Genomic DNA, 48950 nt, shown 5'->3' with positions numbered 1-48950 from the left:
CGGTGGAGGTGACGCGGCTGTTGCGCATGCTGGGCGTGGGTACCGACGTGCTGCGCGGCTTTGGCGTGGTGCTTTTGCTGACGGCCGGTCTGAGTGTCTTCATTGCCTTGTGGAATGCAGTGCGCGAGCGCCGGGCTGATCTGGCCATGCTGCGCATGCTGGGTGCCAGCCCGGTCAAGGTGGCGGGGCTGCTCCTGTGCGAGGCGCTGTGGCTGGCCTTGCTGGCCTCAGCCCTTGGCTTGCTGGGCGGCCACCTCTTGACAGGTCTGGTAGGCTGGATGCTGCAGGCAGAAAAGTCACTGCCCGTGACTGCCTGGGTCTGGGTGCCGGCTGAGGCCTGGATTCCCGGTGCGGCGGTACTGGTGGCGGGTTTGGCGGCGTTGTTGCCCGCTTTCAGTGCCTACCGGGTTGACGCCGGCCAACTTTTGAACTCAAGGTGAATAGATGAAAAAAATGATTCTGGCCATCGTATCCATGGCCCTCTCTGCTACTGTTTGCATAGCAGCTGAAACCCATGGCGACAAGGAAACGAAGGCCGATATTGCCCGTCACCGCGCCATGGCTGCCGCGCACGAGGCCGCCGCCAAATGTCTGGAGTCGGGCAAAAAAGAAGATGTGTGTGCCAGGGAACTTCAGGCTGCCTGCAAGGGTCTGGCCATAGGCAAGTCTTGTGGAATGAAACATGAACATTAAATTTTCAGCTTTTTTGCTGGCCGCGCTGGCGTTTGCTGCCCAGGCCCAGCTGAGTTCGCCGATTGCGGGAGGTCTTCCCGCCGGCACGGGTCCGGGCGTGCACAGCCCGAACAGCCCCTTTGCGCCCCTGCCGGATCGTGCCGATGTGGTGCCCTGGTCCGTGCTGACCGAGGTCAAGACCAAGGCGGTGAAAACCCGTCTGCTACCCGCGTTCCCCGCTGCGGTGCAGGCCCTGAACGACAAAACCCAGCGCATTCAGGGCTTCATGATGCCACTGGATCCGGGCGAGAAACAAAAGCATTTCTTGCTCAGTTCGGTGCCGCTGACCTGCTCGTTTTGCGTGCCCGGCGGTCCTGAGAGCATGGTCGAGGTCAAGACCAGGACCCCGGTCAAATACTCTTTGGAACCCGTGACCGTGGAGGGAAAATTCGCCGTCCTGAACGATGACCCCTACGGTCTCTACTACCGCATCACCGACGCGGTGGGTGTGAAGTAGTCAAACTTCCGGGCTGATGCTGCAAAACCGTTGGAGCCAACCCTGGGCCGGCGTCCAGATGGGTCTGCTCGTGCTCGTTTTGCTGTTCAACCAAACCCTGGGTCTTCTTCACGGCACGGTGCATGGCCCCACGAATGGGACCGTCACCTCAGCGGTGATGGCGATCCCGCCTGCGATCGACACCCACAAGGCCGATAGTCTGATCGGCCGATTGTTTGGGGGCCATCAAGCGGAATCGGACTGCCGTTTGTTTGATCAGGCCAGTCACCTGGACGCCATGCCGGGCGTGCCCGTGGTGGTTCTGCCGCTGGTGCTGCAAGCTTCTGTTTTTTCTGTTCTTGCGGGCCTGGCTGTGGCCCGCTGGCATGCGCTGTTCCAGGCGCGTGGCCCACCTTCGTTTCGCTGAATCCCTCTCCCGTGTGCAAGTGACTGCTGCCGACCTGGTTGTCGGCGGGCGCTTGCGTCTGTTCGATTCAACGAAGCAATCTCATGAAAAAATTCTCGCTCGCCCTTATGTCCATGGGTTCTCTGTCTGCTGCGACTGTGCTCGCCCAATCGCCGCCGGCTGCCACGCTGGCACCGGTCACCATTACCGGGAATCCGCTGGGCGCTACTGATTTGATAGCTCCCGCCTCACAGTATTCGGGGGGCGAGCTGCTATTTCGCTCCAAATCCACGCTGGGTGAAACGCTGGACGGCACACCCGGCATCAGCAGTACCTACTTTGGTCCCAATGCGAGTCGCCCGGTCATTCGCGGTCTGGATGGAGACCGCATTCGCATTCTGAGCAACGGTGGCGCCATGGTGGATGCCTCCAGCCTGAGCTACGACCATGCCGGTACTACAGATCCCCTGAGTATCGAGCGCATTGAAGTGCTGCGCGGCCCCGGCGCACTGCAGTACGGCGGCAGCGCCGTGGGGGGTGTGGTCAATGTGATCGACAACCGCATCCCGCGCGAAGCCCTGTTTGACGCCCAGGGTGGCGTGGGCGGCAAGGCGGATTTTGGCCTGGCCAGTGGCAACGCCGAGAAGTCAGCCGGTTTTTTGCTGGAAGCGGGCACTGACCGGTATGCCTTGCACCTTGACGCGTTCAATCGCAACACGGGGGATGTGTCGGTGCCTGTTTCGCTGGCTTGCACCAGGTCGGGCGCAGCCGCTCTGGGTCGGAAAATATGTAACTCGGCCAGCGACACACGGGGTGCGGCCTTGGGCGCTTCGGTGTTCTTTGCGCAGGGCTATCTGGGTGCTTCGCTCAGCGGCTTTCGCAGTGATTACGGCACCGTGGCGGAAGACGCTGTGACGATTGGCATGCAATCAGATCGCCTTGCTCTGGAAGGCGAAGTGCGCGGCCTCAGTGGCCCGTTCCAGAGCGTGAAAGGGCAGTTGGGGCGCAGCGTGTACCAGCACACTGAATTCGAGGGTGCCACCGCGGGCACTTTGTTCAGAAACAGTGGCAATGCTTTGCGACTTGAAGCCCGCCATGCCCGTTGGGGGGCGCTGGAGGGCCTGATGGGCCTGCAGGCCGATAGCACGCGCTTTTCGGCCGATGGCGACGAAGCTTTTGCCCCCTACAGCCAGACGCGCCAGACTGCTTTGTTTATTCATGAGGAACTGGCGACCGGCTGGGGCCGCCTGAGCGCGGGTGCGCGAATGGAGTCGGTCAATGTGGCATCCACGGGCAACCCCACTGTGGCCCGGTTCACGCCGGCAAGCCGCAGCTTTTCACCCTCGAGCTATGCCCTGGGTGCCTTGTGGAACACGGCGCCGGGCTGGCAGCTCACGTCCAACCTGGCTTACACGCAGCGGGCACCCAAAGACTATGAGCTGTTTGCCGATGGCCCTCATCTGGCCACCCACGCCTATGAACTTGGCAATGCCCATCTGGCGCCAGAGCAGTCCACCAATCTGGATGTGGGGGTGAACTGGCAGCGTGGTGCCCACCGATTTGCCATCGGCGCGTTTGTGAATCACTTCAACAATTACATCTCGCAGGAAGCAACGGGCTTTCAGCGCGACACACAGGGCAATGGCGCAGGCGGGGCGGGGGTGACCGATTGCGGCGACGGCACATCGGTTGAATCCGGTTGTGTTGCATCCCTGTTGCCTGAATACGCCTACACCGCAGTACAGGCCCGCTTTTCCGGCCTGGAGGCCAGCGCCAGCGTGCGACTGCTGGACGGCGCGCGCACGTTGGACCTGGAGCTGCGCGGCGATCTTGTGCATGCGGCAAATGCCCGAACCGGGCAGCCCTTGCCGCGCATTGCGCCAGCGCGCCTGGGTGCCACGCTTTTGTGGGCGAACGGTCCCTGGAGTGCGCGCCTGGGCGCAAGCCACGCAGCCGCACAAACCGATGTGCCCGCAGGGCAGCTGAGCACCAGGGCCTACACCCTGTGGAACGCCTTGGTGGCCTACCGTGTCAAGGAGGGTGCTGTGAACATGCTGTGGTTTGCCAGGCTTGACAACCTGAGCGACACGCTGGCCTACTCCGCCACGTCCATCCTGACCCAAACTGCCGCAGGCAAGGCGCCGCTACCGGGGCGCAGTGTCAAAGCGGGGCTGCAGGTGAGCTTCTAGACCTGGCGACATCCTCAGACCCGCAGCAGGTACACATTGTGTGTGCCGTTCTTGCCTTTGATGGTGATGCCGCTGCGCAGCTCAAAATCAAAATGGTCTTTGGTCAGCGCATGGCTGGACTCCGAGAGCTGGATGCGCCCGGGCAGGCCGTGCGACTCCATGCGTGAGGCCACGTTGACCACATCGCCCCAGACATCAAACACCTGGCGCGACTGGCCGATGACCCCGGCCACCAGCTCGCCCGAGGCGATGCCGATGCGCAGGTCAATGCCCTCGAAGTCGTGCGCCACGGCCAGCATCTCCTGCGCCAACGCCACCAGCACGCGGGCGTGGTCGGGGTTGGACTCCGGCACACCGGCGGCCACCATGTAGGCATCGCCAATGGTCTTGATTTTGGTCAGGCCGCTTTGCTCCACGCAGCGGTCAAAGCGGGAGAAGATTTCCGAGAGCATCTTGACCAGCGCCTCGGCGCTCATGCGCTCGGTGATGCCGGTGAAGCCCACGATATCGGCAAACAGCACCGAGCAGTTGGCATGGCGTTCGGCGAAGGTTTCGCCACTGGCGAGCAGGCGCTCGGCGATCACCTTGGGGAACATGCCGCTCACCATGGTCACAAAGCGGTTGTTGGCGCTGTGCAGATAGCTCTCCATGCGGTTGATGTCGCCCACAAAGATATGCAGCAAAAAATACAGAATGCCTAGCCCGAGAGTGCACACCGTCCAGACCGGTGGCCGCTGGCTGTCGGGCAGCAGGTAGGGCGTGATGATGCCGCCCTTGCTGCTGGCCAGCCACACGAAAGCGGCTATGCAGATCAAGGGGATGCCATGGTGCAGCCACGGCGGCTCATTTTTCAGAACAAAGTAAGAGCCCAAGGCCAGCGCTGGAAAGTAGTAGTGCATGGAGCGCGCCATTTGTCCCGTGGGAATGTCAATGATGATCGCGTTGAACAGGAAGATCAGCAGCAGGCTGATGACCAGTCCAATGGTCGCGACTCGTAGCCGCCCGGCACGCACCAGAACACTCAGGGTCAATCCCAGCACCACAAACAGGACATTCACGGCAATCAGGGCAAACTCCGCGCGAAGGGCGAAGAAAATCCCGAAGACCGTGCCGAAGAAGATCAGCAAACCGCTGCATGCGAACACCATCACGCGCACACGCCGCATGTAGGTGACGTCCAGATCACGGGCGATCAGAAATCTTTGTTGTTCCTGGGCGGTTGAAATCATGGTGTCAGGCGTCGGGTGGTCATGGCATTACGCGGGGCACAACAGGTACACATTGTGTGTGCCGTTCTTGCCTTTGATGGTGATGCCGCTGCGCAGCTCAAAATCAAAATGGTCTTTGGTCAGCGCATGGCTGGACTCCGAGAGCTGGATGCGCCCGGGCAGGCCGTGCGACTCCATGCGTGAGGCCACGTTGACCACATCGCCCCAGACATCAAACACCTGGCGCGACTGGCCGATGACCCCGGCCACCAGCTCGCCCGAGGCGATGCCGATGCGCAGGTCAATGCCCTCGAAGTCGTGCGCCACGGCCAGCATCTCCTGCGCCAACGCCACCAGCACGCGGGCGTGGTCGGGGTTGGACTCCGGCACACCGGCGGCCACCATGTAGGCATCGCCAATGGTCTTGATTTTGGTCAGGCCGCTTTGCTCCACGCAGCGGTCAAAGCGGGAGAAGATTTCCGAGAGCATCTTGACCAGCGCCTCGGCGCTCATGCGCTCGGTGATGCCGGTGAAGCCCACGATATCGGCAAACAGCACCGAGCAGTTGGCATGGCGTTCGGCGAAGGTTTCGCCACTGGCGAGCAGGCGCTCGGCGATCACCTTGGGGAACATGCCGCTCACCATGGTCACAAAGCGGTTGTTGGCGCTGTGCAGATAGCTCTCCATGCGGTTGATGTCGCCCACAAAGATGTGCACCAGCAAATACAAAATTCCCATGGCCGCAAAGTTGTTCACCCAGGTGCCGCCGGCGCGTACGCTATCGGGCACGGCATACCGGGTCGACATGCCGAAATCGGTCCCGGCAAAAAATACGGTGACTATCAGGCAGGCCACCGGGAAGCCATGCTTGAGCCAGTTGTTTTCATTCTTCAGCATCAGGTAGGTCGCCACCGCCAGGGGAATCAGAAAATGATGCGCCGATCGGGGTATGTCGGCACTGGGCAAGTCCATGAAGCTCGCCATGCTGACAATCACCACAAAAAGAATGCTGGCCAGCCATATCGATGCCGCGCGCAGATGCTGCCGGCTGACCAGCAGGGTGGCCACGATACCGGCGAGCATCAGGATACCTTCGGCGGCAGCAATCAACCATTCACTCTGAAATGCAAAGAAAACGCCATAGCCCAATCCAATCAGGATCAGAAGCGCACTACTGGCAATGACCATCACTCGGACCCTACGGGTATGGGTGGTGCGCAGATCGTGCAGGACCATGTAGGCCGCTGCAGCGTCATCAATAAGTTTCATTCGGGAAGTATCCCTGAGACCCTTGAGCTCAGTCAAGTTTGAGTGCCGGGCCAGCAATGTCTGTGAAAATACAAGCACATGACCATGGATCCCGCCACCACGCCACACCTCCGGGAGGAACTGCTTTCCACGGTTGCAGTCCTGAAGGACAGTCTGGAACGCGCTCAATTGAATCTGGACGCGGCGCTGGATGCTGTTATCAACATGGATGAGGCGGGCCAGGTGACGGACTGGAACCGGCAGGCAGAGCGCATGTTTGGCTACTCGCGTGACCAGGCCATGCGATGCGAGGTTGCCGAACTGATTGTGCCGCCGGTGCACCGCGAGGCCCATCGTCAAGGCATGCGACGCTACATGAGGACGGCCAAGCCCACCATCATCGGCCAGAGGGTCGAGGTGCTGGGTATGCGCTCAGATGGCTCCGAATTCCCCATTGAGTTGACCATTGCGGCTTTGATTCAGAACGGCACGCATTTCTTTTGTGCCCATGTGCGTGACATCACCGATCGAAAGCGGGTTGAGGAACACCTGCGCATTGCTGCCGTGGCGTTTGAGTCGGATGAGGGGATGGTGATCACGGATTGTGATGGTGTGATCCTGCGGGTCAACCAAAGCTTTTCCGCCATCACGGGCTACAGCGCCGCCGAGGCTCTGGGGCAAAGCATGAACCTGTTGCGTTCCGGGCGCCAGGACGATTCCTTTTACAAAGCCATGTGGACCCGCATTCGGCAAGCCGGAACCTGGCAGGGTGAGATGTGGAACCGGCGCAAGAACGGCGAGATTTACCCCGAATGGCTGACTGTGACAGCGGTGCGGGCGGGCCAGGGCGAGGTCACCCACTACGTGGGCATCTTTGCAGACATCACCAAGCGCAAGGCCGCCGAGGCTGAAATCCAGCAACTGGCGTTTTACGACCCGTTGACCAACTTGCCCAACCGGCGTTTGCTCACCGACCGGCTCAAGCAGGCGCTGGCCGGATGTGCGCGAAGCCATGGCGCCGGGGCCTTGTTGTTCATAGATCTGGATCATTTCAAGAACCTGAATGACACGCTGGGGCACGACCAGGGCGATGTGCTTTTGCGGCAGGTGGCCGTGCGGCTGAAAGCCTGCGTTCGTGACGGCGATACGGTGGCCCGCTTGGGTGGTGATGAATTCGTGGTCATGCTGCTGGATTTGAGTGAAAACCTGACCGAGGCGGCGGCCAAGGCCGAATCAGTGGGCGAAAAGATACTGCTGGCATTGCGTCAGCCCTACCAGTTCAGCCAGTTGACACACCACAGCAGCGCCAGCCTGGGGGTGGCCATGTTCAATGAAGCTTCGCAGTCGGTGGACGACCTGCTCAAGCGCGCCGATCTGGCCCTTTACCAGGCCAAGGATGGCGGACGCAACACACTGCGTTTTTTTGATCCGGACATGCAGGCAGCCATGAGCGCACGGGCAGGGCTTGAAGCCGACTTGCGCCTGGGACTGCAGGAAAAGCAGTTCCTGCTCTACTACCAGCCGCAGGTGGACGTGCAGGGACGCCTGACCGGTGTGGAAGCGTTGGTGCGCTGGCAGCATCCACGACGTGGCATGGTGCACCCGGCGGATTTCATCCCCCTGGCCGAGGACACCCGGCTGATACTGCCTTTGGGTCAGTGGGTGCTGGAGGCAGCCTGTCGCCAGCTCAAGGCCTGGGCCGACCAGTCGCACACTGCGCATTTGACGCTGGCGGTCAATGTCAGCGCCATCCAGTTTCACCGGGCCGATTTCGTGCAGGATGTGCTGGCAACGCTGGAGCTTACCGGGGCACCCGCCGCAAGGCTCAAGCTCGAACTTACGGAAAGCCTGCTGGTGAAAGATGTGGAAGACATCATTGCCAAGATGATGGCGCTCAAGGCGCAGGGCGTCGGTTTTTCGCTGGACGATTTCGGTACCGGCTATTCCTCCCTCAGCTATCTCAAACGTTTGCCGCTGGACCAGCTCAAGATTGACCAGTCGTTTTTGCACGAGGCCCTGAGCAACCCGAAAGACGCGGCGATTGCCAGTGTCATCGTGACTTTGGGGCAGCGGCTGGGCATGACGGTTATGGCCGAAGGCGTGGAAAGCAGGGCTCAATACGAGTTTCTGGAGCGAGAAGGCTGTCATCACTTCCAAGGCTATTATTTTGGCCGTCCGGCCCCGGTAGAAGCGCTGGAGCGATTTTTTTCGTCTTCAATACATTCGCATGAATAGTCCCGTTTTTTCGTCCCTGCTGCCGGTGGTGTTGCTCATTGCTATTGGATTTGTAGCTGGTCGTGCAGGTTGGATAAGGGCTGAGGCCACAAAAGATCTGTCGAATCTGGTGTTCATGGTGCTCACGCCTGCACTGCTGTTTCGCACCATGAGCTCGGTGCATGTTGAGCAACTCAACTTCAAGCCGGTGGCCATGTATTTCGTGGCCGCCATGCTGATTTTCGGTGCACTGCTGGTCTGGCAGGGGGCCACGCGCCGGGCGGCGGTGCTGGCGCTGGCGGCAACTTTCAGCAATACGGTGGCCATTGGTATTCCCCTGGTTGGGCTGGCCTATGGCGAGGCTGGTCTGGTGACGCTTTTCACCCTGATATCCCTGCACGCGTTGGTGCTGCTGACCCTGGCCACGGTGACGCTGGAGCTGGCAGTGGCGCGGGAAGAGGCCGCATCCGGCGCGGGTGGTGGGCGGCACATGATGCTGACCGTGCTGGGTGCGGTGCGCAACGGCATCATTCACCCGGTGCCTCTGCCCATCATTGCCGGTCTGTTGTTTGCGCAGACTGGCCTGCAGATTCCCGCTGTGCTGGATCGGCCCATGCAACTGCTGGGCAATGCCTTTGGTCCCTTGGCGCTGGTGCTGGTGGGGGTCACGCTGACCAACGTCCGGGTTGGCCAGCATCTGAAGGCGGCCTTGGGGCTGAGTCTGATCAAGAACCTGGTGTTTCCTTCGGTGGTGGCTGCCTTGAGCTGGTCGATGGGTTTGAGCGGCCTGCCACTGACGGTGATGATCGTGGCCGCTTCGCTGCCGATTGGTGCCAATGTGTTTCTGTTTTCGCAGCGCTACGAGGTCGCCGAAGACCTGGTGACCGCCAGCGTGGCGGTGTCCACCGGTCTGGCGCTGATCACGGTGTCGGTGGTGATGGCGCTGGTCAGCCGGATCTGAAGGCGTTCAGGGCGCCAGGCGTTCCCGAATCCACTCGGGCTCGTCGCTTTCCACCGGGCTCAGGGTATAGCGCAGGCGGTCATGCAATCGGCTTTTTCGGCCCTGCCAGAATTGCCAGTTGTCGGGCTTGAGGCGGTAGCCACCCCAATGCGGCGGGCGCGGCGGTCGCAACAAGAACTGTGCCCCGTATTTGGCGGCGTTGGCCACCAGCACGTCCCGGCTGGAGATGACCTGGCTTTGCGGCGACGCCCAGGCGCCAATCCGTGAATCGAGCGGCCGGCTGTTGAAGTATTCGTCACTCTCCTGCTCGCTGACTTTTTCCACCAGTCCTTCAATGCGTACCACCCGTTCCAGCTCAACCCAGTGAAACTGCAGGGCCGCATAAGGGTTGCCAGCCAGTTCCTGGCCCTTGCGGCTGTCGTAGTTGGTAAACCATGTAATGCCGCGTTCGTCATAGCCTTTGATCAACACCACCCGGGTGCTGGGGCGCAGGTTGCTGGCCACGGTTGCCACGGTCATGGCGTTGGGTTCCGGTACCTCGGACGCAATGGCTTCCTTCAGCCATTGGTCGAATTGCAGCAAAGGGGTGGCTTGCGAGGCGTCTTCGCTGAGTTCGGCGCGTTCGTAGCTTTTTCGGAGATTGGCGATAGAGGTCATGGCTCAGTATAGGCAGGTCCTGGATCCGGAAAAAGTGTCGCTGATTTGACAGGTAGGTTCGAAAAAGTGTCTCAATTTGCAAAAAAGGCTTTTGGCCTAGGGCATACCCGAGTATCGCGCAGCCGGCTTTGATCTAGCCTAACGGGTGCGCAAAAAGAACCGGGCTTAAATGCTCAAACCAACAGGAGACACAACGATGAGCGTTAACTTTCAAATCAATGGCAAGGCGGTTTCCGCCAATGCCGAGACGGATACCCCACTGTTGTGGGTGATTCGCGATGAGCTGGGCCTGACTGGCACCAAATTTGGTTGCGGTGCAGCATTGTGCGGCGCCTGTACCGTGCACGTGGACGGCAAGCCGGTTCGCTCCTGCCAGACACCGTTGTCCACCATTTCCGGCAAAAAAGTGGCCACTGTTGAAAGTCTGTCAAAAGACAATTCGCATCCCCTGCAAGCGGCCTGGATCAAGCACGATGTGCCCCAGTGCGGCTATTGCCAGTCTGGCCAGCTCATGAGCGCTGCAGCCCTGTTGGCCACCAACAAGAACCCCAGCGATTCCGATATCGATAAGGCCATGAGTGGCAATATCTGCCGCTGCGGTACCTACCCGCGTATCAAGGCTGCCATCAAGGATGCAGCTTCCACCATGCGTAAAGCCTGAGGAGATAAAAAATGACAACTTCACGTCGCACCTTTCTCAAAACCTCCGCTGTTGCTACTTCCGGCTTGATGGTGGGTCTTGTTTTGCCCGGCGCCAAAATTGAAGCGCTGGCAGCAGGCACCGTGTACACACCCAATGCCTGGGTTCACATTGCAGACGACAACACAATCACCCTCATTTCGGCACGTTCCGAGATGGGGCAGGGGGTCTACACCTCCATGCCGATGTTGATCGCCGAGGAACTCAATGTTGATATCAACCAGATCAAGGTAGACATTGCGCCTCCTGGCGCGGTCTACGTCAATGCCTTGCTGGGCGCGCAAATCACGGGCGGCTCCACCTCAGTGCGTGATGGCTGGGAGAAGCTGCGCATCGGCGGCGCCCAGGTGCGCGAGATGCTGATCAGCGCAGCCGCTGACAAGTGGAAAGTGGATCGTTCCACCCTCAAAGCCGAAAACGGTATGGTGCTTGGTGCCGGCGGCAAGAAGGCCACCTATGGCCAGTTGGCCGAAGCCGCAGCCAAGCTGCCAGTGCCTGAAAAAGTGGCGCTGAAAGACCCCAAGGACTTCAAGATTGTCGGCAAGCGCGTCAAGCGCCTGGATACACCTTCCAAGGTCAACGGCAAGGCGGAGTTCGGTATCGACGTGGTCATGCCAGGCATGGTCTACGCGAGCATCGAGCAGTGCCCGGTGATTGGTGGCAAGGTCAAGAGCTTTGACGCCTCCAAGGTCAAGGGCATGCCCGGCGTGATCGACGTGGTACAGGTCAATGACGGTGTGGCCGTGGTGGCCAGCAGCTACTGGCAAGCCCAGAAGGCTCGCAAAGCCCTGACGGTTCAGTGGGACGAAGGTGCTGGCGCTGCACTGGATCACAACGTGGTTCTGGCTACCACGCGCGCTGCTGCAGCGAGTGGCAAGGTCTTGCCCATCGGCAAGCCCGTGGGCAATCTGGCCGATGCCATGAAAGGTGCTGCAAAAACCGTCACGGCGGAATACATCTCTCCGATGCAGGCGCATGCACCGCTGGAGCCGATGAATTTCACCGCCAGCGTCAAGGATGGCAAGTGTCTGCTGGTCGGGCCTACCCAGTTCCAGCAGGGTGCGCACGGTGCCGTGGCTGCCACTTTGGGACTCAAGCCGGAAGACGTGACGCTGAAAACCACCTTCCTCGGCGGCGGTTTTGGTCGTCGTCTGGAGCTGGATTTCATTGTGCAGGCAGCGCAGATTTCCAAAGCAGTTGGCAAGCCGGTGAAACTGCTGTGGTCGCGTGAAGACGACATGACCCATGACTTCTACCGTCCCCTGGGTCTGAATCAGTTGCAGGCAGGCCTGGATGCGCAGGGCAATCCGGTCGCCTTGCATTTCAAGGTCACTTCGCAGTCCGTTACCCAGCGTGCCTTTGGCCTGCCAAAAGACACTTTTGACCCCTTCATGGCGGAAGCCGCCGTGGCAGGTTATGAGATTCCCAATACACAGCACGACCTCGTGATTCACGATACCGGCATGCGTGTGGGTTACTGGCGTTCTGTCAGTCACAACATGAATGCCTTCGCCAACGAAAGCTTCATGGATGAGTTGGCATTGGCTGCAGGCAAGGACCCCTACCAGTACCGCATGGGCCTGTTGAAGAACAAGCCGCGTTTTGCCAATGTGCTCAAGCTGGCTGCGGAAAAATCGGGTTGGGGCAAGGCCTTGCCAGCCGGTCGTGCGCGCGGTATTGCCTTGATGGAGGGATATGACACCTACATGGCGCAAGTTGCCGAAGTCTCCCTGAAAGATGGCGAGGTTGTCGTGCACCGTGTGACCGTTGCCGCCGATCTGGGTCGCATGGTCAATCCGGATACGGTTGAGGCGCAAATCCAGGGTAGCATCGTGTTTGGCATGTCGTCGGCACTGATGCAGGAGATCACCCTGGAAAAAGGTGTTGTACAGCAGACCAACTACAACAACTATCCCATTGTGCGCATGAACGAGTCGCCCGTGATCGATATCGTGCTGGTTTCCAGCACTGAGAAGCCTGGCGGTATTGGCGAACCTGCAACGGCTTTGGTGGTGCCGGCCATCGCTAACGCGGTGGCGACGCTCACCGGCAAACGCGTGCGCAAACTGCCCTTGACGGCGCAAGCCATCAAGCAGGCTTAAGAAGCGGTCAGAGCGCCCTTTCCCGATGTGGGAAAGGGCGCCGCATGAATACAGGTGAGTGAATGGAAAGTCTTGATCTCAGAGTATTAAGTGATGTTCTGGCCTGGCGCAATGCCGGCCACGCTGTCACGCTGGTTACGGTAGTGGAAACCTGGGGCAGTGCGCCGCGCCCTCCAGGGGCTTTGTTGGCCGTGCGCGATGATGGCGTGGTGAGTGGTTCTGTGTCCGGTGGCTGTGTGGAAGACGATCTGATCGCCCGCACCAAAGCTGCTTTCAAAACGACGGGCGCCGCCCCGGAGGGCGCCAAGCCCAGCATGATTGCCTACGGCGTCAGCAAGGAAGAGGCCACACGTTTTGGCCTGCCCTGCGGTGGCACCTTGCGCCTGGTGCAGGAACCCCTGACGGATACGAGTTGGGTGGCTCAGCTGCTCGCCCGAACAGCCGCTCATCAATTGGTGTCTCGCACCTTGACCCTGTCTACGGGTGTGGTGCAGCTGTCAGATGCGGTTCGCGGTCAAACCATGCAGTTTGACGGCTCCACGCTCACGACCGTGTTTGGCCCGAAATGGCGCCTTTTGCTGATTGGTGCCGGCCAGCTGTCACAGGCCGTGGCGCAAATGGCGTCCATGCTCGATTTTGAAGTGCTGGTGTGTGATCCGCGTGAAGAATATGCGGCCACGCTGGCAAATGGTCTTGGCGGTGTGCGACGCGTTGAGGGCATGCCCGATGACGTGGTGCGTGAACTGGTGCCCGACGCTCACACGGCCATCGTTGCCCTGACGCACGATCCCAAGTTGGATGACATGGCCTTGCTTGAAGCCCTCCACTCCAATGCATTTTATGTGGGTGCCCTGGGCTCGCGGCGTAACCAGGACACTCGCAAGAAGCGTCTGGCCGAGCACTTTGACCTTACTGCCGAAGAGCTGTCGCGTTTGCACGGCCCCGTGGGTCTGGCGCTGGGTGCCAAGACACCGGCGGAGATTGCGGTGTCCATCGTCGCCGAGATGGTTCAGGTCAAGAACGCAGTGATGGGAACCGTGGCCACCACCGAAGGTTGTGCGCTGACTTGAGTTTGCCTACGGTCATTGTTCTGGCCTCCGGGCGCGGTGAACGGTTCATCGCTTCAGGCGGCACGACCCACAAACTGCAGGCATTGCTGGCTGGTAAAACGGTCTTGCAACATACGCTGGACGCCGTGCAAGCCAGCGGCTTGCCCTGGCATCTGGAAGACGCTGGTCACCCCGGCATGGGCGACTCCATCGCTGCGGCAGTGCGAGCGACTTCAGGTGCTACTGGCTGGCTGATTCTTCCTGCTGATTTGCCCTTGATTCAAAGCGAAACGCTGCTCGCCATCGCAGCAGCCCTGACGTTGCATGAGGTCGTTGTGCCCGTGTGCGGGGGGCATCGCGGGCACCCCGTTGGTTTTCAGGCCTGTTGTGCCGTCGAACTCATGCATTTGCAGGGGAGTTCAGGTGCCGCGTCCGTCGTCAAAGCGCACGGAGCGACTGAATGGCCGGTGGACGACATCGGCTGCATTACCGATATCGACACGGTTGACGATCTGCAGCGTGCAGAGCAGTTGCTGCGCGGCGCTTGAGCCGCGCGCCAGGCCTTAACCCCTGGTGATGACGCCACACGCAAGGCGCGGGCCTGAATTTCCGGTGGGCTGCGTTTTGTAGTCGTCCGGGTCACGGTGCACGATCAGGCCGCGACCCACCACATCCGCCTTGCCGCTGCCTACCGACAAGGTGTCCAATTCAAAGCTGAAGCGGGCAACGCCTGCCGCATCGGCTTTCAGGCTGGGCAGGTCGCCGACGTGGTGCTCGGCTTGATGATGGGCTCCGTGTGCTTTGCCGTCGGGATTGAAATGACCACCGGTGCTCATGCCGTCACCGCTGGAGCAATCGCCTTTGTCATGGACGTGAAAACCGTGCTCTGCATTGGGCTTGAGCCCCCGGACTTCGCCAGTGACGAGTACTTTGTCACCCTTCTGGGAAAATTGCACCTGACCGCTTGTCGCATTGCCTTTGGTCGCCGCCAACTGGGCCGACGCTACCGGGCCGGAAGGGCCTGCTGCGCATGCAGCCAGCAGTGCGGCAGCGGTAATAGGCGTGATGAGTCGAATCATTTTTGCACCTCGTTTTTGTTGGGGAATGGTGGCATTGAATGTAGGGCAAGTGAATACATCTGACAAGCTGGATGTTGATTTCTTCCCACCGCCGGCCTGGGTTTTCGTAACCATCTGGTAACGCGCGACCCGTCTGTTGCCCCAGGTTCAGGAGTACCATTGTGCTTGTAATTTTGTTACCGAATTTTCATGAAACTCCATTCAGTTGTTGAGGCAGTCACATCGCGTATTCGCGAGCGCAGTCGAATCACGCGCGGTACTTACCTGGATCAGCTCGCGCTTGCAGCCCGGCGCCAGCCCGGTGCCCAGCGGCTGGGTTGTGCCAATGTGGCGCATGCCTTTGCCGCGCTGCCAGGCAACGACAAGTTGCGCGTTGTGGCGCAGCGTGCACCCAACATCGGCATAGTGACCGCTTACAACGACATGCTGTCGGCCCATGCGCCGTTGCAGCACTACCCTGACATCATCAAGACCGAGGCACGCCGTCTGGGTGCTACTGCGCAGGTTGCTGGTGGTGTTCCGGCCATGTGCGACGGGGTGACACAAGGCACTGCCGGCATGGAGCTCAGCCTGTTTTCACGCGACGTGATTGCGATGGCCACGGCCGTTTCATTGAGCCACGATGTGTTCGATGCGGCGTTGATGCTGGGCGTGTGCGACAAGATCGTGCCCGGGCTCCTGATTGGTGCCCTGCATTTCGGGCATTTGCCGACGGTGTTCGTGCCCGCGGGTCCCATGACCTCGGGCCTGTCGAACAACGAAAAAGCCAAAGTGCGTGAGAAGGCTGCGCAAGGGCTGGTGGGGCGGGCCGAATTGCTGGAGGCAGAATCCAGGGCCTATCACGGGGAGGGTACCTGCACGTTTTACGGCACCGCCAACAGCAACCAAATGCTGCTGGAGGCCATGGGCCTGCATGTGCCGGGTACGGCCTTCATCAATCCTGGCGCCAGCATGCGTGAGGCCTTGACGTGCGAGGCGGTGCGCACGGTTTTGGAAATCACCCACGCCAGGCGCTTTGCACCTATCGGGCAGGTGGTTGATGAACGCTGCATCGTCAATGCGATGGTGGCTTTGCTGGCCACAGGTGGATCGACCAACCACCTGATTCATTGGGTGGCGGTAGCGCGTGCGGCCGGTATTGTGATCGATTGGGATGACTTCTCGGCGCTGTCCGAAGTGGTGCCCTTGCTGACCCGCGTGTACCCCAATGGCAGCGCTGATGTGAACCAGTTCCAGGCCGCTGGAGGTCCTGGCTTTGTGATCCGTGAATTGCTGGATGCCGGTTTCATGCATGTCGATGTGCTGACCGTTCGCGCCGGCGGTCTGCGTGAATACACCGGTATTCCCGTCTCTCAACCCGACGCAAGCCATGGCCCACTGCAATGGGTGGATGCCGGTGCCAGCAAGGACGATACCGTGGTGCGTCCCGTCAGTGCGCCATTCAGTCCGCATGGGGGTCTCAAACTGCTGCAAGGCAATCTGGGACGCAGTGTGATCAAGGTGTCGGCGGTGCCAGATGACAGGCATGTGATTGAAGCGCCTTGCCGGGTGTTTGATTCGCAGGATGCCTTGCAGCAGGCATTTGCCGCCGACGAGCTCAACCGTGACATCATTTGCGTAGTGCGTTGGCAAGGCCCGCAAGCCAATGGCATGCCCGAGCTGCACAAGCTGACGCCGCCGCTGGCCGTGCTGCAGGGCAAGGGCTTTCGGGTGGCCTTGGTGACCGACGGACGCATGAGTGGTGCTTCTGGCAAAGTGCCCGCCGCCATCCACGTCTCGCCCGAAGCTGCGGCAGGCGGACCTTTGGCCAGGTTGCGTGATGGTGATGTCATCCGCCTGGACGCGAATGCAGGAGCCCTGCAAGTGCTGGTGAGCGATGCAGCATGGGCTGCCCGCCCGGTTGCAACGATGCCGGAAGAGCTGCGCGCAGCCAACGGTATCGGCATGGGCCGCGAGTTGTTTGCCAACTTCCGCCGCAATGCATGGGCTGCCGAAGAGGGCGCCTGCACCTGGTTGTGATGGCGGGTCCTGAAGACGCCGCTGCCGCTTTTTGAATTTGGAGATCCCATGTCTACTCGCACCCCACTGACCGCCCTGCAGGTGATGCAGGACGCGCCGGTCATTCCCGTGATTGTTTTGAATGATGTGGCGCATGCCGTACCCATGGCGCGGGCTCTGCTGGCCGGCGGCATCCGCATGCTGGAGGTGACCTTGCGAACGCCGCAGGCCCTGGCCTGCATTGAGGCCATTGCCAAGGACGTGCCCGAGGCCATGGTGGGTGCCGGCACCGTGCGCACCCAGGCGGATGCACAGGCGGCAGCCATGGCGGGCGCCCGCTTTGCGGTCAGTCCTGGCTACACCTTTGCCGTGGGGCAGGCATGCCGTGATGCTGGTATGCCCTTGCTGCCTGGTGTGGCCACCGGCAGCGAGATCATGATGGCGCTGGAGGATGGCTTCACCGAGTTGAAATTTTTTCCTGCCATGCAGGCAGGAGGTCCCGCCATGCTCAAAGCCTGGAGTGGGCCATTCTTTGACGTGAAGTTTTGTCCTACGGGTGGAGTGACCCTGAGCAATGCACCGGAATTCTTGGCTTTGCCCAACGTGGTCTGCGTGGGCGGTTCCTGGCTGGTGCCTGGCGACGCCCTGGTGCTGGGTGACTGGGCGCGCGTGACACAACTTGCCCGCGACACCCAAATGTTAAAGAAATAGCCTTGTAGCCTTCTATCTACATGCGCTGCCAGCTATGAAAATAATAGTGGCTGTCAGCGCAAGCCCGTGCCAGCGCCCGATTCCGCGCGTTGTATCAATTCGATCTTGTAGCCATCCGGGTCGGTGACAAAGGCAATCACGGTGGTGCCACCTTTCACGGGACCCGCCTCGCGTGTGACGTTGCCGCCGGACGCCTTGATTTTTTCGCACGCGGCGTAGACATCGGGCACACCCAGCGCCACATGGCCGTAGGCCGTGCCGATGTCGTAGGACTCCACACCCCAGTTGTAGGTGAGCTCAATCTCGGCGTGTTCCGGGTTGTTGCCGTAGCCGATGAAAGCCAGCGAATACTTGTAATCCGGATTTTCGGAGGTGCGCAGCAGCTTCATGCCCAGCACCTTGGTGTAGAAGTCAATCGAGCGTTGAAGGTTGCCAACGCGCAGCATGGTGTGAAGGAATCTCATGTCGTTGATTGTGGCGGAATTTCAAACACCAGGCAGGTGGTGGTGGCATGCGCATACAGCGTGCCGTCTGGACCCACCAGACGTGCATCTGCGGTGGCGAGCTGCCGTCCACAATGAATGACCTTGCCTTCGGCCCGCACACGGGTCACCTTGGGTGTCAGGGCTCGCACAATGTTCACACTCAATTCCGCCGTGGTGTAGCCCTGGCCGGGCTTCATGCGGGTGTGGACGGCGCAGCCCAGTGCGGAATCGAGCATGGTGGCAAACCAGCCACCATGTACGCTGCCCATCGGATTCAAGTGGGCAACGCCAGGCGTGCCCTGGAATACGGCGTGGCCCAGCCCGGCTTCCACTATCAGGAAATCCATGGTCTGCGCAATGTGAGGGTAGGGTATCTCGCCCCGCAACATGGCCTGCATCAGTTCCAGCCCGGTTTTGCCGGCGATCTGGTCAGGGCGGGCCACGCCAGGTCCGGGACCGGCATCCATTGCTGCGCGGATGGATTGTTCCTGGGCAAGCCAGGCTTCAAGGTGGTTGGTTGAGGTCATGATAGGTTCCTGTCATCAATTAATTTGCATATGCAACAATTGTAGCTACAATATGAAGCATGAATGCCAACACGCTTATCCCGCAGACAGTTCCGGAACCCAAATTACAGGGCTGTACCAACTTGAAGCTGCGCCAGCTGACGCGTCGTATCACCCAGCATTACGACGCCGAACTTGCCCATTCCGGATTGAAAATCACACAGTACTCGCTGCTGTCGTACGTCGTCAAGATGGGGCCAATCCGGCCCGGGGATCTGGCGCAGGCCATCAAAATGGATGCCTCCACGCTCACACGCAACCTCAAGCCGCTGGTCGCTGCAGGATGGGTCCAGCTGGCAGAGGGTGCGGATGGGCGCAGTCGCCTGATCACGGCCACAGATGCCGGCCGCGAAAAACGCCAGGAAGCCCAGCGCCATTGGAAAATCGCGCAAACTACCCTCAATCACCTGTTGGGTATGCCGCACATGCTGGCCCTGCACGCCCTGATCGACCAGTCGCTGGCGCTTCTGTCGGAGTCCACAACGGAGTCAAAAGATGAGTAAGGCTGATTCATCCTCGCATCGTCAAGTAGCGGTGTGGCTGGTGCTGCTGGCTGCTGCGGGCACTTTTGCGCTGACCATGGGCACGCGCCAGACCATGGGTCTGTTCTTAAGCTCTCTGAACACATCCACCGGGCTGGGTGTTGGCAATATCAGTCTGGCCTTTGCTTTTGGCCAGCTCTGGTGGGGTTTGACGCAACCATTTGCAGGTGCCATGGCAGACAAGGTGGGTGCCGGGCGCGTGCTTTTTGTGGGCATTTTCCTTGTGGCACTGGGCACCTTCATCACACCCTGGATGACCAGTACCGCAGGCTTGATCTTCGCCATTGGCGTGCTGGCGGCTGGCGGTGCCGGCATGGCCGGACCGGCGGTCCTGATGGCCACCACCACGCGCATGATTCCTGCTGACAAGCGCGGCCTGGCCACCGGTATTGTCAACGCGGGTGGATCGTTTGGCCAGTTTCTGATGGCGCCGATTGCGGGTGCGCTGATGGTGGGTCTGGGCTGGGCCAGTGCCATGCAGGTGATGGGTGTGATCGTGCTGCTGGCCCTGCCTGCGGCATTTTTGCTCAGGGGCAGCCCTGCTCAGCCGGCGCCGGTGGGCCACCAACCGCAGCGGACGATGGACGCCATCCGGCATGCACTGCGCAACCCGAGCTACCTGATGCTGGCCGCTGGCTTTTTCGTCTGCGGCTTTCACGTTGCTTTTCTGGCCACTCATTTGCCAGGTGTGATCGCTGCCTGTGGCTTGCCGGTGCAGTTTGGCGCCTGGTCGCTGGCCATGCTGGGGCTGTTCAATATCGTGGGCAGCATTGCCATGGGCTGGGCTGTGGGGCGCTGGCGCATGAAGTCGCTGCTGTCACTGGTTTACGCTGTACGGGCGTTCGCCGTGCTGGTGTTTTTGCTGGCACCCAAGACCGGCGTGGTCATGCTGGTGTTTGCTGCTGTCATGGGTCTGACCTTCTTGTCCACCGTGCCGCCAACGGCCGGGCTTGTGGCGAAATTTTTTGGAGTAAGCAATATGGCTACCTTGTTCGGCATCGTGATGCTGACCCACCAGTTGGGTGGCTTCCTGGGTGCCTGGCTGGGTGGCAAGGTGTTTGAGGCGACGGGCAACTACGACTGGGTCTGGTACATCGATATCCTGCTGGCCATAGGTGCAGCCTTGATTCATTTGCCTATCCGGGAGGCCAGGTTACCGGCGAGGGCCTGAATTCGGGAGCTTCAGCAAACTATTTCACGGTTTGCGTTTCTGTTTCATGGGGTCGCTTGGCCAGTTCGCTGCGAGCTGTCTTACATTCACCGCATTGAATTGGATACGTGATGAAAACATACAGTGAAACTCAATTTGGCCTGCTTGGCGATGAAGAAATGGACACTCTGACCCAGCCCATGCCCTTGCATGAAATGCCGGTGGAGCGCCGCCTGCCCGAGGCCTTGAAGGTCATCGAGCGGGACTACAAACGGATCCATGATGTGATCCAGTCTTCATGGGGACATCGTGAGTTTGGTGACTTCATCCGCCAACTCATCATGAACGGTGGGGATGGCATGGGTCAAAGTCGTGTTGGCTTCAAACGCGAGGTCGTCACCGCCATGTTTGTGCTGAGCGATTTGCACGACGCGCAATTCGCTTGATTGGCGGGGCGGCGCTTGGTCCTTGCGTGCCACGCGCAACGCTATGGAATCGCTGCCGGTTTACGCAACCGACTGCATCTCCCCGGACAGCAGAATGCGCTTTCCTCCCTCAAGGTCAGCCACGGATTTCAGTAATGCGTGGGCGACCTGTTTTGCCGTGATGGCCTGGTAGTTCGCTGGAATCAGGGGTTTGAACAGCGTCATCATTGCGAACAACCCCATTTTTTCACCGGGCCGAGGCGCTTGATGGAGTGCAGCCCGGTCACCGGCCAACATCGATGGCCGGGCAATGACCAGGGCCTCGTAGCCCAATTGGGTCACAGCATCTTCCATCTCGCCTTTGACGCGGTTGTAAAAAAGGGCAGAGTTTGCGCTGGCGCCCATGGCGCTGATGACGCCCAGCCGGGTCGCACCGGCGGCTTTGGCCGCACGCGCGACAGCCAGTACCGCATCAAAATCGACAGCACGAAAAGCCTGTTGGCTGCCCGCCACCTTGATGGTGGTACCCAGCGCGATATAGACGTCGTCAATGTGATCGATGCCCGGCAATGTCGTCAGGGTGGAAAGATCCACCACATGACTGACCAGTTTGGGATGCTTGACCGGCAACGACCGGCGGCCCACGCAGTGAACCGCCGTGTAACGTTTATCGGTTAAAAGAGCCGCGAGAACCTCCCGGCCCACGAGACCCGTTGCCCCCGCCACCAAAGCCACCCGTTCCGCCGCCTGAGCGGCCGCCCGAACCACCATAAGAACCTCCGTTGCGGTTTCCGCCGCCAAAACCACCACCGCCGCGGCGAGCGCCACGCTCAGCCATCATGTCCACACTGGTGCGCATGGGATCGGGTTGACCCTGGGCTGGCCTTGCGGGTGGATTGCCACCACCATAGCCGCCGTAGCCGCCGCCATTGCCACCCCCGTTGCCGCCGCGTCCTTGTGCAGGCCGTTGGCCTTGACCCTGACCTGGGCCGCGCGCGGCCTGATCACCCGCTGGGTTATGGCTGCGTTGACCGCTGCCGCCACCGCGATGTCCGCCACCATTGCCACCGCCATTACCGCCACGTCCGCCGCCTGCCGGTGCACCACGTTCGCCTTTGCTTTCGCGTACCCGTGTCAGCATTTCGGTGCGGGCTGCCTTGGCAGCTGCCTGCATGACGTCACGGCTTGGTGGTTTGCCTGCGCCGCCCCAGATCGTCTGGCGACCCATGGCGATGGGCTCCGCTTTTTCGCCGGGTTCGGGCATAAAGCCTTCCACGATCTGGACCGGGATATTTTGTTTGGTGAAGCGTTCGATGTCCTGCATGAAGCCTTCTTCATCCAGGCACACCAGGTTCACGGCTGTGCCGTCTGCGCCGGCGCGACCGGTACGGCCAATGCGGTGTACGTAGTCTTCGCACACATTGGGTATTTCATAGTTCACCACATGCGGCAGGTCATCGATGTCAATGCCGCGCGCGGCGATATCGGTCGCCACCAATGCCCTAATGTCGCCGCTCTTGAAGCCGCTTAGTGCCTGGGTACGGGCAGCCTGGCTCTTGTTGCCGTGCAGTGCCATGGCATTGATACCGTTCTTGGTCAAAAACTCAGCCACGTTGTTGGCGCCAAACTTGGTGCGGGTGAATACCAGCACCTGGCTCCAGTTGTGTTCCTGGATGATGTGCGCCAGCAAAGCCTTTTTCTTGCCACGACCTACCGGGTGAATCAGCTGCGTGATGCGCTGCACCGTGGTGTTTCGTGGGGTGACTTGAATGCTTTGCGGATTTTTCAGCAAGGTGGCAGCCAGGTCGCGGATCTCGTCACTGAAGGTGGCCGAAAACAGCAGGCTCTGCTTGTCTTTGGGCACCACGGCCAGCACTTTTTTCACGTCATGGATGAAGCCCATGTCCAGCATGCGGTCAGCCTCGTCGAGCACCAGGATTTGCACCTGGCCCAGATCCAGTACGCCTTGCTGCAGCAGGTCCAGCAGACGCCCCGGCGTGGCCACCAGAATGTCCACGCCTTTTTTGACGCGGCTGATTTGGGGGTTCATGCCAACGCCGCCAAAAATCACTGTGGAGGACAGTTCGAGGTATTTGCCGTAGGTTTGCACAGACTCCTCGACCTGCGCCGCCAATTCACGGGTTGGCGTCAGCACCAGGGCACGAATGCCAATGCCGCCGAATTTGTTGCGGGGGGCTTCTCCTGCGCTAAGTTTGTGCAGCATGGGCAGCACGAAGGCGGCTGTCTTGCCGGTGCCGGTTTGTGCACCGCCGAGCAGATCATGCCCTGCGAGGACGGCCGGAATGGCTTGGGCCTGAATGGCTGTGGGGGTCTCGTAACCCTGCTCGAGCACGGCCTTGACAATGGCCGGGGCCAGATTTAGTTCTTCAAAGTTCATAGTGTGGCGCCTATCCTGGGCGCTATGGCATCAGCCTGCTCTGTGCGTGATGCACGGATTCAGTCAAAGGCAGATGGGTTAAAAGTGGAACGTCTGCGCTGGGCATTGTTCCCAGCAAGTTGCTGGCATCACGGGCAACTGAAGCGCCGTAATATGGTCCGATTGTCGCATGGTCTGGCGATTGTGTCTTGAGGGACGTCAAAAAGCGTGTCAGCGATGCCACAAAGCGCCGGTTCGCAACAATCTGTTAACGGGGCTGTTCAGAGCCGCCCGCAACTGGGAGAATGGCGCCGGGCGAGTCGTATTTGTAACGGGGAAAAGCGCTTGATGAAGAAATTTATGCTTCGACGCATCGGTGTTGCGGATGACCGGTCTGGCGTTCGTCCATCACTGCACGATTGCATCGAAATTGTGCTGCTGCAGGCGGATACCCTGATGACCGATGTGCTGGAGGGACTGCTAGCCTCGACTGTCAAAACCAAGGGCAAAGGCACATTCGGTCATCACTCAGCGGCCAGCAAAACTGCCATTGAATTTTTCTGCAGCCAGTCTGCTGCGGTAAAGCGCACTTTTTTGAGCGAATTGCGTACTGCAGTCTATAGCAGTGGATCTCATGATTTCGCAGAGCAGCCTCAAGTTCGTTTTGAGGATTTGCAGCTCCTGGATACCAGGCAGATTGATGCGAACATCGAATTTGCCTTGGCGCAGCAAGAGGTCTTCCGTGGGGTGGATGACGTACTGCCGTCCTTGAATGCCCTGATCAGTGGTTTGCTTGGCTGGATCACGGTGCAGTCTCAACTGAACCCCCTGAAGCCCGATGTCTTTGTTCGGGCCTTGCAGGCATGTCTGGTGCAGCATTTGCCCGATGAGCGGGCGAGGGCCGCTCTGATCACACCTGCCGCCGGTTTGCTTGGGGTGAGTCTGCGTCAGCTGTACCGCGAAATTTGCGACTGGTTGCGCTCGCAAGGTGTCGAGCCTGCAACACCGGTGGGCAGTCCACTCGTGAGTGCGAAGGCAGGACATGGCAAAGAAGCGCAAAGCTCGGTGTCTCGCACGCTGGTGACACTGGACAAGCTTCGACGTTTGTTGACGGGGGAGCTGGGCAGCGTGATGGGCGGCTTGCCGAATTTTTCGCATACGGTGCCGGCCTCCTTCGTGGCATTGGAAGACATGCAACTGGTCGAACCCATGATGCGGCGACTGGCTCAGCGCGCCAGCGTGGCGGCCGAGTCGGACATGCCGATCGATTCAGGTGGTCGGCAGGTTGAGCGCGAACAAACCCAAGGCAAACAGCTGGGTAAGCAATTGGGCGAAGAGGTTGTCCGCATGATGCTGGACAACCTGATGCAGGACGAGCGTTTGCTGCTCAAGGTCCGCGAACTGATTCAAACCCTGGAGCCGGTGCTTCTTGCGTTGTCCCGTGCCGATCCGCGGTTTTTCAGCGAACGACAACATCCGGCCCGTCGATTTCTGGATCGGATCACGCATCGCAGCCTGGCCTATGCCAGCGAGAGTGACGAAGGTTTTTTTCCTTACCTCAGATCGATTTCAGATGCGGTCGGTATTTTGACGAAGGGGGCTGCTGATGCGCCCGCATTTGCAGCGGTTTTGGGCGAACTCGAAGAGGGTTGGACCTCCGGTGAGTCGGCGCAACGCCAGCAGCAAGAGGAAGCCGCTCGCGCCCTGTTGCATGCCGAACAAAGAAACCTGTTGGCGCAGCGCCTGGCCGATGATTTTCACGAACGCCAGAAAAACAAGGATATTCCAGATCTGGTGGCAAGCTTCCTGCGTGGTCCCTGGGCGCAGGTGGTGGCGGAATCGCAACTGGCCTGTGTCGATGGCAGTGCTGACCCGGATGGCTATCTGGCGTTAGTCGATGAGTTGCTCTGGAGTGTTCAACTTCGCCTGGCCCGGCGTAATCGCGCCCGGCTTGTGCAACTGGTGCCGAATCTGTTGATCAAGCTGCGTCAGGGTTTGCAGAGCATTCAATATCCAGAGGAACGCATACCGGTGTTTTTTGATGCCTTGATCTCCTTGCATGAAAAAGTGTTTGAAGGGCCGCGCCAGCAAGCTCCTGCGCAGCCCGCTGCACAGTTGCCACAGGAGGTTGCTGAAACAGAAGAAGAGCTTGGCGCACTTGATTTGACGGATGCCACAGGATTCTGGATGGGCGATGATGAGGCGCAGGAATCCGGTTATCTGCCGGAAGATGCGCAACCCCTGGCAGGTGAGGATGCTGACGCGGATCAGCGTCCGTGGTCTGTGGGGGACCTCCATACCGGCGTATGGGTTGAGTTGATCGTGGAGGGTGTCTGGCTGCGTGCGCAACTGACCTGGGTTAGTCCGCACCGAACCCTGTTCATGTTTATTTCTCGCGGTGGCCTGGCTCACTCGATGTCCCGGCGGACGATGGAGCGCTTGAGGATGCAGGGTGCCATTCGCTTCCTGTCGGATGGGCATCTTGTGGACAATGCGCTTGATGCGGTGGCACAAACTGCCCTGCAAAATGACGTGGAGAAACTGGAAGAGAAGCCCTGATTCTTGGGCTCCGGTGGGTGAAAGATCGGCCGTGCGTCGATAATGTGGTATTTACACCTCGAAATACCTCGCAACACCAATGGCTCAATACGTATTTTCCATGAACCGACTCGGCAAGATCGTGCCGCCGAAGCGTTTCATTCTCAAAGACATTTCACTCAGTTTCTTCCCCGGCGCCAAGATTGGCGTGCTCGGTACCAATGGTTCCGGCAAGTCGACCCTGCTCAAAATCATGGCCGGTGTCGACAAGGAGTTCGAAGGCGAGGCCGTGCCCATGGCTGGTCTGAACATCGGCTACCTGCCCCAGGAGCCCCAGCTTGATCCGGATCAAACCGTGCGCGAAAGCGTGGAAGCGGGCATGGGCGACGTGTTCAAGGCCAAAGCCCGCCTGGAAGAGATTTACGCCGCCTATGCCGAAGAAGATGCCGACTTCGACGCGCTCGCCGAAGAGCAGGCCAAGATGGAAGCCATCATTGGCAGCGCTGGTACCGATTCAGAGCATCAGCTTGAGATCGCCGCTGACGCCTTGCGCCTGCCTCCCTGGGATGCCAAGGTCGGTCTGTTATCTGGTGGTGAAAAGCGCCGGGTGGCCCTGTGTCGCTTGTTGCTCTCCAAGCCCGACATGTTGCTGCTCGATGAGCCCACCAATCACCTGGATGCCGAGTCGGTGGACTGGCTGGAGCAGTTTCTGCAGCGCTACCCAGGCACCGTGGTGGCCATTACCCACGATCGCTACTTCCTGGACAACGCTGCCGAGTGGATTCTTGAACTGGACCGCGGCTCCGGCATTCCCTACAAAGGCAATTACAGCGACTGGCTGCAACAGAAGCAGGAGCGTCTGGTCCAGGAACAAAAGGGCGAGGAATCACGCGCCAAGGCTTTGAAGAAAGAACTTGAGTGGTCGCGTCAGAACCCCAAGGCACGTCAAGCCAAGAGCAAGGCGCGTCTGGCCCGTTTTGAAGAGTTGTCAGACTTCGAGTATCAAAAGCGCAACGAAACCAACGAGATTTTCATTCCTGTGGCCGAGCGCCTGGGCAATGAAGTGATTGAGTTCGTCAACGTCACCAAGTCATTTGGCGACCGCGTCTTGATTGACAACCTGAGTTTCAAAGTTCCGGCTGGTGCCATTGTCGGCATCATCGGCCCCAACGGCGCGGGCAAATCAACCTTGTTCCGCATGATTTCGGGCCAACAGAAGCCTGACAGCGGTGAGGTCAAGATTGGCTCCACCGTCAAGATGGCGTTTGTTGACCAGAACCGGGATGATTTGTCGAACGACAAAACGGTTTGGGAAGACGTGTCCGGTGGACTCGATATTCTGAATGTGGGCAAGTTTCAGATGGCCAGTCGTGCCTATTGCGGACGGTTTAACTTCAACGGTGCGGACCAGCAAAAGCGTGTCGGTACGCTGTCGGGCGGTGAGCGCGGGCGTCTGCATCTGGCCAAGACCTTGATCGCTGGCGGCAACGTGCTGATGCTGGACGAACCATCCAACGATTTGGACGTGGAAACTCTGCGCGCCCTGGAGGACGCCTTGCTGGAATTCGCCGGTTCGCTCATGGTGATCAGCCATGATCGCTGGTTCCTCGACCGCATTGCAACCCACATTCTGGCCTGCGAAGGCGACAGTCAATGGACCTTCTTTGACGGCAATTACCAGGAATACGAGGCTGACAAGAAGAAGCGCCTGGGTGAGGAAGGTGCCAAACCCAAGCGCATGCGTTTCAAGGCCTTGAAGTAAACCGGTCGCGCAACAGCCATGAACACGCAATCGGCTGGCAGGGAGCATCAGTACACGGCTCTCTACCAGGCCACGTTGGAGCAGGCGGCCCAAGCCGGCGAGTCCATGATGGGCAAAGTGCTGGCGGCAGCGCGCTTGTCTCTCAGGGAGCGTGCCAAGCAGGTGCGTGGCTTGGTTGAGCGGGGCCAGGCGGAGCTCTCTCTCAAGCTGCTGGATAGCCATGCGGTCCAGCTTAACGGGCTCTACCCCGCAGCGCTGACAGCGGCTTTCAAGCAGACCTTGCCAGAAGGCGTCGCGGTGACAGTGGCGCTGGCCAGTCTGCATTTCGATCAACTCGAGTTGATGGATTCAGACCAGGTTCATGAAAGTGTGGTGTTGGCGCGCGCCCAGCAATCGGCCATGCTGGCAGCTGAGGCTTCGCTGGCTGAACTTAATACCTATATTTGTGCCACGCTTGGCTTGAAAGCCGTGCAACCCGAGCGCAACCCCTTGCGACCGGAAGTTTTCATTCGTGCGCTGCGTAGCGTGTTGGCGCAAGCGCCGGTACCCTCGCCGATTCAAATGGACTGGCTGCACTACATGAGTGCCGCGCTGGGCAAAGAGCTGAGTGAGCTGTATCAGACACTGTCGCAGCGCTTGCAGAGCAAGGGCGTCGCGGCTACCGGTTATGCGGTGGTCCGCACCCATGGTGGAGGCGGTGGCCTCAGTGCTGCTGCCGGTCCGCGATCCGGCTCCGCAACCTCCCTGCCTGGCGACTCTCTATCGGTCCAGAATGAAACTATTCTGACACTGGACAAGCTGCGCCGATTGTTGACCGGTGAGTTGGACCAGGGGCCGGTGAATGCCGGCGTCAAATCATTTTCTGCCCAGTTTTCACGTGAATTTGAATCAGGCGACAAAACGCTACCGTCTGCTACCGATTTTGATGCCACGGTGCCGGCTGCTCTGGAAGCGCTTCAGGAGATGGATCAGGTCGATCGCGTGATGGAGCGCATCGGCCAGCGGCGCAACCTGGCCGGTGGGGGCGGTGTCGCAAGTGACGGATCTCCGCAGTCTGTGCGCGCTGAGTTGCGCCGTGGTGCCAGCGGTGTGGGGCAGGCGCTCAGCCTGGAAGTGGTCGCGCTGATGGTGGAGAACATTGCCCGCGACTCGCGGCTGCTCGAACCGATAAGGGATGTGGTGAAGAATCTTGAACCAGCGTTGTTGCGGCTGGCTCTGGTGGACCCTCGATTCTTCAGCGACAAGCAGCACCCGGCCAGATGTTTGCTGCAGGAAATCACGCATCGCAGCCTGGCCTATGAATCGGTTGCCACGCGCGGGTTTGCAGACTTTTTGAATCTTTTGCATCTGGTGGCCGCCCCTTTGCCGGACATGTCGATAGAGGATGCGCAGCCGTTTGAGAAGGTCCTCAATGAATTAATTCACGGGTGGGATGCACGCGCCCCTTCCGCGCAGTTGGAAAAAGCGGTGAAAGCCTTGCAACACGTCGAGGCGCGCAATGTCCTGGCCGAGAAGATCGCCAGGGAAATTCAGGCGCAACCCGAGGCCCTGAAAGTGCCTGAAGGCGTACGTGATTTTCTGTGCGGACCGTGGGCACAGGTGATGGCCCATGCACGTATCGGGGACAAGGCGCAGTCGGAGGATCCTGGTCAATATCGGGAACTGTCTCTGGCGCTGATGTGGAGTGCTCAACCTGAGCTGACCCGCCGGGATATCGGGAAGTTGACCCGCTTGGTCCCCAAGTTGTTGGGCAAATTGCGTGAGGGGCTTGAACTCATCGACTATCCACCAGTCAAGACCAGTGCATTCTTCGATTTGTTGATGAAGCAGCACCAGTTGGCATTCCGGGCGCCCGTCAAAGTGGAGTCGCCAGCGCAGCCTGATGGTTTGAGCCTGAGTTTGCTGGAGGATGCTGAGCCCTGGGTGGCGCCAGCGGAGGCCAAAGCTTCTGGATTCATGGATGTGGCCCAGGCCATGTCGCAGGTGTTGCCGCTGCCCGTTGCCAATGCGGCATTGCATGAGGCTCATACACCGGGCGAACCTGAGCAGCTAGCTGTTTCGATGGATTCCACCTCCGTTGAGTTTTCCTTGCCACTGGGGTCATGGGTGGAAATGCTGGTCAAGGGTGCGTGGGTTCGAACACAGCTCTCATGGGCCAGTCCGCATGGAACCCTGTTTTTGTTTACCAGTGCCTACGGCAGTACGCAGTCCATGACGCGGCGCTCCCGCGACAAGCTGCTTGCTGCGGGCAGCATGCGCATCGTTTCCGGTCAACCCGTGGTGGACGGTGCCCTCGATGCGGTGGTGCAAACCGCCATTCTCAACAGCATGGACGTCAAGACCTGAGAATCCTGTTGCGCACCAGTTCGATGTGGTTGCGTAGTGCGTAGAGTTCATCCGCATAAGACAGAGGCACCGTAATTTTTCCTACGCGGGTCTCAAGCCTGTTGAGTTCTGCAATCAATTCTTCCGATGAATTTGTTTGGTTTTCGGCACGCTCTTCAATTTCACGCAAACGCGCATACCAGCGGAATACCCTTGAGCGGATCTTGAACTCGTAAAGCGGCGGCACGATGCGGCTGAGCGGCAACAACACCGCAATGATGATGCCCAGCGCCAGCCACATGCGTTCCATCAGGTTGGCGTACGAAAAAGGCAAGTAGCGTTGCAGCAGCGGTATGCCGTTGCGAATGGTGCGTTCTGCTTCCGCCGAAAGAGGAAATTCCGTGTTGGCCGCATTGGGATATTCATGCGCGTGGTTGAACCAGCCCGCCGTGCTGTGCAATGTCAGGGATGACTGGGAGAACAACTGCATGATGGCTGGATGCACGCCGCGGCGGGCGATCAGGGTGGTGGTGGGGGCTACCAGCCGCACATTCTGTTCGGGGATGTCTTTGGCCAGGTTCACAACGCCGCGGGGCAGGGTCACTGGCGTCAGAAAGGGTAGCCGGCGCGAGTAGGCTTCACTCTGCGCAAAGGCCATCAACTTCACCCCCGGGGTTTGCAGCAGCATCTGGACCATGAGTGATTCCGGTGCCGAGGCGAACACCAGCACATCCAGTTCACCATTCAGGAATGCCACAGTCGCCGGGGTCTGCTCCAGTTGGGACAAAGTGACGCTGCGTTCGTCCAGCTGATTGGCATCGAACAGTTTGCGAATCAGGCTGGGTACGCCGCTGCCAACGGTGCCGACATTCATGCGCAGGCCCTTCAACTCGGACAGGGTGTGCAGTGTTGAATCTTTCGTCACCGTGCGTGCAGCGTCCACGCGGTAAAACAGCCACACTGGTTCGACGAACAAACTGCCCAGGGCGAGCAAGCCAGTCTGGCTGACATCCAGTGCACCGCTGCCGCCTTGCACAAAGCCCAGATCGACCTTGCCCTGCGTGAGCCATTCAAGATTTTGGGCCGCCCCCTCGCTTGGCACAAGTTGCACTTCAATGCCGTAGGCTGCCATGGCCTTGGCGTAGCGTTTGCCGAATTCGGCATAGGCGCTCTGCGCAGGCCCGGTGGCCAGCGTGACGCGCTTCGGTGGCGTCGGGTCCAGCCACCAGTAGGCCAGAGCCAGCAGGACTATGGCAAGCAGGATGAATGGCCCCGCCGATGTCAGTAGGTCCCGAATCGACAGCAAGGCATGGCGGATCGTCTTGGGCATGGTGCGAACTGTCAGGGCTTGGCCTGTGGGTGCAGTTCGACAGCGGCAGGCCAATGCATGCCACTCTCGCTGATGCCCCTGGCGGCCCGTATGGCCCGCACCACAGCACGAGCGCACACCTCGGCGGCCAGAACGCTGAGCAGCATCATCCCTGCGCTCTTGCCGGCCTTGCCGGTTCCCATTGCAAACAGGGTGTCGCCATCGGACATGGTATGCACCGGGTTGATGCTGCGAGCCAGTCCGTCATGGGCCACCTGGGCCAGACGGTGTGCCTGGGTCTTGGTCAGAATGGCATCGGTGGCAATCACGCCGATGGTGGTGTTGGTGCCGGCCAGTATCGTTTGGGGTGCCTCACCCGTCAGAATGGCATCGCGAATGTTCAAAAGTGATTTGCCATCGGGCGTTCGGGCGCCTGCCAGCGGCAGGCCTGTGGCCGGATCGACGACGTCGCCTACTGCGTTGCAGGCGATGATTGCGCCCACCGTAATGCCGTCCACAGTGATCGATGCGCTGCCGATACCGCCTTTCATGGCCCGCTGCAGTCCAAAGAGTTTGCCCACCAGTGCGCCAGCGCCAGCACCCACATTGCCTTCGGCGGGCGCTGCGCGGCTCGCTGCCAGGCAGGCTTCATAGCCGGCGCGGGCATCGGGTCGGATGCTGGCATCACCCACCGGCAAATCAAACAGCACGGCCGCGGGCACGATGGGTACCAGGCCAAAGCCCACCGGCAATCCGATCTGGTTTTCTTCCAGCCAGCGCATCACGCCGCTGGCCGCATCCAGCCCCCAGGCGCTGCCACCCGCCAGGGTAATGGCGTGTACCCGGTCCACCAGATTGGAGGGATGCAAGAGGTCTGTTTCGCGTGTGCCGGGTGCTGCGCCGCGCACATCCACGCCCGCCACCGCACCGTCGCGCGCAATGATGACGGTGCAGCCCGTGGGGCGGCGGCTGTCGGTGAAATGGCCGACTTCAAGGCCTGCTACTTCGGTAATGGAACTTGCGCTGGCAGGAATGATGTTCATGACCATCTCATTATCCATGTGCAGCCGTCTGTGACGGTCAGGTCTTGCGGCACTATCCCAGAATCGCTACGCCCTTGATCTGCGCATACAGCGTCAGACCCGGGGTCAGTGCCAGCGCCTTGGCCGATCGGGTGGTCACGCGGGCCAGCAAGGGGCAGCCACATGCATCCAGCGCCACCATGACTTGGCCGGGACTGTCGGGTGACAGGGCGGTGACGGTGGCGGCAATGATGTTAAGGATGCTGGTGCCGCTTTGCCGTTCCAGTGTCAGGCTGACGTCGCGTGCCTGCACGCGGATGCGAAGCGGTGAACCAATGGCGGCATTTTGCTCGGGCACTGTTATCGTCCCACCCGCAAAGCGGGCTGTCGTGAGATGGTCGGCTGCGTCGTGGCTCCACACGGTGGCGCTGAGCACGGCGCCTGCCGCATCGCCATGCGCGATCGACAGATCCAGACGCGTCAGCAACTCACCCGTTGGGCCACTGGCCGTCACATGTCCCTCGTTCAGCAACACGAGATGGTCCGCCAGGCGCGCCACTTCATCCAGCGCGTGGCTCACATACAGCACGGGTATGTCAAGTTCATGGTGAAGTTTTGCCAGATAGGGCAGCACCTCGGCTTTGCGCGGGGCGTCCAGGGCAGCCAACGGTTCGTCCATCAGCAATATGCGTGGGCTGGTGGCCAGGGCGCGGGCAATGGCCACGCGCTGGCGTTCACCACCCGACAGCGTGCCGGGTTGGCGGTCCATCAAGTGGCCAATGCCCAGCAGGGCAACGGCTTGATCCAGCGAGACGCGGCGCAGTGCTGGCGGGATGCGCGTCCTGCCATAGGCCAGATTTTGAGCGACGCTGAGGTGAGTGAACAGATTGGCATCCTGAAACACATAGCCCAGTGCGCGCTGGTGCACGGGCACAAACACGCCCTTGGCATCGTCCTGCCAGACTTCATCATTCACGGCCACATAGGCCATGACGCCTTGCATGCTGCGCTCCAGCCCGGCAATGGTGCGCAGGCAGCTGGTCTTACCCGAACCCGAAGGCCCGAACAGGGCGGTGATGCCGCGGCCTGCCAGGTCGAGGTCAACATCCAATTCAAAGCCGGGGTAGTTGAGCTGGAATCGCGCGCGGATCCGCTTGGTGGACGAGGCGCTCATCGGTCAGGACCCCATTTGCGCCGCCCGGTGGGGTTGAAGATGTAAAGCACCAGCAGCACTGCAAACGAGAACAGCACCATGCCTGCAGCCAGCCAGTGCGCCTGCGTGTATTCCAGAGCTTCCACGTGGTCGTAAATCTGAACAGACACGACACGGGTTTTGTCCGGGATGTTGCCGCCAATCATCAGCACCACACCGAATTCGCCGACGGTGTGTGCAAAGCCCATCACCGCGGCGGTGAGGTAACCGGGCCGGGCCAGGGGCAAGATGACGCTGAAAAAGGTATCCATTGGCGAAGCGCGCAGAGTGGCCGCGGCCTCCAGTGGGCGCTCGCCGATGGCTTCAAAGGCATTCTGCAGCGGTTGCACTACAAAGGGCAGCGAATAAAATACCGAGCCCACGACCAGGCCGGCAAACGTGAATGGCAGCAGACCCAGGCCCAGAGATTGGGTGAGTTGCCCCACCGGCCCCTGCGGCCCCATGGCGACCAGCAGGTAGAACCCGATCACCGTGGGCGGCAAGACGATGGGCAAGGCCACCAGCGCACCGACCGGCCCCTTGAGCCAGGAGCGTGTGCGCGCCAGCCACCAGGCCAGCGGCGTGCCGAGCAACAGCAACAGCAGCGTCGTGATGCCGGCGAGTTTGAGGGTGAGCGCGACCGCGTCCCAATAGACCCCGGGCATTACGTCAAGCACTTATTCAGTTTCATAGCCGAAGGAGCGTATCACTGTCCTGGTCTTCCCGGTTTTCAAAAATGCCAGCAGGGCACTGGCGGCAGGGTTGCGGCTGCCCCGCACGAGCATGACCGCGTCCTGGCGCAGCGGGCTGTACAGATGGGCCGGCACGATCCAGCCCGAACCTTTGGTGATCTTGCCGTTTTCAGAGACTTGGGAGAGGGCCACAAAACCCAGCTCGGCATTGCCGCTGGCGACAAAACTGTAGGTCTGGCCAATGCTTTCGCCTTGTACCAGGCGTGCCTGCAGCCGGTCCATGAGCCGGAGGTGAGTCAGGGTTTGCATGGCCGCTGCGCCATAGGGTGCCAGCTTCGGCGCGGCCAGCCCCAGGTGTTTGAAGTTTCCGCTTTTCAACACCTCGCCCTGGGCGTCCACGGTGCCGGACCTGGCCGACCACAGCACCAGCTTGCCGGTGGCGTAGGTGAAGCGCGAGCCCGCCACGGCGTCGCCTTCCTTTTCCAACCGGTTGGGTGTTTCGTCGTCAGCTGCCAGAAATACATCAAACGGAGCACCGCTTTTGATCTGGGCGTACAGCTTGCCCGAGGCCCCAGCGGACAGCACCATCCTGTGGCCCGTGTTTTTTTCAAAATCGGCAGCCAGCGCCTTCAGGGGCGAGGCAAAGTTGGCGGCCACGGCCACATGGACTTCTCCGGCCTGCAGGCTGCCCGACATGACAAACGCCAGCAACGCCATGCTAGCTTGGGGAGGCACGGGTTTCATGGTTCATTTCGTTATTCTAAAATTGAATAACGAAAGTGTAGCACCGGGCCTGATGACCTTGTGCCAACAGGTGGAGCAGGGCAGTCTGCCCAGCGCACAATCTCTCCATGAAAAAAATCAGCCCTCTGACTGTTTCCTATGCCGGTGCGCTGGGCCATGCGCCCGCAGACAAGCGCATTGAGATTCTGCGTCTCGTGGGGCAAAGCGGCTCCATTTCGCAAGCCGCGCGTGACTCCGGGGTGAGCTACAAGGCCGCGTGGCAGGCGGTGGACACCCTGACCAACCTGGCCGGCGTGGCACTGGTGGATCGGGCCGTCGGCGGAGCCGGCGGTGGCGGTGCGCGCCTGACCGCGGCGGGTGAGCAGCTTCTCGATGCTGCGCGCCAGATGGATAGCGCCCGCCGTGATGTGCTGGCCCGCTTCAGCGGTGGGGCGGCAGAGGCCCTGGCGGGTGCGGGCTTGCGCACCAGCATGCGCAATCATTTGCCGTGTGTTGTCACTCAGCTTCAGGCGCAGGCGCCCGGGGACCCAATGGTGCGCGTTGTCATGTGCCTGCCAGGCGCCGTTGAAATCGCTTCCTCCATCACGCGCGAGAGCGCTGAGCTTCTGGCCTTGCAGCCTGGGCTGGCCGCGCTCGTGCTGTGCAAGGCCACGGCGGTGAGAGTCTGCGCGGGTCAGGTGCTAGCGCGCGAGCACGTCAATCGGCTGTCTGGCCGTGTCGCCCGCCTGTCGCGTGGCACCCTGCGTGATGAAGTCGTGATGACCTTGCCCGGCGACCTGCAAGTGGTCGGGTTCACCGACCATCCGAATCGCCTGCGTGTTGGAGCCAAGGTCACGGCTTGCGTTGATGAAAATGCCGTGGTTTTGGCCCTGGTCTGATGGTGGCCAAACCGCCGGCCGGCCGCTTCAATTTGTAGACGGCCGTTGTTGTCCCAGCTTGCGGTACACCGTGGCGCGGCTGATGCCCAGTGTGCGGGCAGCCTCGGCCACATTGCCCCGGGCCTGGTCGACGGCCTTGCGAATCAGGGCGGTTTCGATGTCTTTCAGCGGCAAGCTGTTGCTAGCGCGCGGGTCGGCGTGAACCGCGAATTCTTCGCGCGAACGCTCGATCGGCATTGCCTGCAGGCGCAGACCGGTCCAAAGCGGAATTTCAAGCACGGTCTCGCTACGGCGCACGGCATCAAACAGCATCTGATAGGGGATGCCGAACACTTCGCTCACATGCACATTTTGCTGTCCGGGCGCAGCCATGTTGGGCACCATCTGCCGTGCAATCTGGTTGGCTCCGGTGATCCAGCCGTCTGCATCCAGGCAAATAATGCCGTCGGCCTCGCTGCCCAAGGCGTTGCCTGGCCAGTTCAGGCGCACGACCAGACTGTGCGCTTGCGCCAGCACCAGGGCGTTTTCAATCTTGCAGGCGGATTGCGTGACCAGATGCTTCAGTTCCGGGCGCTCCACTGCGTCAATGCCGGTCAGGTCCAGCATGCCCACGCACGCGCCATCCGGGCCAAAAAGGGGAGCCCCCGCGCAGCTGTAATGCGCGGTGCTGGAAAAAAAGTGTTCGCCCCGGTGCAGCCACACGGGCTGTAGTTCTGAAAGCGCGGTGCCAATCGCCGTGGTGCCCACGCTGCTTTCCGACAGGTCGGTGCCGATGCGTGTGATGAGGTTGGCCCTCGGGTCGGAGCGGTCGATGGCGCCGCTCACGTCCACCACCACGCCATCGGTGTTGGTGAGGATGGCAAAGTAGCGCGTGTTCACAATGGCGCGCCCCAAGCCTTCCAGAATTGGCTTGGCTGTCTGAACCAGGCGTTGATTGGCATCATGCGTGCGGCGCATCTGTTGCACAGACAGCATCTCGAACGCAACCGCGTCCTGCGGATGCAGCCCCAGGCTCATGCAACGCTGCCATGAGCGCTCAACCCACGGGGCAACCCAGCCCGCAGGCAGTGCCACGTGGTCTTGCATGACGGCGCGACGGGCGTGCTCAATGCTGGCCAGCCGTGGGGCTTGACTGGTCGCAAGCGAATTGGATGGGATCTGTCTCATGGTCTGCACTTTGCCGGTTTCACGATTCCGGCAATTCTCGTACACAAGCACTGGTTTTGCCCAGTGTTTCAATTTGAGAATTTCCGACCCTGTTGAATACCTGACTAGGGATAACCCTAGGCGCGCTGCTCTCTGGAAGTTCAACAATGCCTATGTATTCAATTTCATAGGCAAGGCATTGCATAGGTTGCTTGCCGCTACCACCAGGAGAGAAACATGCAAAAAGTGTTGCATATCAACCCAGACAAGTGCACCGGCTGCCTGCAGTGCGAAATGGCCTGTTCTTTCGAAAACTACGGCACCTTCGCCACCGCCAAATCCCGTATCAAGGTATTTGATTTTCACCATACCGGCAAGAAAGTGCCTTACACCTGCACCCAGTGCGATGAGGCCTGGTGCCTGCATGCCTGCCCGGTGGAGGCCATTACCGTGGACAAGCTCACCGGCGCCAAGGTGGTGAACGATTCCACCTGCGTCGGCTGCAAGGTCTGCACCATTGCCTGTCCGTTTGGCACCATCAACTACGTGCAGGAAACCGGCAAGGTGCAAAAGTGCGACCTGTGCGGCGGCGAGCCGGCCTGTGCCGAGGCCTGCCCTACCGGTGCCATCACCTTCATCGACGCCAACTGGACCGGCCTGGGCAAGATGGCCCAGTGGGCAGACAAGCTCGGCAACCAACCTACCGCTGTTTAAGGAGAATCATCATGTCATGGGCAGGAAAAATTCTTCGCGTTGACTTGACCGCAGGAACCGTCAAGTCCGAGCCGCTCAATATGGATTGGGCGCGCGCCTACCTCGGCTCGCGTGGCCTGGGCTCCAAATACCTGGTGGAAGAGGTCGATGCCAAGGTTGACGCACTGTCGCCGGCCAACAAGATCATCTGGTCAACCGGCCCGCTGACCGGCACCATGGCTTCCACCGGTGGCCGCTACACGGTGATCACCAAGAGCCCGCTGACTGGCACCATCGCCTGCTCCAATTCGGGCGGCTACTGGGGCGCCGAGTTCAAGATGGCGGGCTGGGACATGGTGATTTTTGAAGGCAAGAGTCCCAAACCGGTGTACCTCTACGTCAATGACGATATCGCGGAGTTGCGCGACGCAGCCCACCTGTGGGGCAAGAGCGTGTGGCAAACCGAAGAGATGCTCAAGAAGAGCCTGCAGGACCCTTTGACGCGTGTTTCCAGCATCGGCAAGGCCGGCGAGAACGGCGTGCTGTACGCCAGCGTGGTCAACGACTTGCACCGCGCCGCCGGGCGCTCCGGTGTGGGCACCGTCATGGGCAGCAAGAACCTCAAGGCGATTGCGGTGCGCGGCACCAAGGGCGTGGGCAACATTCACAATCCCAAGGCTTTCATGAAGGCGATTGCCGAGAAGAAGAAGATCCTTGCCGAGAACGCCGTGACCGGCCAGGGTCTGCCCGCCTATGGCACTCAAGTGCTGATGAACGTCATCAACGAGATGGGCGCCTTGCCCACCCGTAACCACCGCGACAACGCGTTTGAAAGCGCCAAGGACATCTCGGCCGAAGCCATGGCCACGCCGCGCAAGACCGATGGCAAGAAGCAGTTGGTGACCAACCAGGCCTGTTTTGGCTGCACCATTGCGTGCGGTCGCATCAGCAAGATGGACGAGAGCCATTTCACCGTGGCCAACAAGCCGCAATACTGGGGCGCATCGGGTGGCTTGGAGTATGAAGCGGCCTGGGCACTGGGTGCGGCCAACGGCGTCAAAGACCTGGAGGCGTTGCAATATGCCACCATGCTGTGCAACGAAGAAGGCATTGATCCCATCAGCTTTGGCGCCACCGTGGGCGCAGTCATGGAAATGTACGAAATGGGCGTGCTGACCAAGGAGCAGATTGGCATCGAAGCCCCTTTTGGCTCGGCCGAAGCACTCGCGTTTTTGACGGAAGAAACCATTTACAGCCGTGGCTTTGGCAAAGAAATCGGTCAGGGCTCCAAGCGCCTGACAGCCAAATATGGACAACCCGACCTGAGCATGACCAGCAAGGGTCAGGAGTTTCCGGCCTATGACGGCCGCGCCATCCAGGGCATTGGCCTGGCCTACGCTACCAGCAACCGGGGCGGTTGCCATCTGCGTGGTTACACCATTGCTTCTGAAGTACTGGGCATTCCGGTCAAGACCGATCCGATCGAACACGAAGGCAAGCCCGAACTGGTCAAGGCCTTCCAGGATGCTACTGCGGCGTTTGACTCGTCCGGCCTGTGCGTGTTCACCACCTTTGCCTGGGGCCTGGCCGACCTGGCGCCGCAGATTTCGGCAGCTTGTGGCGACCAGTACACCACCGAGGAGCTGGAAAAAATCGGTGAGCGCGTGTGGAACATGGAGCGCGAATTCAACAACCGCGCCGGCTTTACCGCCAAGGACGACAGCCTACCCAAGCGGCTGCTCACCGAAGCCTGCAAAACCGGCCCCTCCAAAGGCAAGGTCAACATGCTGGCCGAGATGATGCCCAAGTACTACGCAGCGCGCGGCTGGGACACGGAAGGCCGCCCCACCGCGGCCACCAAGACCCGTCTGGGGCTGTAAGCGCCAGCGGCAGTCTGCGCAAACAATGAACTAGCGGTCCCCGGTGGCCGCTTTTCTTTTTGGAGAAATCAACATGACCCATCACGTCATCCTCGGTGCCGGCCCTGCCGGCGTTATCGCCGCTGAAACCATTCGTAAACACGCACCGCGTGACACCATCACCATCGTGAGCGATGAGCGCGAGCCGCCATACTCCCGCATGGCGATTCCCTACCTGCTGATCGGCAACGTGGACGAGCGCGGCACCTATTTGCGCAAGAGCCCGTCGCACTTCCCGGATTTGCAGGTCAATGTGGTTCAGGCCCTGGTCAAACGGGTTGATTTGGCTGCAAAAAAAATAGCACTTGACAAGGGCGATTCAATCGCATTTGACACGCTGCTGATCGCCACCGGCTCGCGTCCGGTGCGCCCGCCAATTCCGGGCATTGACACGGCCGGGGTGCATTCCTGCTGGACCCTCGAAGATGCTCGCGCCATCATGGCGCTGGCCACCAAGGGCGCGCGCGTGCTGCAACTGGGTGCCGGTTTCATTGGCTGCATCATCATGGAAGCACTGGCGGCACGCGGAGTGCATCTGAGCGTGGTTGAGATGGGCGACCGCATGGTACCGCGCATGATGGGGCCTACCGCCGGCGGCATGATTCGCGACTGGTGCGAAGCCAAGGGCGTGCAGGTGTTCACAGGCACCCGGGTCGAGACGATCCATGCAGGTGCACCTTTGGATGTGCGCCTGAGCAACGGCCAGCATGTGGCCGCCGATCTGGTGATCAGTGCCGCCGGCGTCAAGCCTGCCATTGGTTTTCTGGAGAACTCCGGCATCACCTGCCTGCTGGGCGTGCTGACCGACGAGCACCTGCAAACCAATGTGCCCGGCATCTATGCCGCAGGTGACTGCTGCGAGGCTTTTGACAAGGTCAGTGGCAAAACCATCGTCAGCGCGATCCAGCCCAACGCCGCCGAACAGGCCCGAGTGGCGGCGCTGAACATGGTGGCCTTTGCGCGTGGCGCGGCGCCGACTGCCGAGCTCAAAGGGGTTACGCAAATCAACGTGCTGGACACACTGGGCTTGATCTCGACCAGCTTTGGTGACTGGCAGGGCGTCCCTGGTGGCGAGCATGTGGAGCTCACCGACGTACCCGCCGGTCGGCACCTGAGCCTGCAGTTCAAGGAAGATGTGCTCGTGGGCTGCAACAGCGTGGGCTGGACCGAGCACGTGGGCGTGATGCGCGGCCTGGTCGAAGGTCAGGTCAAGCTGGGTGCCTGGAAGGATATCCTGAAGAACGACCCGACCAAATTGATGGATGCTTATCTTGCGAGTGCCCAGGGTCAAAGTAACTGGTCTGGCGCCCAGGACGCGCGTCGGCGGTAAAATTCGCCGCGAATGAAGATTACTTTCAAGCTGTTTGCCTCTCTTACGGACTATTTGCCAGCCGAAGCACGTTACACCAACGTGCTGGAGCTTGACATTGCACCGGATGCCAGCATCAGCCAGATCATTGCGCCCTATGGCTTGCCCCCGAAGCTGGTGCATCTGGTGCTGGTCAACGGCAAATACGTCGAACCTGAAAAGCGTTTGACCCAGACCTTGGTGGAGGGCGACGTGCTGGCCATCTGGCCTCCGATTGCGGGCGGCTGAATGCAAGCCTTCTACGCTGACAACTTTGACCGTGAAATGGGTTGCACCGAGCGTGAGTGGCTTCGCTGGCTGCCCAACGCCATTGGCGACCATCCCCATCAATTGGTGGCACAGGCGGTCACTGTTCAAATCGGTGCCGGGCAACTGGCCCTGAGTTGGCAAATTGCCGCGCCCCGGATCATTGCCCTGGCCAGCATCCCGCGTCTCTTGGTAAGTTTTCGCTTCAAAGGTCTGGACGACGCCCAGCGCTACCTGTTCATGAAGCGTTTTGATCTCTATATGCACCGTGGTGGCGGCTGATTTCACGCGCCCCGTCCAATTTTCTATTTCATTTTCAACCTTTAGTTCGGAGACTTTTTTCCTATGCTGCAACCCGGCCTCATGATGGACCGCCCCCTTCTTGTTTCTGATGTCATCGAACATGGCGCTGCCCAGTTCGGCGATGTTGAAGTCGTTTCCCGCGAGACCCACGGCCCGCTTTTCCGCTACACCTACGCCCAGTGCGCAGCCCGTGCCCGCAAGCTGGCCAATGCGCTCAAGCAGCTGGGCCTGGAGCCCGGCAAGGCCGTAGGCTCCATTGCCTGGAACAACCACCGCCACCTGGAGGCCTACTACGCCGTGTCGGGTAGCGGCATGGTCATGCACACCTGCAACCCCCGGTTGCACCCACAGCAACTGATCTACATCATCAACCATGCCGAAGACAGTGTGGTTTTGTTTGACAGCACCTTTGCCCCGCTGGTCAAGGCTGTGGCTGCGCACTGCCCCAAGGTCAATGCCTGGATCTGCATGAGCGAGGCTGCCAACATGCCCGTCATCGAGGGCGTGGCCAATGTGCTGTGCTATGAAGACCTCATTGCCCCGCATAGCGAGCAATTTGTCTGGCCCCAGTTTGACGAGCGTAGCGGTGCAGCCCTGTGCTACACCTCAGGTACCACCGGCAACCCCAAGGGTGTGCTGTATTCACAGCGGGCTATCGTCCTGAGCGCCATGTCAGCTTCCATGCCCGGTTCCGTGTCGCTGTCGCCCAAGGAAACGATTCTGCCCGTGGTGCCCATGTTCCACATCAACGCCTGGTGCCTGCCCTACGCGGCGCCCATGAGTGGCGCCAAGCTGGTTCTGCCAGGGCCCCGTCTGGACGGTGCGAGCCTGTATGAACTGATGGAGGCCGAGAAGGTAACCGTCAGCGCCGGTGTGCCCACCATTTGGCTGTCCTTGCTGCAGCACGTGGAGCAAAACGGCTTGCGCTTCTCCACCATGCGCCGCACCGGTGTGGGCGGTTCGGCCATGCCCGCTGCGCTGATCTCCAAGTTTGCCGACAACTACGACGTGGAAGTCCGCCATGGCTGGGGTATGACCGAAACCACCGCTGTTGCCACCATCGGATGCATCAGCGCCACGCAAATGAATTTGCCCGCCGCTGAGCAGCATGCCATCATCGCCAAACAAGGCAAGTCGGTCTATGGCATCGAGATCAAGATCGTGGACGAGAACGGCGCCACCTTGCCGCGCGATGGTGTCGCGCAAGGTGAGCTGATGGTGCGCGGGCACTGGATTCTGACCGGCTACTACAAGGGTGAAAGTTCACCGCTGGTGGATGGCTGGTTTCCCACCGGCGACATTGCCACCATCGAGCCTTCAGGCATCATGCAGATCCGGGACCGGGCCAAAGACGTCATCAAGACCGGCGGTGAATGGATCAGCTCCATCGATCTGGAAAACGCCGCCATGGGCCACCCCGCCGTGGCCAACGCCGCCGTTATCGGTGTCAAGCATCCCAAATGGGACGAGCGTCCCCTGCTGTTCATTGTGCGCAAACCGGGCCAAACGGTTGAGCGCGAAGAAATTCTGGCCTTCCTTACCGAGCGCGTCGCCAAGTGGTGGGTGCCGGACGATGTGGTGTTCCTGGACGCGCTGCCAGTCGGCGGAACCGGCAAGGTGCAGAAGGCGGATTTGCGCAAGGAGTATGGGGGCGTGTTTAGTTGATGGCTGCATCGTTGTAAAAACAATGACGGCGCGTTCGAAAATGGTTGAATAATCACAGCTTTTGAAAGGCTGCAGACCCATGGAAAGTCAAACCTTATTCCTGATCTTGGGCGTTGTCGCCGCGTTCGGCGTTGCGTGGTACGTGTACCAGGAGCAACAAGCGCGGCTGCTTCGAACCCGGGTGGTGGAATTGCCGGGGTGTCTCCGGTTTGAGGCGAATGGATTTTTCGTCGAGATGCAGCAGTCTGCCAAGCAGATCAAGGTGCATGCCGAAGCCTGTCAATTGGCCCGCACGCCGTTGGCTGGTGGAGCGCAAAAGATGCAGCATGGGCCGCTGGATGCAACTTTGCCTGCGGCGGGGTTGCAGATTGACGTGGCGCGTGGATCTGTCAAGGCCGAGGGGCAAAGCGCGCCAGTTCCAACCGGGTTTTGCACCATCACCTTCACTGCGTCCGATGAATTGACCAACACCGTGAACAAACGGACCGGCGGCCATGTGTCCGTGCTGACCATTGATCAGGTGCCGGTGCCGGTGGCGGCAGGTTTTCAGAGTTTTGCCAACCGCGTAGATATCTGGGCAGAGAAAATCACCACTCGTTTGCAGCAGGATCACGCGGAGGAAGTGCGCAAAGAAGAAGAGGCGGCCAAAGCCGCGCTGGCAAAGCAGTTGGCGGCGCAGGGCGACGGCGAACCTGTCGACATGGCCGTGCAGATTGAAATGTGGCGCAAGGCGGCCGGCTTCAGTGGGAGTTTCAGCGACGTCAGTACCGATGACAAGGGCCGGGTGGTCTGGTTCATTGACTTCTGTGACGATGGGCGCATTACCCTGCACGCCAACAAGCGCACCATTCACACGACCTTGCGCGGCGCCACCATCACGGCCCTGGGGGCGGAACTGGAGATCGGGGTGCGGGATGACTATTGGACTGAGGACGACCCCGTCTTGGCCAAATTTTTGGTTTTGCAGGGCTTGCCACCGGATGAGCGACGTGCGTGGCGCGACCGGCTCGAAAAAATTCGTGACACGCTCGATAGCAGGGTGGATCGCGGGTATTGAGTCGGTTATGGATAAAAAAGACCGCTAGCCCTTATGAATCAAGCGTGGCTAGCTATAAAAAACATGGCACTCTTGATGCCTGCCACCGTCAGCAACAGTGAGCCAAACAAGTGCATGGCGGCAGTGCCCAGGGCCAGTGCATAGCGTTGCTGCCCCAGCATGCCGACCACCTCGGCTGAGAAGCTGGAGAAGGTTGTAAGAGCCCCTAGAAAGCCTGTAACCAGCGCCAGACGCCAGACTGGATCCAGATTCGGCAGCGCCTGGAATACGGCGACGCATATGCCAATCAGGTAACCGCCAATCAGGTTGGCAGCGAGCGTGCCCAGGGGAATGAGCGCACCGGGGCTGAGCCAAAGCCCCAGGCCCCAGCGCGCCAGTGCGCCGATGCTGGCGCCAATGCATATTGCAAGTACAGAGATCATGGTGCCACCATCATAAAGGCGGTGGCGCCCGGCTACATCTTGCCTGGCAGCCAGGTGGCGATTTGCGGGAAGAACCACAGCGCCAGCACCATGGCGCCCATCAAAAAGAAAAATGGCAGGGTGACGCGGGCAATGTAGGTAATTTCTTTTTTGGTCATGCCTTGCAGCACAAACAGGTTGAAGCCTACGGGCGGTGTGATTTGCGCCATCTCGACCACGATCACAATGAAAATACCAAACCAGATCAGGTCAATGTGTGCGGCCTGCACCGTGGGCAGGATCACGCCCATGGTCAGCACCACCATCGAGATGCCGTCCAGGAAGCAGCCCAGCACCACGTAGAAGACTGTCAGCACCAGCACCAACAGGAAAGGGCTCAGGCCCAGCGAGGTCACGTATTCGGCCAAATGGCGCGGCAGGCCGATGTAGCCCATGCTGAGCGTCAGGAAGGAGGCCCCGGCCAGAATCAGCGCGATCATGCAATACAGCCGCGTGGCACCCATCAGGGCGTCCTTGAAAGTGGCGCGGTTGAGCGACCCTTGCAGGGCGGACAGCACAAACGAGCCGATCACACCCACGGCGGCAGCCTCGGTGGCAGTGGCGATACCGGCATAGATGCTGCCCAGCACCGCGCCGATCAACCCCACCACCGGGATCAGGTGACGTGACTCATAAAGCCTTTGAACAAAGGTGAAATGCTCGGTGGCGGGTGGAATCCTGCCCGGATTGAGCAGCGACCAGACGATGATGTAGCCGCTGAACAGCGACGCCAGTATCAGGCCCGGCAACACGCCGGCCACGAACAGTTGCGAGATTGATACCTCGGCGGTGACGCCATACACGATCATGATGATGGAGGGCGGGATCAACAGGCCCAGCGTGCCGGCACCGGCGAGCGAGCCGATGATCTGGTCTTGCGGGTAGCCGCGCTTGGTCAGCTCCGGCAAGGTCATTTTGCCAATGGTGGCGCAGGTGGCGGCGCTTGAGCCTGATACGGCGGCAAAGATGGTGCAGCCAATCACATTGGTGTGCAGCAGGCGCCCTGGCAACCAGTTGACCCACGGCGCCAGGCCTTTGAACATGCTCTCACTCAGCTTGGTGCGAAACAAAATCTCGCCCATCCAGATGAACAGGGGCAGGGCGGTCAGTGTCCAGCTCGAAGACGAGCCCCAGATGGTGACGGCCATGGCGTCCCCGGCCGGCCGGCTGGAGAACAGCTCCATGGCAATCCAGGCCACGCCGGTGAGCGTGAGCCCGATCCAGACGCCGCTGCCCAGGATCAGGAACAGCGAGGCGATCAGCAGCGCGGTAATACCGAGTTCACTCATGGGAATCCTTGTTGTTATGCGCGCAGTGCTATTCGTTGTGCAAGGCTTCGTCGCTGTCGCTGGTGACGCGCTGGCCAAGAAGTTCCAGCACCAGTTCATCCACGAAAGCGATCAGCAAAACCAGAGTGCCCAGAGCCATGCCGATTTGGGGAATCCAAAGCGGTGTGGCATCGTTGCCGGTAGAGATGTCGTTGAAATCCCAGGACTGGTAGGCCAGCTTCATGCTGTAAAAGCAGAACAGGCCCGACAGCAGAACGGCTGCGCTCAGGCTCCACAACTCCAGGCCCTTTTTGGCCCCTGTTGATACGGCATTGAGCAGTAGCGTGACCCGGATGTGTTCATTCTTCTTGAGCGTATGCGCCAGGGCCAGAAAGCCGGCTGCTGCCATGCAGTAACCGGCATACATGTCCGTGCCACGAAAGCTCAAAGGCACGTAGCGGTCCAGCATACCCAGCACCACCATCAGCAGCGTGCCGACCATCATGAGGGCCGCAGCCCAGGCCGCAGCGTCATACAGCTTGTTCAGGCCTGTTCGCAACATGGTGGGCTTGCTCACTTACTTTTTGCGGTAGGCGCTGATCACGGCCTGTCCGTCAGGGCCGGCCTTTTTCTCCCAGTCAGCCAGCATGATGCCGCCCACCTGTTTCATGTCCGCAGTCAGCTTGGGCGATGGCTGCATGATTTTCATGCCTTTCTTGCTGAGCTCGGCCTTGTACCACTCGTTCTTTTCATCGCTGGATTTCCACCCGCGTGTTTCGGCTTCGCCCGCTGCTTTCACCAGGGCTGTCTGAGTTGCAGCGTCGAGGGCATTGAAGGCCTTCAGGTTGACGATGACCGCGTTCTTTGGCAACCAGGCTTTGGTGTCGTACCAGTACTTCACCGATTCATAAATCTTGCTGTCGTAGCCAGTGGCGCCTGAGCTCATCATGCTTTCCACCACGCCAGTGGCAAAGGCTTGGCTGACTTCGGCCGCCTGTATGGTGACGGGCTGGGCACCCATCAACTCTGCCATCTTGGCGGTGGCCGGACTGTAGGCGCGCCATTTCACGCCACGCATGTCTGCTACGGATGTGATTTCCTTCTTGACGTACAGGCCCTGCGGTGGCCATGCCACGGCATACAGGAGCTTCATGCCCTGTGCGCCCAATATTTTTTCCAGTACCGGTTTCTGGGCGGCGTAGAGCTTTTTGCTGTCTGCAAAACTGGAGGCCAGGAAGGGAATTCCATCAGCGCCAAAAATCGGATTTTCGTTTTCAAAATTCACCAACAGGATTTCACCGATCTGGGCTTGTCCGCCCTGGACCGCGCGCTTGATTTCGGGCGCCTTGAACAGTGACGCGTTGGCGTGCACCGTGATCTTGAGCTTGCCGCCCGTGGCTGCGTCCACGTCTTTGGCGAATTGGGTGATGTTCTCGGTGTGGAAGTTGCTCGCCGGGTAGGCGGCTGGCAGATCCCATTTGGTTTGGGCTGAGACGGTAGCGGCGCCCAGCGCCAAGCCCAGCGCAGTTGCGGTAGTGGTCAATGCAAACAGACGTCGTTTCATGAGAGCTCCAGTGGTGTTGAAAGGCAAGATTGATGCTTGAATGTAAGGCCGATTGTGCGCCTCATGATCGGTGTTTACCCTAAATGTCAACAAATTGTTGATAATTTGTTGTCTAACTACCTACAATCCGCTTCATTCAATCTGGATGCCAATCGGGGGTCAGTTCATGAGCAAAAAGTCTCCAGCCAAGTCACCGGACGCGGCACAGCCTCCCGAGGCGCCGCCCATCGTGTCGTCGGCGCACCTGGTGTCACCGCGCAGCGCCGAGATGAGCGAGTTCGAGTTCGGCCTGATCGTGGCCGGCAACGCTTTTCACCGCTGGATCGCGCACTGCATGAGTGCTGCCGGCCTCAAAGATTTGACACCCCTGGACGTGCTGGTGCTGCATCATGTGACACACCGCGCCCGAGACAAGCGGCTAGCCGACATCTGCTTCATCATGAATGTGGAAGACACCCACCTTATCAATTACGCGCTCAAGAAGCTGCAAAACATTGGCGTGGTGGCATCGCGCAAGAATGGCAAAGAGGTGACTTACGCCTCCACCGAGCTGGGCCGCCAGTATGTGGCGCGCTACCGCGAGATCCGCGAGTCCTGCCTGATCAACGCCCTGAACGCCGATGACGCGCTGAACCGCGATATTGGCGAGCTGGCCCGTCTGCTGCGCCTGCTGTCAGGCATTTACGACCAGGCCGCCCGTTCGGCTGCGTCTTTATGAAACACCCCCGAAGCGGCTGGCGCCGCCTCCCCCTCAAGGGGGCGACACCGACAGCCCGGCAAAGCCGGTTCTGTGGTGTCCCTGGCTTGAGGCATCGCATTCCTTGCACATTGGAGCTATCTGTATGACTGCATTGCATCCTCGCCGTTGGCAGTTCTGGATTGACCGGGGCGGCACATTCACCGATGTGGTGGGCAAGCGCCCGGACGGCAGCCTGGTCACGCACAAGCTGCTGAGCGAAAACCCCGAACAATACAAAGACGCGGCCGTGGCTGGCATACGCCATCTGCTGGGTCTGAAGGCAAACCAGCCCGTAACCCCGGAGCAGGTGGCTTGCGTGAAGATGGGCACCACGGTGGCTACCAATGCCCTGCTGGAGCGCAAGGGTGAGCCGACGCTGTTGGTGACCACGCGTGGATTCCGCGACGCCTTGCGCATTGCCTATCAAAACCGTCCACGTATTTTTGACCGCCACATCCAGCTGCCCGAGTTGCTGTACAGCGCCGTGGTGGAGGCGCAGGAGCGTGTGGGTGCGCATGGTGATGTAATTCAGTCGCTCAATGAATTGCTATTGAAAGAGGAGCTTCTTAATCAATATGCACGAGGGCTGCGCAGTGTTGCTATTGTCTTCATGCACGGGTACCGCTACACCGCGCATGAGCTGGCCGCCAAACGCATCGCCGCTGAAGTGGGTTTCACGCAGATCAGCACTTCGCACGAAACCAGCCCCATGATGAAGTTCGTCAGCCGGGGCGACACTACGGTGGTCGATGCCTATCTGTCGCCGATTTTGCGGCGCTATGTCGAGCAAGTGGCGCTGGAGATGCCAGGTGTGAAACTGTTT

47 protein-coding genes (1 of these 47 running past the window's edge) are annotated in these 48950 nt (G+C 60.1%); 29 read left to right on the top strand and 18 right to left on the bottom strand.

The window, feature by feature from the left end; all coding sequences use genetic code 11:
* The 5 genes from IV109_RS13950 to IV109_RS13930 form a co-directional block, all read left to right on the top strand.
* The coding region (locus IV109_RS13950) for an FtsX-like permease family protein (RefSeq protein WP_296697463.1) at positions 1–440 on the top strand (440 nt) is incomplete at its 5' end.
* A 13-nt stretch (positions 441–453) separates the two neighbouring features.
* Complete coding sequence (locus IV109_RS13945) at positions 454–693, top strand: hypothetical protein (protein ID WP_296697473.1); 240 nt, start codon at positions 454–456, stop codon at positions 691–693.
* Positions 683–1189 (top strand): DUF3299 domain-containing protein, encoded by a 507-nt coding sequence (locus IV109_RS13940; protein ID WP_296697460.1) that lies wholly within the window; start codon positions 683–685, stop codon positions 1187–1189. The genes IV109_RS13945 and IV109_RS13940 overlap by 11 nt, the downstream gene beginning before the upstream one ends.
* 16 nt (positions 1190–1205) lie before the next feature.
* Positions 1206–1595 carry a hypothetical protein gene (locus tag IV109_RS13935; RefSeq protein ID WP_296697457.1) on the top strand — a complete coding sequence of 130 codons (390 nt, stop codon included), beginning with the start codon at positions 1206–1208 and terminating at the stop codon, positions 1593–1595.
* Positions 1596–1678: 83 nt separating this feature from the next.
* On the top strand, positions 1679–3763 hold the full coding sequence (locus IV109_RS13930; protein ID WP_296697455.1) for a TonB-dependent receptor: 2085 nt from the start codon (positions 1679–1681) through the stop codon (positions 3761–3763).
* 14 nt (positions 3764–3777) lie between these two features.
* Here IV109_RS13930 and IV109_RS13925 read toward each other — a convergent pair whose 3' ends face one another.
* Both IV109_RS13925 and IV109_RS13920 read right to left on the bottom strand, forming a co-directional pair.
* Positions 3778–4992, bottom strand: coding sequence for an adenylate/guanylate cyclase domain-containing protein (locus IV109_RS13925; protein WP_296697453.1), 1215 nt, complete (start codon positions 4990–4992; stop codon positions 3778–3780).
* A gap of 27 nt (positions 4993–5019) precedes the next feature.
* Positions 5020–6240, bottom strand: a complete 1221-nt coding sequence (locus tag IV109_RS13920) for an adenylate/guanylate cyclase domain-containing protein (RefSeq protein ID WP_296697451.1) — start codon at positions 6238–6240, stop codon at positions 5020–5022.
* 84 nt (positions 6241–6324) lie between these two features.
* Here IV109_RS13920 and IV109_RS13915 point away from each other — a divergent pair, with 84 nt between their 5' ends.
* Both IV109_RS13915 and IV109_RS13910 read left to right on the top strand, forming a co-directional pair.
* Complete coding sequence (locus IV109_RS13915; RefSeq protein WP_296697449.1) at positions 6325–8454, top strand: bifunctional diguanylate cyclase/phosphodiesterase; 2130 nt, start codon at positions 6325–6327, stop codon at positions 8452–8454.
* Positions 8447–9394, top strand: a complete 948-nt coding sequence (locus IV109_RS13910) for an AEC family transporter (RefSeq protein WP_296697447.1) — start codon at positions 8447–8449, stop codon at positions 9392–9394. Before IV109_RS13915 ends, IV109_RS13910 begins: the two co-directional genes overlap by 8 nt.
* 6 nt (positions 9395–9400) lie before the next feature.
* Here the strand turns inward: IV109_RS13910 and pdxH are convergent, their stop codons facing one another.
* Positions 9401–10051, bottom strand: coding sequence for a pyridoxamine 5'-phosphate oxidase (pdxH, locus tag IV109_RS13905; protein WP_296697445.1), 651 nt, complete (start codon positions 10049–10051; stop codon positions 9401–9403).
* Between the two features lie 196 nt (positions 10052–10247).
* On the opposite strand from pdxH, the gene IV109_RS13900 reads away from it, so the two are divergent.
* The 4 genes from IV109_RS13900 to IV109_RS13885 all read left to right on the top strand — a co-directional run bounded on the left by IV109_RS13900 (position 10248) and on the right by IV109_RS13885 (position 14450).
* A complete protein-coding gene (locus IV109_RS13900; RefSeq protein WP_296697443.1) occupies positions 10248–10712 on the top strand; it encodes a (2Fe-2S)-binding protein in 465 nt (154 codons plus the stop codon).
* An 11-nt stretch (positions 10713–10723) separates the two neighbouring features.
* The gene (locus IV109_RS13895; RefSeq protein ID WP_296697441.1) at positions 10724–12853 is read left to right on the top strand and encodes a xanthine dehydrogenase family protein molybdopterin-binding subunit; all 2130 of its coding nucleotides are present in this window, start codon (positions 10724–10726) and stop codon (positions 12851–12853) included.
* A 62-nt stretch (positions 12854–12915) separates the two neighbouring features.
* A complete protein-coding gene (locus IV109_RS13890; protein WP_296697439.1) occupies positions 12916–13923 on the top strand; it encodes an XdhC family protein in 1008 nt (335 codons plus the stop codon).
* Positions 13920–14450 (top strand): NTP transferase domain-containing protein, encoded by a 531-nt coding sequence (locus tag IV109_RS13885; RefSeq protein WP_296697437.1) that lies wholly within the window; start codon positions 13920–13922, stop codon positions 14448–14450. Before IV109_RS13890 ends, IV109_RS13885 begins: the two co-directional genes overlap by 4 nt.
* Before the next feature lie 15 nt (positions 14451–14465).
* Here IV109_RS13885 and IV109_RS13880 read toward each other — a convergent pair whose 3' ends face one another.
* Entirely contained in the window at positions 14466–14981 is a 516-nt protein-coding gene (locus tag IV109_RS13880; protein WP_296697435.1) for a superoxide dismutase family protein, read from the bottom strand.
* Between the two features lie 189 nt (positions 14982–15170).
* On the opposite strand from IV109_RS13880, the gene edd reads away from it, so the two are divergent.
* A complete protein-coding gene (edd, locus tag IV109_RS13875) occupies positions 15171–17000 on the top strand; it encodes a phosphogluconate dehydratase (RefSeq protein WP_296697432.1) in 1830 nt (609 codons plus the stop codon).
* A gap of 48 nt (positions 17001–17048) precedes the next feature.
* The gene (gene eda, locus IV109_RS13870) at positions 17049–17690 is read left to right on the top strand and encodes a bifunctional 4-hydroxy-2-oxoglutarate aldolase/2-dehydro-3-deoxy-phosphogluconate aldolase (protein ID WP_296697430.1); all 642 of its coding nucleotides are present in this window, start codon (positions 17049–17051) and stop codon (positions 17688–17690) included.
* A 53-nt stretch (positions 17691–17743) separates the two neighbouring features.
* Here the strand turns inward: eda and gloA are convergent, their stop codons facing one another.
* Both gloA and IV109_RS13860 read right to left on the bottom strand, forming a co-directional pair.
* Positions 17744–18154: a lactoylglutathione lyase gene (gloA, locus tag IV109_RS13865; protein WP_296697428.1), complete on the bottom strand. Its 411-nt coding sequence runs from the start codon at positions 18152–18154 to the stop codon at positions 17744–17746.
* The gene (locus IV109_RS13860) at positions 18151–18702 is read right to left on the bottom strand and encodes a PaaI family thioesterase (protein ID WP_296697426.1); all 552 of its coding nucleotides are present in this window, start codon (positions 18700–18702) and stop codon (positions 18151–18153) included. The genes gloA and IV109_RS13860 overlap by 4 nt, the downstream gene beginning before the upstream one ends.
* Positions 18703–18761: 59 nt before the next feature.
* Between IV109_RS13860 and IV109_RS13855 the strand changes: the two genes are divergently transcribed.
* The 3 genes from IV109_RS13855 (at position 18762) to IV109_RS13845 (ending at position 20879) form a co-directional block, all read left to right on the top strand.
* Positions 18762–19244, top strand: coding sequence for a MarR family winged helix-turn-helix transcriptional regulator (locus tag IV109_RS13855; protein WP_296697424.1), 483 nt, complete (start codon positions 18762–18764; stop codon positions 19242–19244).
* Positions 19237–20454, top strand: a complete 1218-nt coding sequence (locus IV109_RS13850) for an MFS transporter (protein WP_296697422.1) — start codon at positions 19237–19239, stop codon at positions 20452–20454. The genes IV109_RS13855 and IV109_RS13850 overlap by 8 nt, the downstream gene beginning before the upstream one ends.
* 110 nt (positions 20455–20564) lie before the next feature.
* The gene (locus IV109_RS13845; RefSeq protein ID WP_296697420.1) at positions 20565–20879 is read left to right on the top strand and encodes a hypothetical protein; all 315 of its coding nucleotides are present in this window, start codon (positions 20565–20567) and stop codon (positions 20877–20879) included.
* A 60-nt stretch (positions 20880–20939) separates the two neighbouring features.
* Here the strand turns inward: IV109_RS13845 and IV109_RS13840 are convergent, their stop codons facing one another.
* Both IV109_RS13840 and IV109_RS13835 read right to left on the bottom strand, forming a co-directional pair.
* The gene (locus tag IV109_RS13840) at positions 20940–21629 is read right to left on the bottom strand and encodes an NAD(P)H-binding protein (RefSeq protein WP_296697419.1); all 690 of its coding nucleotides are present in this window, start codon (positions 21627–21629) and stop codon (positions 20940–20942) included.
* On the bottom strand, positions 21526–23256 hold the full coding sequence (locus IV109_RS13835) for a DEAD/DEAH box helicase (protein ID WP_296697417.1): 1731 nt from the start codon (positions 23254–23256) through the stop codon (positions 21526–21528). The genes IV109_RS13840 and IV109_RS13835 overlap by 104 nt, the downstream gene beginning before the upstream one ends.
* A gap of 339 nt (positions 23257–23595) precedes the next feature.
* On the opposite strand from IV109_RS13835, the gene IV109_RS13830 reads away from it, so the two are divergent.
* The 3 genes from IV109_RS13830 to IV109_RS13820 all read left to right on the top strand — a co-directional run bounded on the left by IV109_RS13830 (position 23596) and on the right by IV109_RS13820 (position 29881).
* Positions 23596–25794: a DUF1631 family protein gene (locus IV109_RS13830; protein WP_296697415.1), complete on the top strand. Its 2199-nt coding sequence runs from the start codon at positions 23596–23598 to the stop codon at positions 25792–25794.
* A gap of 79 nt (positions 25795–25873) precedes the next feature.
* Complete coding sequence (ettA, locus tag IV109_RS13825) at positions 25874–27535, top strand: energy-dependent translational throttle protein EttA (protein ID WP_296697413.1); 1662 nt, start codon at positions 25874–25876, stop codon at positions 27533–27535.
* Positions 27536–27553: 18 nt separating this feature from the next.
* On the top strand, positions 27554–29881 hold the full coding sequence (locus IV109_RS13820; RefSeq protein WP_296697411.1) for a DUF1631 family protein: 2328 nt from the start codon (positions 27554–27556) through the stop codon (positions 29879–29881).
* Here IV109_RS13820 and IV109_RS13815 read toward each other — a convergent pair.
* The 5 genes from IV109_RS13815 to modA are packed head-to-tail and all read right to left on the bottom strand — an operon-like array spanning position 29871 to position 34819.
* Positions 29871–31190 carry a TAXI family TRAP transporter solute-binding subunit gene (locus IV109_RS13815; RefSeq protein WP_296697409.1) on the bottom strand — a complete coding sequence of 440 codons (1320 nt, stop codon included), beginning with the start codon at positions 31188–31190 and terminating at the stop codon, positions 29871–29873. The genes IV109_RS13820 and IV109_RS13815 overlap by 11 nt on opposite strands.
* Positions 31191–31201: 11 nt before the next feature.
* The gene (locus tag IV109_RS13810; RefSeq protein ID WP_296697408.1) at positions 31202–32212 is read right to left on the bottom strand and encodes a P1 family peptidase; all 1011 of its coding nucleotides are present in this window, start codon (positions 32210–32212) and stop codon (positions 31202–31204) included.
* A 52-nt stretch (positions 32213–32264) separates the two neighbouring features.
* Positions 32265–33365: a molybdenum ABC transporter ATP-binding protein gene (gene modC, locus IV109_RS13805; RefSeq protein WP_296697406.1), complete on the bottom strand. Its 1101-nt coding sequence runs from the start codon at positions 33363–33365 to the stop codon at positions 32265–32267.
* Positions 33362–34048 (bottom strand): molybdate ABC transporter permease subunit, encoded by a 687-nt coding sequence (gene modB / locus IV109_RS13800; protein WP_296697472.1) that lies wholly within the window; start codon positions 34046–34048, stop codon positions 33362–33364. The genes modC and modB overlap by 4 nt, the downstream gene beginning before the upstream one ends.
* A gap of 12 nt (positions 34049–34060) precedes the next feature.
* On the bottom strand, positions 34061–34819 hold the full coding sequence (gene modA / locus IV109_RS13795) for a molybdate ABC transporter substrate-binding protein (protein WP_296697404.1): 759 nt from the start codon (positions 34817–34819) through the stop codon (positions 34061–34063).
* Between the two features lie 107 nt (positions 34820–34926).
* Here modA and IV109_RS13790 point away from each other — a divergent pair, with 107 nt between their 5' ends.
* The gene (locus IV109_RS13790) at positions 34927–35697 is read left to right on the top strand and encodes a TOBE domain-containing protein (protein ID WP_296697400.1); all 771 of its coding nucleotides are present in this window, start codon (positions 34927–34929) and stop codon (positions 35695–35697) included.
* 27 nt (positions 35698–35724) lie between these two features.
* Here IV109_RS13790 and IV109_RS13785 read toward each other — a convergent pair whose 3' ends face one another.
* On the bottom strand, positions 35725–36864 hold the full coding sequence (locus IV109_RS13785; protein ID WP_296697398.1) for a helix-turn-helix domain-containing protein: 1140 nt from the start codon (positions 36862–36864) through the stop codon (positions 35725–35727).
* A 216-nt stretch (positions 36865–37080) separates the two neighbouring features.
* On the opposite strand from IV109_RS13785, the gene IV109_RS13780 reads away from it, so the two are divergent.
* The 7 genes from IV109_RS13780 (at position 37081) to IV109_RS13750 (ending at position 44095) form a co-directional block, all read left to right on the top strand.
* Positions 37081–37557 carry a 4Fe-4S dicluster domain-containing protein gene (locus IV109_RS13780; protein WP_296697395.1) on the top strand — a complete coding sequence of 159 codons (477 nt, stop codon included), beginning with the start codon at positions 37081–37083 and terminating at the stop codon, positions 37555–37557.
* Between the two features lie 11 nt (positions 37558–37568).
* A complete protein-coding gene (locus IV109_RS13775) occupies positions 37569–39416 on the top strand; it encodes an aldehyde ferredoxin oxidoreductase family protein (protein WP_296697393.1) in 1848 nt (615 codons plus the stop codon).
* Between the two features lie 73 nt (positions 39417–39489).
* Positions 39490–40785, top strand: coding sequence for an FAD-dependent oxidoreductase (locus IV109_RS13770; RefSeq protein WP_296697391.1), 1296 nt, complete (start codon positions 39490–39492; stop codon positions 40783–40785).
* Positions 40786–40797: 12 nt separating this feature from the next.
* Positions 40798–41052: a MoaD/ThiS family protein gene (locus tag IV109_RS13765; RefSeq protein ID WP_296697389.1), complete on the top strand. Its 255-nt coding sequence runs from the start codon at positions 40798–40800 to the stop codon at positions 41050–41052.
* On the top strand, positions 41053–41352 hold the full coding sequence (locus IV109_RS13760; RefSeq protein ID WP_296697387.1) for a hypothetical protein: 300 nt from the start codon (positions 41053–41055) through the stop codon (positions 41350–41352).
* 63 nt (positions 41353–41415) lie between these two features.
* Positions 41416–43038: a long-chain-fatty-acid--CoA ligase gene (locus IV109_RS13755; protein ID WP_296697385.1), complete on the top strand. Its 1623-nt coding sequence runs from the start codon at positions 41416–41418 to the stop codon at positions 43036–43038.
* 79 nt (positions 43039–43117) lie between these two features.
* Positions 43118–44095, top strand: a complete 978-nt coding sequence (locus IV109_RS13750) for a hypothetical protein (RefSeq protein WP_296697384.1) — start codon at positions 43118–43120, stop codon at positions 44093–44095.
* Positions 44096–44133: 38 nt separating this feature from the next.
* Here the strand turns inward: IV109_RS13750 and crcB are convergent, their stop codons facing one another.
* From crcB to IV109_RS13730, 4 genes are read right to left on the bottom strand one after another with little or no spacing between them, the layout of a single operon-like run.
* Positions 44134–44517 (bottom strand): fluoride efflux transporter CrcB, encoded by a 384-nt coding sequence (crcB, locus tag IV109_RS13745; RefSeq protein ID WP_296697382.1) that lies wholly within the window; start codon positions 44515–44517, stop codon positions 44134–44136.
* Between the two features lie 32 nt (positions 44518–44549).
* Positions 44550–45845: a TRAP transporter large permease subunit gene (locus IV109_RS13740; RefSeq protein WP_296697381.1), complete on the bottom strand. Its 1296-nt coding sequence runs from the start codon at positions 45843–45845 to the stop codon at positions 44550–44552.
* A gap of 28 nt (positions 45846–45873) precedes the next feature.
* On the bottom strand, positions 45874–46383 hold the full coding sequence (locus IV109_RS13735; protein ID WP_296697471.1) for a TRAP transporter small permease: 510 nt from the start codon (positions 46381–46383) through the stop codon (positions 45874–45876).
* Between the two features lie 18 nt (positions 46384–46401).
* Positions 46402–47388, bottom strand: coding sequence for a TRAP transporter substrate-binding protein (locus IV109_RS13730; RefSeq protein ID WP_296697380.1), 987 nt, complete (start codon positions 47386–47388; stop codon positions 46402–46404).
* A 166-nt stretch (positions 47389–47554) separates the two neighbouring features.
* Here IV109_RS13730 and IV109_RS13725 point away from each other — a divergent pair, with 166 nt between their 5' ends.
* Positions 47555–48106: a winged helix DNA-binding protein gene (locus tag IV109_RS13725; RefSeq protein WP_296697377.1), complete on the top strand. Its 552-nt coding sequence runs from the start codon at positions 47555–47557 to the stop codon at positions 48104–48106.
* Between the two features lie 124 nt (positions 48107–48230).
* Positions 48231–48950, top strand: partial view of a hydantoinase B/oxoprolinase family protein gene (locus tag IV109_RS13720; protein WP_296697375.1) — the 5' portion only. Its footprint extends 2919 nt past the window's final position; the window shows 720 of its 3639 coding nt (coding positions 1–720); it begins with the start codon at positions 48231–48233; its stop codon lies beyond the right edge, outside the window.

Origin of the sequence: Rhodoferax sp. (assembly GCF_018780565.1) — a bacterium.
In the GTDB taxonomy this organism is placed as follows: Bacteria; Pseudomonadota; Gammaproteobacteria; order Burkholderiales; family Burkholderiaceae_C; genus Rhodoferax.
Note: the sequence above shows the minus strand (reverse complement) of the source record. Positions and strands in the feature narration are given on the sequence as shown.

Excerpts from the sequence above, each read along its gene's own strand:
- IV109_RS13815 (WP_296697409.1), bottom strand. The coding sequence starts at position 31,190 with ATGCCCAAGACGATCCGCCATGCCTTGCTGTCGATTCGGGACCTACTG.
- IV109_RS13935 (WP_296697457.1), top strand. The coding sequence starts at position 1,206 with ATGCTGCAAAACCGTTGGAGCCAACCCTGGGCCGGCGTCCAGATGGGT.
- IV109_RS13910 (WP_296697447.1), top strand. The coding sequence starts at position 8,447 with ATGAATAGTCCCGTTTTTTCGTCCCTGCTGCCGGTGGTGTTGCTCATT.
- IV109_RS13940 (WP_296697460.1), top strand. The coding sequence starts at position 683 with ATGAACATTAAATTTTCAGCTTTTTTGCTGGCCGCGCTGGCGTTTGCT.
- modB (WP_296697472.1), bottom strand. The coding sequence starts at position 34,048 with ATGCCCGGGGTCTATTGGGACGCGGTCGCGCTCACCCTCAAACTCGCC.
- IV109_RS13840 (WP_296697419.1), bottom strand. The coding sequence starts at position 21,629 with ATGGTGGTTCGGGCGGCCGCTCAGGCGGCGGAACGGGTGGCTTTGGTG.
- pdxH (WP_296697445.1), bottom strand. The coding sequence starts at position 10,051 with ATGACCTCTATCGCCAATCTCCGAAAAAGCTACGAACGCGCCGAACTC.
- IV109_RS13945 (WP_296697473.1), top strand. The coding sequence starts at position 454 with ATGATTCTGGCCATCGTATCCATGGCCCTCTCTGCTACTGTTTGCATA.
- IV109_RS13855 (WP_296697424.1), top strand. The coding sequence starts at position 18,762 with ATGAATGCCAACACGCTTATCCCGCAGACAGTTCCGGAACCCAAATTA.
- modC (WP_296697406.1), bottom strand. The coding sequence starts at position 33,365 with ATGAGCGCCTCGTCCACCAAGCGGATCCGCGCGCGATTCCAGCTCAAC.
- crcB (WP_296697382.1), bottom strand. The coding sequence starts at position 44,517 with ATGATCTCTGTACTTGCAATATGCATTGGCGCCAGCATCGGCGCACTG.
- IV109_RS13880 (WP_296697435.1), bottom strand. The coding sequence starts at position 14,981 with ATGATTCGACTCATCACGCCTATTACCGCTGCCGCACTGCTGGCTGCA.
- IV109_RS13830 (WP_296697415.1), top strand. The coding sequence starts at position 23,596 with ATGCTTCGACGCATCGGTGTTGCGGATGACCGGTCTGGCGTTCGTCCA.
- modA (WP_296697404.1), bottom strand. The coding sequence starts at position 34,819 with ATGAAACCCGTGCCTCCCCAAGCTAGCATGGCGTTGCTGGCGTTTGTC.
- IV109_RS13790 (WP_296697400.1), top strand. The coding sequence starts at position 34,927 with ATGAAAAAAATCAGCCCTCTGACTGTTTCCTATGCCGGTGCGCTGGGC.
- IV109_RS13810 (WP_296697408.1), bottom strand. The coding sequence starts at position 32,212 with ATGAACATCATTCCTGCCAGCGCAAGTTCCATTACCGAAGTAGCAGGC.
- IV109_RS13725 (WP_296697377.1), top strand. The coding sequence starts at position 47,555 with ATGAGCAAAAAGTCTCCAGCCAAGTCACCGGACGCGGCACAGCCTCCC.
- IV109_RS13750 (WP_296697384.1), top strand. The coding sequence starts at position 43,118 with ATGGAAAGTCAAACCTTATTCCTGATCTTGGGCGTTGTCGCCGCGTTC.
- IV109_RS13785 (WP_296697398.1), bottom strand. The coding sequence starts at position 36,864 with ATGAGACAGATCCCATCCAATTCGCTTGCGACCAGTCAAGCCCCACGG.
- IV109_RS13770 (WP_296697391.1), top strand. The coding sequence starts at position 39,490 with ATGACCCATCACGTCATCCTCGGTGCCGGCCCTGCCGGCGTTATCGCC.
- IV109_RS13890 (WP_296697439.1), top strand. The coding sequence starts at position 12,916 with ATGGAAAGTCTTGATCTCAGAGTATTAAGTGATGTTCTGGCCTGGCGC.
- edd (WP_296697432.1), top strand. The coding sequence starts at position 15,171 with ATGAAACTCCATTCAGTTGTTGAGGCAGTCACATCGCGTATTCGCGAG.
- gloA (WP_296697428.1), bottom strand. The coding sequence starts at position 18,154 with ATGAGATTCCTTCACACCATGCTGCGCGTTGGCAACCTTCAACGCTCG.
- IV109_RS13925 (WP_296697453.1), bottom strand. The coding sequence starts at position 4,992 with ATGATTTCAACCGCCCAGGAACAACAAAGATTTCTGATCGCCCGTGAT.
- IV109_RS13760 (WP_296697387.1), top strand. The coding sequence starts at position 41,053 with ATGCAAGCCTTCTACGCTGACAACTTTGACCGTGAAATGGGTTGCACC.
- IV109_RS13895 (WP_296697441.1), top strand. The coding sequence starts at position 10,724 with ATGACAACTTCACGTCGCACCTTTCTCAAAACCTCCGCTGTTGCTACT.
- IV109_RS13850 (WP_296697422.1), top strand. The coding sequence starts at position 19,237 with ATGAGTAAGGCTGATTCATCCTCGCATCGTCAAGTAGCGGTGTGGCTG.
- ettA (WP_296697413.1), top strand. The coding sequence starts at position 25,874 with ATGGCTCAATACGTATTTTCCATGAACCGACTCGGCAAGATCGTGCCG.
- IV109_RS13845 (WP_296697420.1), top strand. The coding sequence starts at position 20,565 with ATGAAAACATACAGTGAAACTCAATTTGGCCTGCTTGGCGATGAAGAA.
- IV109_RS13755 (WP_296697385.1), top strand. The coding sequence starts at position 41,416 with ATGCTGCAACCCGGCCTCATGATGGACCGCCCCCTTCTTGTTTCTGAT.
- IV109_RS13930 (WP_296697455.1), top strand. The coding sequence starts at position 1,679 with ATGAAAAAATTCTCGCTCGCCCTTATGTCCATGGGTTCTCTGTCTGCT.
- IV109_RS13900 (WP_296697443.1), top strand. The coding sequence starts at position 10,248 with ATGAGCGTTAACTTTCAAATCAATGGCAAGGCGGTTTCCGCCAATGCC.
- IV109_RS13820 (WP_296697411.1), top strand. The coding sequence starts at position 27,554 with ATGAACACGCAATCGGCTGGCAGGGAGCATCAGTACACGGCTCTCTAC.
- IV109_RS13775 (WP_296697393.1), top strand. The coding sequence starts at position 37,569 with ATGTCATGGGCAGGAAAAATTCTTCGCGTTGACTTGACCGCAGGAACC.
- IV109_RS13920 (WP_296697451.1), bottom strand. The coding sequence starts at position 6,240 with ATGAAACTTATTGATGACGCTGCAGCGGCCTACATGGTCCTGCACGAT.
- IV109_RS13740 (WP_296697381.1), bottom strand. The coding sequence starts at position 45,845 with ATGAGTGAACTCGGTATTACCGCGCTGCTGATCGCCTCGCTGTTCCTG.
- IV109_RS13765 (WP_296697389.1), top strand. The coding sequence starts at position 40,798 with ATGAAGATTACTTTCAAGCTGTTTGCCTCTCTTACGGACTATTTGCCA.
- IV109_RS13730 (WP_296697380.1), bottom strand. The coding sequence starts at position 47,388 with ATGAAACGACGTCTGTTTGCATTGACCACTACCGCAACTGCGCTGGGC.
- IV109_RS13860 (WP_296697426.1), bottom strand. The coding sequence starts at position 18,702 with ATGACCTCAACCAACCACCTTGAAGCCTGGCTTGCCCAGGAACAATCC.
- eda (WP_296697430.1), top strand. The coding sequence starts at position 17,049 with ATGTCTACTCGCACCCCACTGACCGCCCTGCAGGTGATGCAGGACGCG.
- IV109_RS13915 (WP_296697449.1), top strand. The coding sequence starts at position 6,325 with ATGGATCCCGCCACCACGCCACACCTCCGGGAGGAACTGCTTTCCACG.
- IV109_RS13780 (WP_296697395.1), top strand. The coding sequence starts at position 37,081 with ATGCAAAAAGTGTTGCATATCAACCCAGACAAGTGCACCGGCTGCCTG.
- IV109_RS13835 (WP_296697417.1), bottom strand. The coding sequence starts at position 23,256 with ATGAACTTTGAAGAACTAAATCTGGCCCCGGCCATTGTCAAGGCCGTG.